The sequence below is a fragment of the Caulobacter sp. GW821-FHT11A05 genome (genome assembly GCF_058809015.1).
This window is the reverse complement of sequence record NZ_JBXASF010000001.1, coordinates 54,928-110,093: the sequence shown is the minus strand read 5'-3', so window position 1 is coordinate 110,093 and position 55,166 is coordinate 54,928. Positions and strand designations below refer to the sequence as shown.

General features: G+C 68.8%; 51 protein-coding genes (2 of these 51 only partly in view). 26 read left to right on the top strand and 25 right to left on the bottom strand.

Annotated elements, in window-relative coordinates; all coding sequences use genetic code 11:
• From AC1RSK_RS00530 to AC1RSK_RS00520, 3 genes are all read right to left on the bottom strand, one after another.
• Positions 1-804, bottom strand: the 5' portion of a protein-coding gene (locus tag AC1RSK_RS00530; RefSeq protein WP_492904546.1) for a flagellar hook-basal body complex protein. The gene continues 600 nt to the left of window position 1, outside the view; only the first 804 of its 1,404 coding nucleotides appear in the window; it begins with the start codon at positions 802-804; the stop codon falls past the left edge of the window.
• A gap of 105 nt (positions 805-909) precedes the next feature.
• The gene (locus tag AC1RSK_RS00525) at positions 910-1,569 is read right to left on the bottom strand and encodes a flagellar hook assembly protein FlgD (protein WP_492904544.1); all 660 of its coding nucleotides are present in this window, start codon (positions 1,567-1,569) and stop codon (positions 910-912) included.
• Between the two features lie 11 nt (positions 1,570-1,580).
• Positions 1,581-3,104, bottom strand: a complete 1,524-nt coding sequence (locus AC1RSK_RS00520; protein ID WP_492904542.1) for a flagellar hook-length control protein FliK — start codon at positions 3,102-3,104, stop codon at positions 1,581-1,583.
• A gap of 381 nt (positions 3,105-3,485) precedes the next feature.
• Between AC1RSK_RS00520 and flgK the strand changes: the two genes are divergently transcribed.
• Together flgK and AC1RSK_RS00510 are read left to right on the top strand one after the other, a co-directional pair.
• Entirely contained in the window at positions 3,486-5,606 is a 2,121-nt protein-coding gene (flgK, locus tag AC1RSK_RS00515) for a flagellar hook-associated protein FlgK (protein WP_492904540.1), read from the top strand.
• On the top strand, positions 5,603-6,529 hold the full coding sequence (locus AC1RSK_RS00510; protein WP_492904538.1) for a flagellin: 927 nt from the start codon (positions 5,603-5,605) through the stop codon (positions 6,527-6,529). The genes flgK and AC1RSK_RS00510 overlap by 4 nt, the downstream gene beginning before the upstream one ends.
• Before the next feature lie 96 nt (positions 6,530-6,625).
• On the opposite strand, the gene AC1RSK_RS00505 is transcribed toward AC1RSK_RS00510, so the two are convergent.
• Complete coding sequence (locus tag AC1RSK_RS00505; RefSeq protein ID WP_492904536.1) at positions 6,626-11,932, bottom strand: DUF8508 domain-containing protein; 5,307 nt, start codon at positions 11,930-11,932, stop codon at positions 6,626-6,628.
• A 288-nt stretch (positions 11,933-12,220) separates the two neighbouring features.
• Here AC1RSK_RS00505 and AC1RSK_RS00500 point away from each other — a divergent pair, with 288 nt between their 5' ends.
• Together AC1RSK_RS00500 and AC1RSK_RS00495 are read left to right on the top strand one after the other, a co-directional pair.
• On the top strand, positions 12,221-12,634 hold the full coding sequence (locus AC1RSK_RS00500; RefSeq protein ID WP_492904534.1) for a VOC family protein: 414 nt from the start codon (positions 12,221-12,223) through the stop codon (positions 12,632-12,634).
• 181 nt (positions 12,635-12,815) lie between these two features.
• Positions 12,816-13,214 carry a DUF4345 family protein gene (locus AC1RSK_RS00495; protein ID WP_492904532.1) on the top strand — a complete coding sequence of 133 codons (399 nt, stop codon included), beginning with the start codon at positions 12,816-12,818 and terminating at the stop codon, positions 13,212-13,214.
• A 75-nt stretch (positions 13,215-13,289) separates the two neighbouring features.
• On the opposite strand, the gene AC1RSK_RS00490 is transcribed toward AC1RSK_RS00495, so the two are convergent.
• Both AC1RSK_RS00490 and nhaA read right to left on the bottom strand, forming a co-directional pair.
• Positions 13,290-15,857, bottom strand: a complete 2,568-nt coding sequence (locus AC1RSK_RS00490; RefSeq protein ID WP_492904530.1) for a TonB-dependent receptor — start codon at positions 15,855-15,857, stop codon at positions 13,290-13,292.
• 203 nt (positions 15,858-16,060) lie between these two features.
• The gene (gene nhaA, locus AC1RSK_RS00485; protein WP_492904528.1) at positions 16,061-17,245 is read right to left on the bottom strand and encodes a Na+/H+ antiporter NhaA; all 1,185 of its coding nucleotides are present in this window, start codon (positions 17,243-17,245) and stop codon (positions 16,061-16,063) included.
• An 84-nt stretch (positions 17,246-17,329) separates the two neighbouring features.
• Between nhaA and AC1RSK_RS00480 the strand changes: the two genes are divergently transcribed.
• On the top strand, positions 17,330-18,745 hold the full coding sequence (locus AC1RSK_RS00480; RefSeq protein WP_492904526.1) for a protein adenylyltransferase SelO: 1,416 nt from the start codon (positions 17,330-17,332) through the stop codon (positions 18,743-18,745).
• Between the two features lie 47 nt (positions 18,746-18,792).
• Here AC1RSK_RS00480 and AC1RSK_RS00475 read toward each other — a convergent pair whose 3' ends face one another.
• The 4 genes from AC1RSK_RS00475 to AC1RSK_RS00460 all read right to left on the bottom strand — a co-directional run bounded on the left by AC1RSK_RS00475 (position 18,793) and on the right by AC1RSK_RS00460 (position 22,363).
• A complete protein-coding gene (locus tag AC1RSK_RS00475) occupies positions 18,793-20,259 on the bottom strand; it encodes a sensor histidine kinase (RefSeq protein ID WP_492904524.1) in 1,467 nt (488 codons plus the stop codon).
• Between the two features lie 67 nt (positions 20,260-20,326).
• Complete coding sequence (locus AC1RSK_RS00470) at positions 20,327-21,367, bottom strand: quinone-dependent dihydroorotate dehydrogenase (protein WP_492904522.1); 1,041 nt, start codon at positions 21,365-21,367, stop codon at positions 20,327-20,329.
• A 148-nt stretch (positions 21,368-21,515) separates the two neighbouring features.
• On the bottom strand, positions 21,516-21,857 hold the full coding sequence (locus AC1RSK_RS00465; RefSeq protein WP_492904520.1) for a DUF952 domain-containing protein: 342 nt from the start codon (positions 21,855-21,857) through the stop codon (positions 21,516-21,518).
• Positions 21,854-22,363 (bottom strand): SixA phosphatase family protein, encoded by a 510-nt coding sequence (locus AC1RSK_RS00460; protein ID WP_492904518.1) that lies wholly within the window; start codon positions 22,361-22,363, stop codon positions 21,854-21,856. Before AC1RSK_RS00460 ends, AC1RSK_RS00465 begins: the two co-directional genes overlap by 4 nt.
• 51 nt (positions 22,364-22,414) lie before the next feature.
• Between AC1RSK_RS00460 and metX the strand changes: the two genes are divergently transcribed.
• The 3 genes from metX to AC1RSK_RS00445 all read left to right on the top strand — a co-directional run bounded on the left by metX (position 22,415) and on the right by AC1RSK_RS00445 (position 25,222).
• The gene (gene metX / locus AC1RSK_RS00455) at positions 22,415-23,563 is read left to right on the top strand and encodes a homoserine O-acetyltransferase MetX (protein ID WP_492905381.1); all 1,149 of its coding nucleotides are present in this window, start codon (positions 22,415-22,417) and stop codon (positions 23,561-23,563) included.
• Between the two features lie 244 nt (positions 23,564-23,807).
• The gene (metW, locus tag AC1RSK_RS00450; RefSeq protein ID WP_492904516.1) at positions 23,808-24,461 is read left to right on the top strand and encodes a methionine biosynthesis protein MetW; all 654 of its coding nucleotides are present in this window, start codon (positions 23,808-23,810) and stop codon (positions 24,459-24,461) included.
• Positions 24,458-25,222, top strand: coding sequence for an endonuclease/exonuclease/phosphatase family protein (locus AC1RSK_RS00445; RefSeq protein WP_492904514.1), 765 nt, complete (start codon positions 24,458-24,460; stop codon positions 25,220-25,222). The genes metW and AC1RSK_RS00445 overlap by 4 nt, the downstream gene beginning before the upstream one ends.
• Here the strand turns inward: AC1RSK_RS00445 and AC1RSK_RS00440 are convergent.
• The 3 genes from AC1RSK_RS00440 to AC1RSK_RS00430 form a co-directional block, all read right to left on the bottom strand.
• Positions 25,104-26,672, bottom strand: coding sequence for a phospholipase D-like domain-containing protein (locus AC1RSK_RS00440; protein WP_492904512.1), 1,569 nt, complete (start codon positions 26,670-26,672; stop codon positions 25,104-25,106). The genes AC1RSK_RS00445 and AC1RSK_RS00440 overlap by 119 nt on opposite strands.
• A gap of 107 nt (positions 26,673-26,779) precedes the next feature.
• The gene (gene purD / locus AC1RSK_RS00435) at positions 26,780-28,045 is read right to left on the bottom strand and encodes a phosphoribosylamine--glycine ligase (RefSeq protein ID WP_492904510.1); all 1,266 of its coding nucleotides are present in this window, start codon (positions 28,043-28,045) and stop codon (positions 26,780-26,782) included.
• A 34-nt stretch (positions 28,046-28,079) separates the two neighbouring features.
• Positions 28,080-28,532, bottom strand: a complete 453-nt coding sequence (locus AC1RSK_RS00430; protein WP_492904508.1) for a VOC family protein — start codon at positions 28,530-28,532, stop codon at positions 28,080-28,082.
• Positions 28,533-28,880: 348 nt separating this feature from the next.
• Between AC1RSK_RS00430 and pstC the strand changes: the two genes are divergently transcribed.
• From pstC to phoB, 5 genes are read left to right on the top strand one after another with little or no spacing between them, the layout of a single operon-like run.
• Complete coding sequence (pstC, locus tag AC1RSK_RS00425; RefSeq protein WP_492904506.1) at positions 28,881-30,317, top strand: phosphate ABC transporter permease subunit PstC; 1,437 nt, start codon at positions 28,881-28,883, stop codon at positions 30,315-30,317.
• Positions 30,310-31,569: a phosphate ABC transporter permease PstA gene (gene pstA, locus AC1RSK_RS00420; RefSeq protein ID WP_492904504.1), complete on the top strand. Its 1,260-nt coding sequence runs from the start codon at positions 30,310-30,312 to the stop codon at positions 31,567-31,569. Before pstC ends, pstA begins: the two co-directional genes overlap by 8 nt.
• On the top strand, positions 31,570-32,409 hold the full coding sequence (gene pstB, locus AC1RSK_RS00415; protein ID WP_492904502.1) for a phosphate ABC transporter ATP-binding protein PstB: 840 nt from the start codon (positions 31,570-31,572) through the stop codon (positions 32,407-32,409).
• Positions 32,410-32,416: 7 nt separating this feature from the next.
• The gene (phoU, locus tag AC1RSK_RS00410) at positions 32,417-33,106 is read left to right on the top strand and encodes a phosphate signaling complex protein PhoU (protein WP_492904500.1); all 690 of its coding nucleotides are present in this window, start codon (positions 32,417-32,419) and stop codon (positions 33,104-33,106) included.
• Positions 33,103-33,795, top strand: coding sequence for a phosphate regulon transcriptional regulator PhoB (phoB, locus tag AC1RSK_RS00405; protein WP_492904498.1), 693 nt, complete (start codon positions 33,103-33,105; stop codon positions 33,793-33,795). Before phoU ends, phoB begins: the two co-directional genes overlap by 4 nt.
• A 50-nt stretch (positions 33,796-33,845) precedes the next feature.
• On the opposite strand, the gene AC1RSK_RS00400 is transcribed toward phoB, so the two are convergent.
• On the bottom strand, positions 33,846-34,931 hold the full coding sequence (locus AC1RSK_RS00400) for a glycerophosphodiester phosphodiesterase (RefSeq protein WP_492904496.1): 1,086 nt from the start codon (positions 34,929-34,931) through the stop codon (positions 33,846-33,848).
• Positions 34,928-36,169, bottom strand: a complete 1,242-nt coding sequence (locus tag AC1RSK_RS00395; protein ID WP_492904494.1) for an ATP-binding protein — start codon at positions 36,167-36,169, stop codon at positions 34,928-34,930. The genes AC1RSK_RS00400 and AC1RSK_RS00395 overlap by 4 nt, the downstream gene beginning before the upstream one ends.
• A gap of 177 nt (positions 36,170-36,346) precedes the next feature.
• On the opposite strand from AC1RSK_RS00395, the gene AC1RSK_RS00390 reads away from it, so the two are divergent.
• Entirely contained in the window at positions 36,347-39,937 is a 3,591-nt protein-coding gene (locus tag AC1RSK_RS00390; RefSeq protein WP_492904492.1) for an autotransporter domain-containing protein, read from the top strand.
• On the opposite strand, the gene AC1RSK_RS00385 is transcribed toward AC1RSK_RS00390, so the two are convergent.
• Complete coding sequence (locus AC1RSK_RS00385; protein ID WP_492904490.1) at positions 39,934-40,857, bottom strand: hypothetical protein; 924 nt, start codon at positions 40,855-40,857, stop codon at positions 39,934-39,936. The genes AC1RSK_RS00390 and AC1RSK_RS00385 overlap by 4 nt on opposite strands.
• A 193-nt stretch (positions 40,858-41,050) precedes the next feature.
• On the opposite strand from AC1RSK_RS00385, the gene AC1RSK_RS00380 reads away from it, so the two are divergent.
• The 5 genes from AC1RSK_RS00380 (at position 41,051) to AC1RSK_RS00360 (ending at position 43,881) form a co-directional block, all read left to right on the top strand.
• Entirely contained in the window at positions 41,051-41,425 is a 375-nt protein-coding gene (locus AC1RSK_RS00380; RefSeq protein WP_492904488.1) for a hypothetical protein, read from the top strand.
• A 70-nt stretch (positions 41,426-41,495) separates the two neighbouring features.
• Complete coding sequence (locus AC1RSK_RS00375; RefSeq protein ID WP_492904486.1) at positions 41,496-42,284, top strand: ADYC domain-containing protein; 789 nt, start codon at positions 41,496-41,498, stop codon at positions 42,282-42,284.
• A gap of 57 nt (positions 42,285-42,341) precedes the next feature.
• Entirely contained in the window at positions 42,342-42,626 is a 285-nt protein-coding gene (locus tag AC1RSK_RS00370) for a SemiSWEET family sugar transporter (RefSeq protein WP_492904484.1), read from the top strand.
• Between the two features lie 66 nt (positions 42,627-42,692).
• Positions 42,693-43,487 (top strand): WecB/TagA/CpsF family glycosyltransferase, encoded by a 795-nt coding sequence (locus AC1RSK_RS00365; protein WP_492904482.1) that lies wholly within the window; start codon positions 42,693-42,695, stop codon positions 43,485-43,487.
• A gap of 10 nt (positions 43,488-43,497) precedes the next feature.
• On the top strand, positions 43,498-43,881 hold the full coding sequence (locus AC1RSK_RS00360) for a YybH family protein (RefSeq protein ID WP_492904480.1): 384 nt from the start codon (positions 43,498-43,500) through the stop codon (positions 43,879-43,881).
• On the opposite strand, the gene AC1RSK_RS00355 is transcribed toward AC1RSK_RS00360, so the two are convergent.
• Genes AC1RSK_RS00355 through AC1RSK_RS00345 form a run of 3 tightly spaced genes read right to left on the bottom strand, consistent with a single transcriptional unit; the run spans position 43,854 to position 45,932 of the window.
• Positions 43,854-45,284, bottom strand: a complete 1,431-nt coding sequence (locus tag AC1RSK_RS00355; protein WP_492904478.1) for an MATE family efflux transporter — start codon at positions 45,282-45,284, stop codon at positions 43,854-43,856. The genes AC1RSK_RS00360 and AC1RSK_RS00355 overlap by 28 nt on opposite strands.
• Before the next feature lie 8 nt (positions 45,285-45,292).
• Positions 45,293-45,601, bottom strand: a complete 309-nt coding sequence (locus AC1RSK_RS00350; protein WP_492904476.1) for an ACT-like domain-containing protein — start codon at positions 45,599-45,601, stop codon at positions 45,293-45,295.
• Complete coding sequence (locus AC1RSK_RS00345; RefSeq protein WP_492904474.1) at positions 45,591-45,932, bottom strand: hypothetical protein; 342 nt, start codon at positions 45,930-45,932, stop codon at positions 45,591-45,593. Before AC1RSK_RS00345 ends, AC1RSK_RS00350 begins: the two co-directional genes overlap by 11 nt.
• Before the next feature lie 347 nt (positions 45,933-46,279).
• Here AC1RSK_RS00345 and AC1RSK_RS00340 point away from each other — a divergent pair, with 347 nt between their 5' ends.
• Positions 46,280-47,203 carry a hypothetical protein gene (locus tag AC1RSK_RS00340; protein ID WP_492904472.1) on the top strand — a complete coding sequence of 308 codons (924 nt, stop codon included), beginning with the start codon at positions 46,280-46,282 and terminating at the stop codon, positions 47,201-47,203.
• Here the strand turns inward: AC1RSK_RS00340 and msrA are convergent, their stop codons facing one another.
• From msrA to AC1RSK_RS00325, 3 genes are all read right to left on the bottom strand, one after another.
• Complete coding sequence (gene msrA, locus AC1RSK_RS00335; RefSeq protein ID WP_492904470.1) at positions 47,204-47,803, bottom strand: peptide-methionine (S)-S-oxide reductase MsrA; 600 nt, start codon at positions 47,801-47,803, stop codon at positions 47,204-47,206. It abuts the gene before it with no gap.
• Between the two features lie 59 nt (positions 47,804-47,862).
• Positions 47,863-48,405: a DUF4199 domain-containing protein gene (locus AC1RSK_RS00330; protein WP_492904468.1), complete on the bottom strand. Its 543-nt coding sequence runs from the start codon at positions 48,403-48,405 to the stop codon at positions 47,863-47,865.
• Positions 48,406-48,510: 105 nt separating this feature from the next.
• A complete protein-coding gene (locus AC1RSK_RS00325) occupies positions 48,511-48,933 on the bottom strand; it encodes a helix-turn-helix transcriptional regulator (RefSeq protein WP_492904466.1) in 423 nt (140 codons plus the stop codon).
• A gap of 106 nt (positions 48,934-49,039) precedes the next feature.
• Here AC1RSK_RS00325 and AC1RSK_RS00320 point away from each other — a divergent pair, with 106 nt between their 5' ends.
• From AC1RSK_RS00320 to AC1RSK_RS00300, 5 genes are read left to right on the top strand one after another with little or no spacing between them, the layout of a single operon-like run.
• Positions 49,040-49,363, top strand: a complete 324-nt coding sequence (locus tag AC1RSK_RS00320; protein WP_492904464.1) for an ArsR/SmtB family transcription factor — start codon at positions 49,040-49,042, stop codon at positions 49,361-49,363.
• Positions 49,360-49,791: an SRPBCC family protein gene (locus AC1RSK_RS00315; protein WP_492904462.1), complete on the top strand. Its 432-nt coding sequence runs from the start codon at positions 49,360-49,362 to the stop codon at positions 49,789-49,791. Before AC1RSK_RS00320 ends, AC1RSK_RS00315 begins: the two co-directional genes overlap by 4 nt.
• A 15-nt stretch (positions 49,792-49,806) precedes the next feature.
• On the top strand, positions 49,807-50,019 hold the full coding sequence (locus AC1RSK_RS00310) for a hypothetical protein (RefSeq protein ID WP_492904460.1): 213 nt from the start codon (positions 49,807-49,809) through the stop codon (positions 50,017-50,019).
• A complete protein-coding gene (locus tag AC1RSK_RS00305) occupies positions 50,016-50,423 on the top strand; it encodes a DUF1801 domain-containing protein (protein WP_492904458.1) in 408 nt (135 codons plus the stop codon). The genes AC1RSK_RS00310 and AC1RSK_RS00305 overlap by 4 nt, the downstream gene beginning before the upstream one ends.
• An 11-nt stretch (positions 50,424-50,434) precedes the next feature.
• Positions 50,435-50,815: a DUF1801 domain-containing protein gene (locus tag AC1RSK_RS00300; protein WP_492904456.1), complete on the top strand. Its 381-nt coding sequence runs from the start codon at positions 50,435-50,437 to the stop codon at positions 50,813-50,815.
• A 146-nt stretch (positions 50,816-50,961) separates the two neighbouring features.
• Here the strand turns inward: AC1RSK_RS00300 and aceB are convergent, their stop codons facing one another.
• From aceB to AC1RSK_RS00285, 3 genes are all read right to left on the bottom strand, one after another.
• Positions 50,962-52,542, bottom strand: coding sequence for a malate synthase A (gene aceB, locus AC1RSK_RS00295; RefSeq protein ID WP_492904454.1), 1,581 nt, complete (start codon positions 52,540-52,542; stop codon positions 50,962-50,964).
• 237 nt (positions 52,543-52,779) lie between these two features.
• A complete protein-coding gene (locus AC1RSK_RS00290) occupies positions 52,780-53,007 on the bottom strand; it encodes a hypothetical protein (protein WP_492904452.1) in 228 nt (75 codons plus the stop codon).
• A 26-nt stretch (positions 53,008-53,033) separates the two neighbouring features.
• On the bottom strand, positions 53,034-54,650 hold the full coding sequence (locus tag AC1RSK_RS00285) for an isocitrate lyase (protein ID WP_492904450.1): 1,617 nt from the start codon (positions 54,648-54,650) through the stop codon (positions 53,034-53,036).
• Positions 54,651-54,785: 135 nt separating this feature from the next.
• On the opposite strand from AC1RSK_RS00285, the gene AC1RSK_RS00280 reads away from it, so the two are divergent.
• A protein-coding gene (locus tag AC1RSK_RS00280) for a helix-turn-helix domain-containing protein (RefSeq protein ID WP_492904448.1) crosses the window boundary here: on the top strand, positions 54,786-55,166 show its beginning. The gene runs 1,044 nt beyond the window's last position; the window shows 381 of its 1,425 coding nt (coding positions 1-381); the start codon lies at positions 54,786-54,788; the stop codon falls past the right edge of the window.

The following is a 55,166-nucleotide window of genomic DNA, read 5'->3' as shown; positions in this document are numbered from 1 at the left end:
GACGATGCCGGTCTTGATCTGACCGTTGGTCAGGCCGGCCCCGGTGACGACGTCGCTGGCCGGCACGGCGCGGATCTCGGCGTACCACTGGTTGGGGGTGGCGCTCTTGAGGAAGTCGACCTGCACGGTGCGCTTGCCGCCCTTGGAGTCGGAGACCGGCACCTGGATCGAGAAGTCGGGCTTCACGCCGGTGCCCAGGTCGGCGTCGTACATGGCCATCGAGTTGGTGGCGGCGTTGTAGGTCGCCAGTTCGGCCGAGGTGGTCTGGCTGGACTTCAGGTTGGCGCTGAGCGCGATGCGGGTGGTCCGCTCGGCCGCGCCGCCGACGTTGGAGACGTTGATCGAATCCAGCCGCGACAGGTCCGACGGATCGGTGGTGATCACCCCTTCGTCGTCGACCAGCCAGCCCTGCAGATAGAGGCCGGCCTCGTTCTTCAGGTAGCCGAGGTTGTCGAGCTGGAAGGAGCCGGCGCGGGTGAAGGACCGCGCGTCGCTGGCCTGCAGGTCCTCGGCCTTCTCGGTGACCACGAAGAAGCCCTGGCCGCTGATCGCCAGGTCCGTGGAGTTGGACGTGGACTGCGGCAGGCCCTGCTGGGTCACATAGGCCCGGGTCTGGGCGGCAACGCCGCCGGCCGCGTAGGAGGCGGTGCGGTTGTTGCCCGAGACCATGGTCCCGAAATTGGCCTGGCTACGCTTGTAACCGACCGTGTTGACGTTGGAGATGTTGTCGGAAATCGCGGCCAGAGCCGACGAGTTCGCGACCAGACCAGACACCCCGGCGAGCATGGCGCTGTTGATGCTCATTGGTTTCTTATCCTTGCCTAAGCGAAAAGGGTTTCATCAGGCGCGTGCTGCGTTTGCGGAGGTCCGCGTCGGAGCCGTTCTGGCCCCGCTTGTTGGAGGGGCTCGTCAGATCGTGTTGCTGACGGCCGTGACGGCGGTGATCGGCACCTTGGTCTTGCCGATCGTGACGATGTTGGTGCCATCGACCGTCTGCACGCCCGTGGCGACGCCGGTCAGGGTCTGGATGGCGGTGATCTTGGCGCCGGCCGAGTCGGTGGCGGTGATCCGCAGGCCGTAGTCGCCGTCGGCGAGCTGCGTGCCCAGATTGGTCTTGCCGTCCCACTCGAAGGTCTGGTTGCCCGAGCCGACGCCGGTCAGGGCCTTGCTGGCCACCGTCTTGCCGGTGCTGTCGATGACCTCGAGCGTCACCTCGGAGGCGGCGCGCGGCAGGTTGTAGCTCCAGGTCGCCTCGCCATCCTTCAGGCTGGAGGCGGCCGTGGTGGCGGTCACCGTCTTGCCGATCAGGTTGACCGAGTCGGCCAGGCCGCCGTCGCTCATGCCGACCAGGGCCGCCAGCAGGTCGTTGGTCAGCAGCTGCTGCTCGACGCCGGTCATCTGGACGATCTGTTGCGTGAACTGGCTCGAGTCCATCGGCGACAGCGGGTCCTGGTTCTTCAGCTGGGTGGTCAGCAGGCTGAGGAAGGTCTCGGTGCTGTCGGCCAGCCGCGTGCGGCTGTCGGTGATCTTGTCGAGGACATTCGTGCCGGAGGAGACGGAATCGACCATGGAGAGGCGTCCTAAATCAACAGATCCAGGCCACGACGGGCCTGGTAGCGGATGGGGGCGGCGGCCAGGTCTTCGTCGAGCGCGCCGAGCGCCCGGGCGAAGGCCTTGCCGGCCAGATCGGTGTTCGCGGCCTGGCCTTCGGCCTGCTGCTGGCGGCGCTCGCCGCTGAAATCGAAGCTCAGGGCGCCTTCGGCCAGGCTGAAGCCGGCCTGTTCCAGCGCCGTGCGCAGTTCCTGGACCCGGCCGCGCAGCTCGCTCAGGCCGAGCGCGCTGTCGAAGCCGAGCTGGGCGGTCAGCCTGCCGTCGGAGGCGATCTCGACGCTGACGTCGACCTTGCCGAGGCCATGCGGATCGAGCTGCAGGTCGAACCTGGTCGACTGGCCTTCCAGCTTGCTGACGATGCCGGCGGCCAGCTTGGCCACCGTCTCCGGCGCGCCGCGCACCTGGGCGGCCAGCGCCGTGGCGCCGGCGGCGACGGTTTCCAGCCGGGCGGCCAGGGTCTGGATGGCGGTCTCGCTGTTGCGAGCCGAGGCGGCCGGCGTCTCGACCTCATGGGCGGCGAGTTCGACCGGGGCGATGTCGTCAGCGGCCGTTTCGACGGCGGCGGCTTCAGCAACATCGACCGGGGCTGGCCCACTGGCCACCTCGGCCTTCTCAACCTTGGCGACCTTGCCGTCAGCGACCGGCGCGGCCCTGCGCGGCGGCGTTGGGGCCTTGGCGTCGACCGGCGGGGCGACGACGACCGGGGCGGCGACCGTCTCGGTGGTGACGTCCGACGAGGCGTCGGCGGTCAGCCGGGCGCTGACCTCGGCCTGGATCTGGGCGGCGAAGGCGGTTTCCACCGTCTGGTCGACCGAGACCTGCACGGTGGGGGCCGGAGGCGTGGAGACCGGCGCGGTGGCGGCCTGTTCGACAGGGGCCTTGGCGGTGGGGGCCTCGGCGGTCGGGTCCTGGGCGTTGGGCAGCAGGTTCTGCAGCGATTGGGCGGCGGTCTGCCCCTGCATCGGCTTCATGCGCTCGAGGATGGCCGGATCGACGGCTTCGGGCGCCTGTTGGCGCAGCAGGGCGTCGAGCGCCGTGGCGGCGGCCTGCACAGCGGACGTTGTCGGCGCGGATGCCTCCGGGATCGTCTCGGTCGCGGCCGGAACCAGCTCGGACTGGGCCGAGGCGAGATCGCCGGCGAACGGGCCCTTGGCTTGCGGCACGGCGCAGGTCACCGGCGTCGCGGCGGCCGCGTCTTCGCCGACCGGCGCCTGGGCGGCCGGCGTCTGGCCCAAGGTCTGGGTCAGCCAGGCGGCGGCGCCGGCCTGGCCCAGCAGGGCGGCGAGGTCGCCATTGCCGGCCGGCGTTTCGGCCGTGGTCTCCGGAGCCGCCTCGCCGGTCGTCGTCCCCTGCTCGCCCGTGCTCTGTAGCGACTGGGTCAGCATGGCCAGCAGGGCCTCGAAGCCGCCCAGCGCCGCGCCTGAAGCATCGCCCATCGCCAGCCGGGACGCCGGCTGGGCGAAGGTGGTCAGGATGGAGGCAGGCGCGGTCATGGCGCGTGGGGACCCAACAGGGCTGGAGGAAGTTTGGCGGCGCCTACTGCGCCCGGCTCATTCGGACCTCCCCAAGCAACCCCCGGGCCAACACATCAAACTGTTGTTTTTATTGAATTATGTCCCGCCACCCCGGCCTCTTCCCGTTAACACCTGTGGCGAATCTTGCCGGGCTGGCCCGGTCGAAAAGGACCGGCGGCGGAGCGTTTGCGCATCTGGCGCCGTCCTTGCGCAGGTCTGCTCAACCATTTCCGGCGCTTCAGAAAGAAGCCCAGTAAAATCAATAGCTTGGTTTGGACCCTATACGCGCGGGCATGGCCCCGCCCGGCAGAAACAGCCGGATAGCGTCAGGTCTTGCCGGGCAGGAGTTGCGAAGGGCCCATGTCCCTCACCAGCATCATGTCTTCGGCCACCACCGGCCTGATGGCGGCCCAGACCGGCCTGCGGGCGGTCTCGGACAACATCGCCAACGTCAACACCACCGGCTACGTCCGCAAGACGCTCAGCCTGCAACCGCTCATCTCGCAAGGGCTCGGCGTCGGGGTCGACGTCGCCCGGGTGGTGCTGGCCAGCGACAAGTTCCTGCAGAGCGCCTCCCTCAAGGCGGCCGCCAGCGCCGGGTCGTCCGGCGCCATCGCCGATCTGCTGGACCGCGCCCAGTCGGAATTCGGCGATCCCTCGACCGGCTCCAGCTTCTTCACCCGGCTGGACAACATCTACTCGGCCTTCTCCGCCGCGGTGGACGATCCAAACTCGACGGTGCGGCGCGGCACGGCGGTCAACCAGATCAGCGACTTCCTGACCGAGTCGGGCCGCATCTCCACCCAAATCAAGAGCCTGCAGGACGAGGTCGACAGCCGCATCCAGGCCAAGGTCGAGCGGGTCAACCAGCTCCTGCAGGAGATCGACGGCCTCAACGCCGACGTCACCCGCAGCAAGGTGACGGACGGCGACTCGACCGGCTCGGAGAACCTGCAGATCCAGCGGATCAACGAGCTGAGCTCGCTGATCGACATCAACGTCCAGACCCGCGAGCAGGGCGGCGTCGTCATTCGCGCCTCGGACGGCCTGCCTCTGGCCGGCCAGGGCGGGGCGGCGAGCCTCTCCTTCGTGCGCACGACGGGCGCGGCCGGCGAGATCACCGTCACCATGGGCGGCGCCTCGGGCCCGACCTCGATGCGGGCCCGGCTGACCAGCGGCGAGATCGCCGGCCTGCTGCAGCTGCGCGATACCGACCTGCCGGCCATCAGCGCCGAGCTGGGCGAGTTCGTCTCGCGGGCGGTGGATGAACTGAACCGGGCCCACAACGCCTCCGCCAGCGTACCGCCGCCCACCGTCATGAACGGCCGCAACACCGGGCTGGACCTGCCGACCGCCGTCAGCGGCTTCACCGGCAAGACCTCGCTGGCGGTGGTGTCGTCGGCCGGGGCCCTTCAGCGCCAGATCGACATCGATTTCACCGCCGGCACCATGAGCGTCGACGGCGGCGCGGCCAGCGCCTTCACCCCGGCCAATTTCCTGACCAGCCTCAACACCGCCCTGGGGGCCATGGGCACGGCCAGCTTCACCGACGGGGCGCTCCGGCTGTCGGCGACCGGGACCAACGGCCTGGCCTTCGCCGAGGACGCCACCACGCCCTCGGCCAAGACCGGCAAGTCCTTCTCGCATTTCTTCGGCCTCAACGACCTGGTCACCAGCACCGGCTTCGCCAACTACGAGACCGGCCTGAAGACCACCGATCCGCACGGCTACACGGCCGGCGACGAGATCACCCTGCGCATCGCCGACGCCGAAGGCGCCCGCATCCGCGACATCACCGTCGCCGTGCCGGCCGGCGGCACGATGCAGGACCTGCTCAACACCCTGAACGACGGCACGGCCGGGGTCGGCCTCTATGGCCAGTTCAGCCTCGACGCCAATGGGCAGATGAGCTTCGCGCCGGGCGCCGCCGGCTACGGCATGACCGTGGTCAGCGACGGCACCGAGCGCGGGACGGGCGGGCCCTCGATCACCGAGCTGTTCGGCATCGGCGAGACACAGCGCGGCGGCCGGGCCGAGCGCTATTCCCTGCGCGGCGACATCGCCGCCAACTCCTCCAAGCTGGGCCTGGCCACACTGGACCTCGCCCAGGCGGCGGCCGGCAACCCGGTGCTGTCGGCCGGTGACGGGCGCGGCGCGCTTCTGCTGGCCCAGGCGGGGTCGTCCAACACCCGCTTCGACGCGGTCGGCACGCTCAGCAGCGTGTCGATGAGCGTCACCCGCTACGGCGCCGAACTGGCCGGCTCGATCGGCCGCCGGGCCGACGCGGCGAGCTCGCGGCAGGAGAGCGCCCAGGCGGTCGCCGAGGAGGCGACGGCGCGGCGGGCCTCGGTCGAAGGCGTCAACCTCGATGAGGAGCTGATCGCCATGACCACCTACCAGCAGGCGTTCAACGCCTCGGCCCGGATCATCCAGGCCAGCAAGGACCTCTACGACATCCTCCTCGGCATGGTGAGCTCATGAGCCGCATTTCCACCAGTCACGGCTATTCCGTCGTCCTCGCCAACCTGATGCGGGCGGGCGCCAGCCAGGAAGAGGCCCAGAACCAGGTCTCCAGCGGCCGCGTCGCCGACAGCCTGCGCGGCTTCGCCCCGCAGGTCGAACAGCTGATCGCCGCCAACTCGGTCAAGGCCCGGGTCGAGGGCTATCTCGATCAGGGCAAGCTGATGGTCTCGCGGCTGGAGGCCCAGGACCTGGCCCTACGCGAGACCGCCGACTCCGCCGACAGCGCCCGCACCACCCTGGCCGAGGCCCTGGCCTCCGACCGCGGCGACGCCATCATGGGCGAGCTGCAGGGCCACTTCCTGCGCGCCGCCGAGTCGCTCAACACCCAGCAGGGCGGCCGCTTCCTGTTCGCCGGGGCCCAGGTCAACACCCGGCCCGTCGACGCCAGCCGCCTGTCGGACCTGACCGCCGCCGCCGACGTCTCCGACCTGTTCCTCAACGACGCCCTGAAACCGGTCAACCGGCTGGACGACAACATCACCATCCAGAGCGGCTTCCTAGCCAACGAGGAAGGCACGGACCTGTTCGAGGCCTTCAAGGAGGTGCAGGCCTATGTCGAGGCCAACGGCGCCTTCTCCTCGCCGCTGACCACGGCCCAGAAGACCTTCATCGAGGGCATGCTTCCCAAGTTCGACGCCGCCAACAAGGCGTTGACCGACAGCGCCGCCCTGAACGGCGCCAACCAGGTGCGGGTCGACAACAGCCTGGCCCAGCACGAGGACCGCGCCACGCTTCTGAAGGGCGAAATCTCCGACATCGCCGAGGTCGACATGGCCGAGGCCATCAGCCGCCTGGAACAGGCCCAGACGGCTTTGCAGGCCTCGGCCCAGGTGTTCACCACCCTGCGGGGCAGCTCGCTCCTGGAACTGCTGCGGACGTAGGTCCGGTGACCGTCCCGCGCAGCGTGACTGTCACCGTCCAGCGCCGACGGTGACAATCATCCGGCTGCGCCGGAGGACAGTCACCGCCACCGCGACCTACGGGGCGTAGAGGTACCAGCCGCCGCCGACGTCGTCGGGGCCGGTCGCGATGCTGGTGTTGGCCGTCTGGTCGCCGTTGATCCGCAGCTGGTAGTCGACGCGGTTGTCGCCGTCGATGTCGTACTGGAACAGCGTCGAGTTCGTCCCCACCGTGTAGGTCAGCTTGGCCTGGCCGGCGGTGCCGTTGAACGACGCCTGGAAGTGCAGTTCGACGGCGTTCAGGCCGATCACCTCGCCGGCTTCCAGGTCGAGGATGCTGTCGGTCTCGACCGGCTGACCGACGGTCAGCGCCACGATGACGCCGCCGGCGTCGAAGTAGTCGCGGCCGGCGCCGCCGGTCAGCTTGTCGTTGCCCGCGCCGCCGAACAGCAGGTCGTCGCCGGCGCCGCCGAGCAGGGTATCGAGCCCGGCCCCGCCATAGAGGTCGTCGCTGCCGTCATTGCCGACCAGCCGGTCGTTGCCGTCCAGGCCGGACAGGCTGTTGCTGTCGTCACTGCCGGTCAGGGTGTTGTTGAGGGCGTTGCCCTCGCCGTCCTGGTTGCCGACGCCGGCGAGAATCAGGTTCTCGAGGTTGGCGCCCAGGCCGTACCCGTCGAGCGTCGTGCGGATGGTGTCGATCCCCTCGTCGGCCAGCTCGGTGACGCTGTCGGAGAAGCTGTCGACATAGTAGGTGTCGATCCCCGCCCCGCCGGCCATGACGTCATCGCCGGCCCCGCCATCCATGATGTCGTTGCCGTCACCCCCGTTGAGGGTGTCGGTCCCCAGGCCGCCAGACAGGTAGTCGGCGCCACCCAGGCCGTCGAAGCTGTCGTCGCCGCCAACGCCGTAGATCTTGTTGGCGATGCTGCTGCCGGTGATGGCCGCGCCCGCAACGTTGGTGACCTGGATGGTCTCGATGTCGGCGTCGGCGCTGAGCGCGAAGGCGGCGGCGCTGACGAACACCTTGTCCAGCGTGCCTTCGCCCGCCGTTTCCGCGACCGTGTCGGAGGCGCTGTCGACATAGTAGGTATCGTTGCCCTCCCCGCCGGCCATGTCGTCGGCGCCAGTCCCGCCGTCGAGCAGGTCATTGCCCAGGCCGCCGACCAGGTCGTCGGCCGCCGCGCCGCCGTAGAGCTTGTCGTTGTCCTCGCCGCCATCGAGGCTGTCATTGCCGGCATTGCCGTTGAGGACGTCGTTGCCGTTCTCGCCGGTCAGCACGTTGTTGAAGTTGTTGCCGTTGATGGTGTTGGCCTGCCAGCCGCCGGTGGCGTCCTGGGCATAGGCCCCGACGAGGTTCAGGGTCTCGACGTACTCCGTCATCGCATAGAAGGTCGCCGTCGACTTCACCGTGTCGAAGCCGCCGGTGGCGGTCTCGATGACGATGTCCTGGAAATCGTCCACCCAGTAGGTGTCGTAGCCGTTGCCGCCCTCCATCCAGTCGGCCCCGACGTTGCCATCCAGGATGTCGTTGCCTTCGCCGCCCAGCAGCTGGTCATCGCCGCCGCCGCCGGAGATGTTGTCGACGCCGCCGTAGCCCTCGAGGGTGTTGTTGCCGCTGTTGCCGATCAGGCGGTTGTTGACGCTGTTGCCGTTGCCGGTGTTGTCGCCAACGCCGCTGAGGGTCAGGTTCTCGAAGTTGGCCGCCAGCGTCCAGGTGACCGCGCTGATCACCGTATCCGTGCCCTGTCCGGCGATTTCGGTCAGGGAATCGAACTCATCGTCGACCATGTAGGTGTCGTTGTTGCCGCCACCAGCCATGGTGTCGGCGCCGAGGCCGCCATCAAGGATGTTGATCGTCGCGCTGCCGGTCAGGAAGTCGGCGAACTCCGAGCCGATCAGGTTCTCGATAGAGATCAGGGTGTCGCCGTCGGCCCAGCCGCCGGAGGCGGTGTGGGTGGTCAGGTTGACACTCACCGCCGCGTCGGAGCCGGTGTAGTCGACGGTGTCGAAACCGCCGCCGCCGTTCAGGGTGTCGGCCCCGAGGCTGCCCTCGATCAGGTCGTCGCCGCCCAGCGCCAGGACGGTGTCGTCGCCGGTCAGGCTGCCGCGCGTCGCCCCGAACACCGCCGTGTAGGAGGCGGCGGTGAAGACGTCATTGCCCTCGGTGGCGATGGCCGCCGAGCGCACGAACAGCAGGGAGGTCAGGCCCGGGTCGTGGTCCGACAGCTGGGTCGAGAATTCCGAGTTGATGTGGATGATGTCGTACTGGGCGCCGACCAGCAGATCGAGGCTGGCGATGATGTTGTCCAGCGCCTGGGCGTTGCCGTCGAAGCTGTAGCTGTAGCGCTCTTCCGGCGGCAGCAGCTCGATCAGGGCCTTCAGCACCTGTTCGCCGGTGACGAAGGTGCTGGGGGTGTTCCCCGTGCCGGCGACCAGCCGCTCGATCTCGCCGGTGATGATCTCGACGACCGGGAAGATCTGGAAGTCGTTGAAGTCGCCGAGCGCGATGATCTTGTCGTTCAGCGCGTCGCCGTCGCTGAGGATGGCGTCGATGAAGGTCTTCACCGCCAGGGCCTGGCTCTCGCGCTTGACCGAGTCCGAGTTCAGGGGCTCGGCGTAGTACTCACTGTCGAGGTTGGCGCCGATCAGCGCCGCCGACCCGCCCTTCGACGAGAAGTGGTTGTTGATCACCCAGAAGCTGCCGCCCTGTGTCTCGGTATAGCCGGCCGGGGTGAACTCGATCGGGATCGAGGAACGGGTGGAGGCGAAGTTGGCATCGTCCGCCTCACCGATGCGGTCGGCGGTCGGGAACTTGTAGATGTGCGAGCCCGGCGAGGTTTCGACCAGGTTGTTGCCGGCCGTCGGGGTGACCGCGGTCGGCAGGTAGAGGAAGGCCACCTGGATGTTGCCGCCGCTGACGCCGCCTTCGGTGTCGTCCACGGGGTCGGACAGGATGCCGTAATACTGGATGCCGGTGCGGTTGAAGATGGTGCTGATCAGCTGGCTCATCGTCAGGGTGGCGTCGGAGCCGCCCGTCGAGCTGTTGCCGTTGAAGTCCTGCATCTCCTGCAGGCCGATGATGTCGGGGCTGTTCAGGTTGATGGTGATGGCGTCGGACAGGTTGTCCAGGGTCGTCTGGGTGGTCACCCCGTCGCCGCCGTTGAAGCCGATCGGCGCCAGGTTGCGGACGTTGAAGGTGGCCACGGTCAGCCGGTCGAGGTTCTCCTCGATGGTCGTGGTTTCCTTGACCAGGGTCGAGGCGTTGAAGGTCACCGCCTGGGTGACGTTGACGTCGTAGAAGCCCTGGCCGTAGCTGACCACGCCGGTGACGTCGCCGCCGACCACCGTCTGGCCGGTGCTGGTGATGGCCCCGATGGAGCCGCCCAGCGCCTCGTCGTCGAGCTGGATGCGCTCGGGATTGAAGTCGAACACCTTGTCAGCCGGCAGCGTGCCGTTCGGGCTCTCGTCGCTGATCGTCAGGCCGCCGCGGCTGTTGGCGCTGTCGTTGTCGCCGACGTCCATGGTCGCCACCACCTCGCCGAACTGGGACTTGAACGGCGTGGTGGTGCGCACGTCCTGCAGCGTGACGAGCATGCCCTCCATCGATTCCCAGAAGTCGACGCCGTCGACGGTCGGGTCGAAGGCATTGGTCGTCGAACCGAGCTGGACGGTCGGCGGGGTGACGTCGGCCCCGTTGGTCGTGTCGCCAATGATGACGGCGGTCGGCAGGGCCTGGCCGGTGGCCAGCACGACGGTGCTGGTGACGGTGACCAGCTCGGTCAGGCTGAGGTTGGTCGCGCCGCCCGGCAGGAACTCGCTGACCGTCGCCGAGACGCGGATCAGGTTGCCGACGACGATCTCCGCGCCCACCGGCGTGCTGGTGAACACGAAGATGCCGTCGGAGGTGTTGCGTTCGCCGTCGCCGGTCGGATCCTGGATCCAGTAGCCGTTGCCGTCCTTGTCGATGGCGGTGACGACTCCGACGGTGGTCACCTGCTGGCCGTTGTAGCTGGAGGCGTGGCCGGCGCCCTGGATGTCGTAGATCTTCAGGGTGTCGTCGTTGATGATCGTGCCGGTCGCCGCGCCATCGGCGATGGCCGTCGCGCCGACCGTGTTCTGGATGTTGCTGATCTCGACGTTGACCGTCTCGTCGGGCTCGATAGTCAGGTCGCCGTTGACCGTGACCGTCACGGTCTCGGTCAGCGAGCCGCCGTTGGTGAAGCTGACCGTACCGCCCGCCACCGTCACATAGTCGTCGCCGGCCGTCGCCGAACCGCCGACCACGGTGTTGAAGTCGAGGGTGAACTCGGTGTTCTCATCGGTGCGGGTGACCGTGAAGGTCAGGGTCGTCGTGCCGGAATTTCCCTCGGTCACCGTCACGTCGCCGATCGAGACGGTCGGCGGGAAGTCGTCGTTGGTGATCGTGCCGATGCCCTGGCCGTCGGTGACCGTGGCCACGCCGGTGGTGTTCACGACGTTCGACAGGTTCACGAAGAACTGCTCGGTGCTCTCGAGGTCGAGGTCGCCGTTGATGGTGACGCTGACCGTCTGGGTCAGGTCGCCGCCCTGGGTGAAGGTCAGGGTGTTGGAGCCGGTGACGTAGTCGGAGCCAGCGAAGGCGGTGTCGGCGGCCGTCGCCCAGTCGATGGTGAAGGCGCCTTCGTTGCTGGTCCGGGTGACCGTGAAGGTCAGCAGCTGCGTGCCGTTGTCGCCCTCGACGATGCTGACGTCGTTGATGGTGACGTCGGAGGCGCCGGTGTCGGCGACGTTGACCGCCAGGTTGTCGATGCCGAACTCGTCACGGCTGCCCGAGCCGGTGGAGACGGCGCCCGACCAGCGGATATAGAGGTAGCCGCCGTCGGCCACGCTGGCGCCGGTGAGGGTCAGGGTCTGGTGGCTGGCGACGAAGCCCACGGCGTCCAGCGTGGCGGGCGTCGTCAGGTTGGCGGCCGAGATCGTCGTGAAGTTGACGTTGTCGGTCGACCAGGAGAAGGACAGGGCGTTCGAGCGGTCGCCGTTGTTGCGGTAGATCCAGTCGAAGTCGACGGTGATTCCGGCCCAGTTGGCGCCGCTGGTGTTGGCCAGGCGGGCGGTGATCGAGCCGGGTTCGAAATCGGTGCCGGTCGGCTGGACGATCAGCGCCTTGCCGGTGGTCGAGGGGCCGGCATAGAGGCCGCCGGCGGTCGGGTTGGTGCTGGCGATGAAGGCGCCGCGGCCGTAGTCGCCGTTCGCGATGGTGCCGCCGTAGCCCGGCTGGGCGTCGGACATGCCGAGGATGAACCAGACGTTGGAATTCAGCGTGGTTCCCGCCGCCGTTCCCTGGGTGGTCGGGGCCAGGCCGCCGCCCGTGTAGGCTTCAAACGTCTCGGAATAGATCAGGGTCATGGGACACTCCAAGCGACACGCCGCAGGCCTCGGACCAGGGCGGGAACAGGGTCAGGATGTGAATGGGACAGCCAGGGCCGGCGCAGGCGGGCGGCGCGATCGCAATCGTCATGAAACGGTACGCCCCCACTCAAACCAGAACTTAACAACCCCTTAAGATCGCACCATGACAACGGGACGACGGAAGAGTCGAATCGATTCAGCCGTCTGCGGCAGTCCGTCCACCGCCGCTTTGCAATCCGCCCCAAAACGGGTTCTAGATTCCCCCGACACGCGAAGGAGCGCCTCATGATTGATCACCTCGGCATCAACGTCGCCGACTACGCCGCCGCGCGGGCCTTCTATGACGCGGCGCTGGCGCCGCTGGGCATCTCGGTGGTCATGGAGTTCGGCCCCGAGCAGACCGGCGGGGCCCATGTCTGCGGCTACGGCAACACGTCCGACCGGCGGGACATCCAGTCCGGCAAGCCAAGCTTCTGGATCGGCACGGGCGGCGGCCCCACCGGCCCGGCCCACATCTGCTTCCTGGCCCAGGACCGGGCGGCGGTCGACGCCTTCCACGCCGCCGCCCTGGCCGCCGGCGGAACCGACAACGGCCCGCCGGGGCTTAGGCCCCTGTACCACCCCGGCTACTACGGCGCCTTCGTGTTCGACGCCGAAGGCCGCAACGTCGAGGCCGTGCACCACACCTGGCCGGGGTGAGATTCCTCGATCATCCCTCCCCTTCATGGGGAGGGTGTCACGCGTAGCGTGACGGGTGGGGTAGTCGGATGCAGCGCGCCCCTGCCCGTGATTGCCCCACCCTGACCGCTTCGCGGTCTGTCCCTCCCCATAAAGGGGAGGGAGGGTTTCGCTCCGACCTCCGAGCGATTAAGCCAGCCCCATGACCGTTCTCGGCACCCTCAATCTCGCCATCATGATCGCCGTCCTCGCCTGCTGCATCGGCGGGGTGATGGGCGGTCTGCGCATCGCCCGGCCCAAGGCCATCAAGCCCCGCGGCCGGGCCGAGGAGCGGGCCTTCGGCGGCATGCTGATCCTGGCTCACGCCGGCGCCGCCATGGGCCTGGGCTACGCCCCCAGCCTCGGCCGCCTGCTGGCCGCCGCCCTGGCGCTCGGCTGGCTGGGCGCGGCGCTGGGCCGGGTGCTGTCGCTGGTGCTCGACCGCCAGAAGGACCCGATGCTGCGCCAGGCGCTGATCCTGGAACTCCTGATGGCCCTGGCGTTGGCCCTGCCCTGGCTGGGCATCGGCGGCGGCAGTTTCGGCGGCGGGATCGAGGTCTGAAGCTTCCGACCCCATAGAAAAAGGGCGGCCCGGGTTGCCCCGGACCGCCCCGATCCTTCAGCGGGTTCTAGGAGACTAGAACTTGCTGCGCAGGGTCACGCCGACGACCCGCGGGGCGCCGAGGAAGGCGTCGTAGGTGCTGGCGCTGTTGTCACGCGCTTCGTTGTAGGGGTTGCTGGTGTCGACCTGGAAGGGGCCGTTGAAGGCCACCTGGATGTAGTCCTTGTCGAACAGGTTGTTGGCGAACAGTTCGACCGTCCACAGGCCGTCCTGGCTGCCGATGCCGACCCGGGCGTTCACCAGGGTGAAGGCTTCCTGCTCCTTGGTCGGGTGCAGGTCGGAGCCGGTGTTGTAGTCGCTGGTGTACTTCATCGAGACGTTGCCCTTGAAGGTCAGCGACTCGCCGATGTCACGCTCGTAGCTGGTGGCCAGCGAGGCCGACCATTCCGGCGCGAACGGGGCGGTGGCCCCGGGCAGGCGGAACAGGCCGTTGAACTTCGACGGATCGTGCAGGTCGAGCGCGTCGAAGTCGCCGAACTCGGTCTTGGCGTAGGTCACGCCGCCCTGGAACGACAGGCCTTCGATCGGCGAGAACCAGATGAAGTCCGCGTCGACGCCGGTCGAGGTCAGCTCGGGGATGGATTCCACGATGAAGGCCGTGCCGACGAAGGTGTTCAGCTGGAAGTCGGTGTACTCCTGGTAGAACAGGGTGGCGTTCAGCAGCAGGCTGTTGCTGAACCACTTGGTCTTGATGCCCAGTTCGTAGGAGTCGGCCTTTTCACCGTCGAAGGCGGTGTCGGGGTTGGGCTGGAAGTCAACCGCAAGGGTGTTGTTGGTGCAGGGCAGGCCGGCCAGGGTCGTGGTCGTCCGGCCGCCGAACGGGCAGGCGATGTTGACCCGGTCGAGGTTGAAGCCGCCCGACTTGTAGCCGCGGGCGTACGACCCATAGAGCATCACGTCTTCGGAGATGTCCCAGGCCAGCTTGAGGGTTCCGGTCAGCTCTTCTTCGCTGCGGTCCTGGGTGAAGGTTCCCAGCGCGTCGAAGTCGTTGTTCTGGGCGTTGAGGCAGAGACCGCCGACGACCTGCACCGCCTGCGCCGCGCCGCCCGGCAGGCCGGCCGCCAGGGCCGCGAACGCCGCTTCACCCTGATCACAGGACGAACCCGTGGTGGTGTAGTCGGTGGTCAGCGACTTGTCGGACCAGGTGTAGCGCAGGCCCGCCGTCAGCTTGAGGCTGTCGGTGATCGACCAGGTGTTGTCGGTGAAGATGGCGAAGGTTTCGTCGGTCTGCGCGTAGCGGTCGTCCGAACCGTTGCCGGCTTGGTAGACGGTGCCCGGCAGCAGGCCGATGGCGGCCGGAGCGTTGCCCAGCACGCCAGAGGCGAAATAGGCGTAGTAGTCCGTGCCGTAGAGCAGGCGCGAGCGGTTATCGAGGTCTTCCTTGGCGTAGAAGGTCCCGACCAGCCAGTTGACCGGACCCAGTTCGCCGTTGGCGCGGAATTCCTGGCTGAACTGGCCGAACTCGACGTAGTTGGTGCCGTCGTCCGGACGGTAGACCAGGTCGGCGGCGGTGAAGTCGCTGTCCTGGCCGGTCTCGGCTTTCCAGTTGCGGAAGGCGGTGATCGAAGTCAGGGCGATGCCGTCGAAGACGTCCCAGTTGACCTCAGCTGAGAAGCCCTTGTCCTGGATGAACTGCTTGGTCGAGCGGTTGCCGTAGGCCTGGCGGCTGAAGACGTTCTCGTTGGTGCTGGCGTTGATGCCGTTCGGCTGCACCGCGTTGACCATGGCCGCGCGGCTGGGGAAGCCGGCGACGCTGCCATCGCCGACCTGCAGCTGGGTGGCCAGGCAGCACATCTCGTCGCGCTCGGTGTAGTCGGCGATCATGCGGATGCTGAGCGTGTCGCTGGGCGTGGCGAGGATCTGGCCGCGGATGGTCCAGAAGTCCTGGTTGACGTCTTCGTCCGAGGTGCGCGGACCGTCGCCGGTCTCGACATCGAGGAAGCCGTCGCGCTGGCGCTTGGCGAAGAAGATGCGGCCGGCGACGTTGTCGCCGAAGATCGGGCCGGTGACCGAGGCCGAGCCGCCGATGGTGCCGTATTCGCCGGCGGTCAGCTCGGCGTTGCCGCCGAATTCGAATTCCGGCTCGGCGGTCAGGATGTTGATGACGCCGGCCGAGGTGTTCTTGCCGAACAGGGTGCCTTGCGGGCCCTTCAGCACTTCGATGCGTTCCAGTTCGCCCAGATCGCCGAAGCTGACGCCGTTACGCGGGCGGTAGACGCCGTCGATGACGATGCCGACCGAGGATTCCAGACCCGGGTTGTCGCCGACCGTGCCGACGCCGCGGATACGGGCGGTGGTGACGGTCTCGTTCGAGGTCGAGGTGACGGTCAGGCCGGGGGTGAGGATCTGCAGATCCTTGATGTCCTTGACGCCGGCGTCCTGCATCAGCTCGCCCGACAGGGCGGTGACGGTGGCCGGGACGTCCTGCAGGTTCTGTTCGCGCTTGTTGACGGTGACGACGATGGTGTCGACGGTGTTTTCGTCAGCGGGAGCCGGCTCTTCTTGCGCGAAGGCGGCGGTCGACATGATGGCGGAAAGCACGACGGCGGAAGCCGACGCGCGCAGCAGATGACGGATGTTCATGTCCTGTCCTGGGCAAAATTTTTGCGCGCGGGTGTCAGCCGCGCGGGTTTGGGGAGGCTGAAGGGACCGAGGAAGCCCTATCAACTTGACCCCCGTGCCCTAGGGTCGTTGAACGCGCTCAGGCAAGATTAATCCCTTGTAACACAACGGAAAATGGCCAACTCGTGTCGGTGATGTGACAGCAGAGGCGTCAAAAAACTGCGTTATTCTGACGCGGGATTCAAAAGCGCCGCTTTTGTGGGCGCCAATCGCAACACAAGGGCCCCTGCCACAATAGACAGCAGCGAGCCGCCGATGACGCCCAGCTGCACCTGGGTCGCCGCCGCGCCGTCATGAAAGGCCAGGCCGCCGATGAACAGGCTCATGGTGAAGCCGACGCCGCAGAGCATGGAGACGCCCAGGATCTGCAACAAACTGGCGTCGGTCGGCCGCTCGCCGAGTTTCAGGATGATGGCGAGAAAGGCCGCGCCGGCCACCCCGATCGGCTTGCCGACCACCAGGCCCAGCAGGATGCCGAGCGGCAGCGGGGCCGCCAGGTCGCCGAACGACAGGGCCGAGAAGGAGAAGCCGGCGGCGGCGAAGGCGAAGATCGGCAGGATGGCCCAGGCGACGTAAGGGTGCATGTCGTGCATCAGCCCCTTGAGCCGGCCCTTCTCGCCGGGCGCTCCAATCGGAATGGTCATCGCCGCCGCCACCGCCGCCAATGAGGTGTTGACCCCCGACCCCAGGGTCAGCAGCCAGGCCAGCACGGCGAGGGCCACGTAGAAGGTCAGCGGCGCCTTCTTCCACAGGCTCAAGGCGGCCATGGCGGCGATGCAGAGCCCGGCCCCGACCAGCAGGACCAGGTTGATCTTGGCGGTGAACAGCAGGCCGATCAGCGCCACCGCCCCCAGGTCGTCGGCGATGGCCAGGGTGAGCAGGAAGACTCTCAAGGCCGGCGGCGCGCGCGGCGCGGCTATGGCCAGGGCGGCGAGGGCGAAGGCGATGTCGGTCGCCGTCGGGATCGGCCAGCCATTGGGGTGTCCGCCCGGGCCGAGGTTCAGCGACAGATAGACCAGCGCCGGCGCGACCATGCCGCCCACCGCCGCCAGCACCGGCAGGGCCAGCTTCTTCGGATTGGAAAGCTCGCCGCGCAGCACCTCGTACTTGATCTCCAGCCCGACGACAAAAAAGAACACGGCCATCAGCCCGTCCTTGATCCATTTGAGGACCGACTTGGTCTCCTCGAACGGGCCGATCTGCAAGGTCAGCGGGTATTTGACGATGTGGAAATAACTGTCGGCCCAGGGGGTGTTGGCCCAGATCAGGGCGATGGCCGCGGCCAGCGCCAGGGCGGCGCCGGAGGCCGCTTCGGTCTTCAGGAACTCGAGGGTCGGCCGCTGGGTCATGACCTTGCGGTATCAAGGCGCGGCGGCGTCCGAAAGCAAAACCGGCCTTGCGGCCACCGGTTTTCGGCCGCATCTGGACCGTCGATGCCCGTCTCCCCCCTCTACCGCCCCGATCCGTGCTTCATGACCCTGGGCCCGGAGTTCGCCGACCCGGTCCGCCCGGCCGAGTTTCCGAAGACCATCCTGCGCTGGCGCCACGACCGGGCGGCCGCCTCGGTGGGACTGAAGGGCCTGAGCGAGGCCGAATGGATCGCCCACTTCGGCCGCTTCGAACCGCTGCCGGACAACCAGCCCGGCCCGCTGGCCATGCGCTACCACGGCCACCAGTTCCGCACCTACAACCCCGACCTCGGCGACGGCCGCGGCTTCCTGTTCGCCCAGCTTCGGGAGTCGGGCTCCGATCGCCTGCTCGACCTGGCCACCAAGGGATCAGGCCAGACCCCGTGGTCGCGGCGCGGCGACGGGCGGCTGACCCTCAAGGGCGGCATGCGCGAGATCCTCGCCGCCGCCATGCTGGAGGCGCTCGGCGTGCCGACCAGCCGGGCGTTCTCGCTGATCGAGACCGGCGAGGACCTGCAGCGCAATGACGAGCCCAGCCCGACCCGCTCGGCGGTGCTGACCCGGCTGTCGCACAGCCACATCCGCTTCGGGACCTTCCAGCGCCAGGCCTTCCATGAGCGGGCCGACAACATCGCCCGGCTCGTCGACCATGCGATCGAGACCTATTACCCGCATCTGGCCGGGGAGCCGGACCGGCCGGTGGCCCTGCTGCGGGAAACGGTGTCGCGCACCGCGCATCTGGTGGCCCGCTGGATGTCGGCCGGCTTCGTGCATGGGGTGCTCAACACCGACAATATGGTCGTCACCGGCGAGAGCTTCGACTACGGCCCCTGGCGCTTCCTGCCGCGCAACGACCCGAACTTCACCGCCGCCTATTTCGACGAGACCGGCCTCTACAGCTTCGGCCGCCAGCCGGAGGCGGCCTTCTGGAACCTGCAGCAGCTGGCCGGCTGCCTGGTGCAGGTCGCCGAGAGCGACCGGCTGATCGAGGCGCTCAACGGTTTCGCCCCGGCCTACCGCGACGCGCTGCGCTCCGCGATGATCGGCCGGCTGGGTCTGAAGTCCCGGGACACGGAAACCGACATCGACCTGGTCAACGCCGCCTTCAAGGCCCTGGCCGAAGGCGGCGAGGCGTTGCGCTGGGAGCCCTTCTTCTTCGACTGGTTCTGCGGCGACGAGGCCCGGGCGATGGCTGGGCCGAGGGCGGCGGTCTACGGCGGCGAGGCGTTCGGCGACTTCCGCCGGCTGCTGGCCGGCTATGAGGCCGGCCGGCCCGAACGCCTGGCCCATCCGATGTTCGCGGCGCCCGAGCCGGTCGAGATGCTGATCGACGAGGTCGAGGCCCTCTGGGCGCCGATCGCCGAGGCCGATGACTGGGGGCCGCTGTACGCGAAGCTGGAGGTGATCGAAGGCGCGCGGGTGGGCTGGGGGCTGAGCTAAGAGGGGACACATTGAATTTCGCGAGCGAAATTCAATGTGTCCCCGTTTCAGGCCTTCGCCTTCTTCGGCTTCTCCGGTTCCGGCAGGCGCAGTTCGAACACCGTGCCGTCCGGTCCCGTGCCGGCCATGGTCAAATCGCCGCCGTGCGCCTGGGCCAGTTCCCGCGAGATGGCCAGGCCAAGGCCTGTACCGCCGTGCCGCGCCGAGCCGGCGAAGGGTTGGAACAGATGGGCCAGGGCGCGTTCGGGCAGGCCCGGGCCATTGTCGGCGATGCGCAGGATGCTGACCCCTGGCTCCTTCACCAGACTGACGGTGATCTGGCCGCCCTCCTCGCGGACCACGGTCGCCATCGCCTGGCGGGCGTTGCGCATCAGGTTCATCAGGATGCGGTGCAGCTGGTCCGGGTCGGCGGTGACCGACGCCCGGGCCGGGGCCTCGACCTTCAAGGCCACCTCGTCCTTCTCCAGCGCCGCGTCCTCGGCCGCCGCCTCCAGCGCCGCCCGGAGCGGCACGGCCTTGAGGTCCGGCGCCGCCTCGCCGGTGCGGCCGTAGGCCAGGACGTTGGTCGCCAGGGTCACCGCCCGGTCCAGCGCCCGCTCCAGACGCGGCATGGCCTGGGCCACCTTCGGATCGCCGATCGCCGCCAGCCGGTCGGAGGCGATCTGGGCGCTGGTCAGCATGTTGCGCAGGTCGTGGTTGATCTTGGCCACCGCCTCGCCGAGCGCCGCCAGGCGGGCGCGGCTGTTCAGCGCCGCCACCAGGTCCGACTGCATGCGTTCGAGCTCGGCCTCGGCGCGGCCGATCTCGTCGCGGCGGCCGCTGGTCTCGACGCGCGCGGCCGGATCCTCGGGATCGGCCCGGAAGCGTTCGATCGAGCGGGTGATCCGCTGCATCGGCCGCACCAGGAAGGCGTTGAGCGACAGATAGACCAGGCCGCCGACGACGATGGCCGAGAAGACGGTGACGAACAGCGCCTGCCACAGGTAGCTGATCAGCTCGGCCCTCAGGCTGTCGTCGGGCACGACGATATCGATGAATTCCGAATCCTTCAGCAGCCGCGGCTCGGAGACGACGCGGACCATCCGGCCCTTGCCGCCGAACAGGGTCTGGAACGGGGCGCTGAACCAGCTGAGCGGGTTCTGCTGGCGCAGGTCGACCAGGTAGAGGTTGGGCAGGGTGCGGGGCGCGGCCAGCACCAGGCGGCGCATGCCGTCGGTCTGGATGGCCACCGAAACCACGCCCGCCCCGTCCAGCAGCCGCCGCGACAGGTCCTGGGTGATCCGGCCGTCGGGGGCGACCTCGGTGGCCATGACCGCCAGTTCGGCCGAGCGCACGCGGTCGAGCAGCCACTGCTCCTCGAAGCTGGCCAGGGCGGCGGGCAGGACGAACAGGGCGGCCAGGGTGACGAACAGGCTGGTCAGCACCAGCAGGCGCGCCGACAGGCCGCCGGGCCAGAGCCATCGGCGTGTCGGAGGGGCGGTCTTCGTCGCGAGCGGCGGCGCGGCCTCGGCCATGGCTGTCAGGTGTAGGTCAGGCGGAGAGGCCGCGCAACGCGGCGCAAGTTCGCGCGGATGGGGAATTTCATGGTGCGCCGACGGCCTCGGCCACGGAGCGGAAGCCATCGGCCTTCAGGCGGGCGGCCAGATCGCGTTTGACCCGCCTCACCAGGCCCGGACCTTCGTAGACCATGGCTGAGTAGAGCTGCACGGCCTGGGCCCCGGCCCGGATCTTGGCGTAGGCGTCGGCCCCCGAGGCGATCCCGCCGGCCCCGATCAGGATCAGGCCCCGGTCGTTGGCGGCGTGGAAGCGGGCCAGCATATAGGTCGACGGCCCCATCAGCGGCGCCCCCGACAGGCCGCCGGTCTCGCTGGCCTGACGGCTCTCCAGGGTGACCGGCCGGCCGATGGTGGTGTTGGAGACGATGACGCCGGCCAGGCCGTGGTCAGCGCTGGCGGCGACGATGGCCTCGACCTCGCCGTCCTCCAGGTCGGGCGCGACCTTCAGGAAGACCGGAGCCTCGCCGGCCAGGGACTTGCGGGCCTCGGCCAGGCGGCCGAGCAGGTCTTCCAGGGCGTCCTTGGTCTGCAGGGCGCGCAGGCCGGGGGTGTTGGGCGAGGAGATGTTGACGGTGAAGTAGTCGGCCAGGCCCCACAGGCGGGTCAGGCCGGTGACATAGTCCTGGGTGCGGTCGGTCGCGTCCTTGTTGGCCCCGATGTTGGCCCCGACGATCCCCTTGCGCGGGCGCCCCGCCAGGCGGGCGGCGAAGGCCTCCAGGCCCTGGTTGTTGAAGCCCATGCGGTTGATCACCGCCTTGTCGGCGGTCAGCCGGAACAGGCGCGGGCGCGGGTTGCCGGCCTGGGGCAGCGGGGTGACCGTGCCGCATTCGACGAAGCCGAAGCCGGCCTGCAGCATGGCGTCCGGGGCCTGGGCGTTCTTGTCGAAGCCGGCGGCGAGGCCGATGGGGCTGGGCAGGGTGAGGCCGGCGAGGGTGGTGCGGAGGATGGGGTCGGGGCGGGAGCGGTCGACGGGGCCGAGGCCGGCTTCGAGGCCGGCGATGGTCAGGCCGTGAGCGTCTTCGGGATCGAGGACATGCAGGGCGCGGGCGGCGAGGTCGTGGATCATACCTCCCTCCCCGAATGGGGAGGGCAGACGCGCGGTGCGCGCGTCGGGTGGGGCTGTCGGTCACGGGCTTTGGGTGCGGCGGCCCACTTCCCCACCCGGCCTTCGGCCTGCCCTCCCCATTCGGGGAGGGAGGTTTCCGCGCTCGTCCTCAAGACAGCGCTCCCAGGATCAGTTGGCCGTCCGGTCCAATCGGCGCGGCCCGCTCTTCCACCGCCAGGGTCGGATCGAGCGGCCCGTACAGGTGCGGGAACAGGTCGCCGCCACGGGAAGGTTCCCACTTCAGGCCGGGGCCGAGCGCCTCGGCGTCGAAGCCGACGATGAGGATGTCCGCCAGCCCCGCGAAATACTTGCCGGCCGTCTCGACCGCCTGGGCGCCGGTCGAGAAGTGGATGTAGCCGTCCGCCAGATCGACCGCCGCGCCGAGGAAGCTCCCTGCCGCCTTGGCCGCGTCCCATTCGCCCCGCGACACCAGCTTGTAGATCCGCGTCATTCGCCGCCGCCTCCGCCGAAATCGGCCGCGTGGAACAGGCCGTCGTAGGCCGGCCGGCCGGCCTCGTCGAAGGTGAAGGCCGCCGCGCTGCTGGTGGCGAACCTGGCCTCGGCGCGGGCGATGGTCGCCGCCCCGGCCCCGGCCTGACGCAGCAGGTAGAGGCTGAGCATGTGGAGGCCGGGGTTATGGCCGACGACCATGACGCAGCCCGCCGTCTGGCCGCGCGCCTCGACCAGGCCGAGGATCAGGCCTTCGGAGGCCAGGTAGAGTTCGCGGGTCACCTCCGAGCGGGCGCCGGGGAAGGACGGGCTGACCGCCGCCCAGGTTTCCTGGGTTCGCGTCGCGGCGCTGACCAGGGCGAGGTCGGGGATCAGCTCGCGCTCGGCCAGCACCCGACCCATCAGGGCGGCGTCGCTGCGGCCCCGGTCGGTCAGGCGACGGGCGATGTCGCCGCCGGGGGCGGTGCGTTCGGCCTTGCCGTGGCGCAGGAGGATGAGGCGATGCATGCGCCTAACTAACCCCGCCCGCCCGGTTGACAATCCCCATCCGGCGCGGTCATCGGAACCATGGACGGTTCAACCGACATCGGAGCGCAGGATGAGGGGCTGTGGGCCTTTGGCCCCAAGCAGCCGTTGCGCCTGGATTCCGGGGCCAAACTCGACAATCTGGAGATCGCCTGGCGCAGTTTCGGCACGCTCAACGCCGAGCGCTCCAACGCCGTCCTCATCTGCCATGCCCTGACGCTGGACCAGCATGTCGCCGGGACACACCCGGTCTCCGGCAAGGAGGGCTGGTGGACGCGGCTGGTGGGACCGGGCCGGCCACTCGATCCGGCCGACTGGTTCATCCTCTGCTCAAATGTCATCGGCGGCTGCAACGGCTCCTCGGGGCCCGGCTCGGTCGATCCGGCCACGGGCCAGCCCTACGGTCTTTCTTTCCCGGTCATCACTATCGGCGACATGGTCCGCGCCCAGGCCATGCTGGTCGAGGCGTTGGGCATCAGGAAACTGGCCGCCGTGGTCGGCGGCTCGATGGGCGGCATGCAGGTGCTGCAATGGGCGGCCGACTATCCCGAGCGGCTGGAAGCAGCCGTCTGCGTGGCCAGCGCCGCCCGCCACTCGGCCCAGAACATCGCCTTCCACGAGGTCGGCCGCCAGGCGGTGATGGCCGACCCCGACTGGCGCGGCGGAGCCTATGCCGCGGCCGGCGTACGCCCGGAGAAGGGCCTGGCCGTCGCCCGCATGGCCGCCCATATCACCTACCTGTCGGAGGCGGCCCTACAGCGGAAGTTCGGTCGCGAGCTGCAGAACGACGGCCTGTCGTTCGGCTTCGACGCCGACTTCCAGGTCGAGAGCTACCTGCGCCACCAGGGCGGCAGCTTCGTCAATCGGTTCGACGCCAACAGCTACCTCTACATCACCCGGGCCATGGACTATTTCGACCTCGCCGCGCCGCACGGCGGGGTGCTGGCGCAGGCCTTCCGCAAGGCGGTCGACGTCAAGTTCTGCGTTCTCTCCTTCACCTCCGACTGGCTGTATCCGACCCTCGAGAGCCGCCACATCGTCCGGGCGCTCAACGCGGCCGGCGCCGAGGCCAGCTTCCTGGAGATCGACAGCGACAAGGGCCACGACGCCTTCCTGCTCGACGAGCCGGTGATGGACGGGGCCCTGCGCGGCTTCCTCGATTCGGTGAGGTCTCGGTGGTGAGGGGGTTCGCGCAGGTTCAGTTCCTCCTCAGGCAGGCCGCAGGCCTGACGGGGGAGGGGGACCGCCGGGCCGACTCAGGCCCGGTGGTGGAGGGGGCAGCGCCGGCGGATGCGGGCGCCCATGAACGCGGCTGCATCGGTCGCGCCAGAACGCTTTCTTTCCTGACAAGCCGGCGCTGCCCCCTCCACCCCCCGCTACGCGGGCGGTCCCCCTCCCCCGTCGCTGCGCACCGGAGGAGGAACTGATGCGTGAAGACTTCCGCGAGATCCTGCGCCTGGTGCGTCCCGGGGCCCGCGTCATCGACGTCGGCTGCGGCGAGGGCGAGCTGCTGGAACTGCTGGTCCGCGAGAAGCAGGCCAAGGGGCGTGGGCTGGAGCTGGAGGCGGCCGGCGTTTCGGCCTGCCTAGCGCGGGGGCTTGCCGTGGTGCAGGGCGACGCCGACCGCGATCTGGACGCCTTCCCGACCCGGGCCTTCGACTACGCCATCCTCAGCCAGACCCTGCAGGCGACCCACAACCCGCGTCATGTGCTCAGCGAACTGCTGCGCATCGCCGACCGGGCCATCGTCAGTTTCCCCAACTTCGGCCACTGGCGGGTGCGCTGGAGCCTGCTCAAACGCGGCCGCATGCCCGAGACCCGGGCCCTGCCCGAGCCGTGGTGGTCGACGCCCAACATCCACCTCTGCAGCCTGGCCGACTTCAACGCCCTGACCGCGGACCTCGACCTGCGGGCCGAGCACTGCGCCGCCCTGGCGCGGGGCAAACCGGCGCGGACCATCGACCCGGCCAAGGGCATCGAGAACTGGCGGGCCGAGAACGCCCTCTTCCTCCTGAGCCGTCGGACGCCCGACATGACCCCGGAACCAACGGACACGCCGCGCGATCTCTTCGAGGCATGAAGCTTCGCCTGATGACCTGGAACGTCCACCGCTGCGTGGGCGTCGACAAGCGGCTGGACGTCGAGCGCTGCGCCCGGGTGATCGCGGCGGCGCGGCCGGACATCGTCGGGCTACAGGAGCTGGACGTCGGCCGCAAGCGCACCGGCCATGTCGACCAGGCCCACAGGCTGGCCGAGCTGGTCTCGATGCGCAGCCACTTCAACGCCGCCATGCATATCGAGGAGGAGCGCTACGGCGACGCCCTGATGACCGCCCTGCCCGAGCGGCTGGTGCGGGCCGGGCCCCTGCCCGGCTATCCGAAGATCAAGGCCCTGGAGCCGCGCGGGGCGGTGTGGATCGCCGTCACCCTGCCCGACGGCCAGGAGCTGCAGGTGATCAACACCCACCTGGGCCTGGTGCCGCAGGAACAGAAGAAGCAGGCCACCGCCCTGGTCGCCGACTGGATGGCCGACGAGAAGTTCACCCGGCCCGGCATCCTGATGGGCGACTTCAACGCCACCCCGTTCCAGCAGCCCTACCGAATCTGCGCCGCCGCCATCCAGGACGCCCAGCTGCTGTGGTCCGGGGCGCCGATGTCGACCTATCCCAGCGGCTTCCCCTTCATGCGCATCGACCACGTCTTCGTCTCGCCGGGCATCAAGGTCACTCGGGTGGAGTCGCCTTTCGATCCGGAGGCGCGGAAGGCGTCGGACCACCTGCCCCTGGTGATCGAGGTGGAGATTCCTCCACGGGTCCCGGCAGGCAGGCCAGCGCCTGCCTGATCCGGTCGCGGCGGATCCACGGCCGCCAGGCGTCGGACGTCGACAGGGGATCGCCCAGCGCCCAGCTCGACACGAAGCGGCTGAGGGGGTCGAGCGGCTTGCGGTCGATGGGCAGCAGCCGGCGCGGATGGCCGTCCAGGGCGTCGATGGCCCCGGCCACCGAGCCGGCGTCGCGGATGGCGTCCTGGGTCTCTTCCAGGCCGCGCCCGAAGTAGTGGCCGATCAGCATGGTGCGGAAGGCGGCGATGGTCCGGCGGGTCTCCGCCCCCTCGGCGCCCTCCGCCGCCTCGATGACCGCGTCCACCTCGGTGTCCAGCCCGCCGGAGCGGTTGTTGAGGTTGGCCGAGCCGATGCGCAACAGCCGGTCATCGAAGATCGACACCTTGGAATGGACGATGATCGGCTGGTCGTGGACGGTGCGGGCCGTAAAGGCGCGGAAGCGGTTGAAGTGATCCGACTGCTCCAGCCGGTTGATGGCGCGCGAACGGGCGCTGTCCATGGTCATGCGGTCGAAGAAGCTGGGGCTGGCGCTGGGGCCGATGGCGATGACCTCCGGCCCGTCCGGCTCCTCCAGCCGTCGGCAGAGGGCGGCGACGATCATCGGCGAGGCCAGGTACTGGTTCTCCAGGAAGATGGTCCGCCGGGCCCAGGCGATGCAGTCGAGATGCAGCCGGTAGCCCTCCTGGACGTGCGGCAGGCTGCGCCATTGCGGCAGGGTGCGGGTCAGGGCGACCTCGACATCGACCAGGTCGGCGGCGAAGTCCTCGGGCCAGGGTGAATCCTCGGCCATTTCCGGGATCGGCAGGGGGCCGCCCTCGGAATTGGCCCAGCGCTCGACGAACAGCTCGGCGCAGCTTTGGGCCACCGGCCCCTCGGCCATCATCGCCACGTCATGGCGGGCCGGATAGCTGACCCCCCAGGGCAGGCGGCGACCCGGATCATGATCGAGGTGATCGCAGGTGTCCCAGCGGTCGGCGCCCAGATCGCCGCCGCTGATGAAACAGAGGCGCCCGTCGATGACCAGCACCTTCTGGTGATGGCAGGCGCTGGCCGGCAGGCTGTCATCGAGGCGGAACTTGACCGCCGAGCCCTCGAAATACTGTTTCGCCCGCTGGCCGGGGAAGCGCTGGGTCATGGCGATCAGCGGCGGCATGTCCCAGGCCAGGATGCGCACGTCCAGCGCCGGGTTCAGCGCCGACAGCCGTCGCAGCAGCTGGCCGAGGCGATCGGGGTTCTGCGGGTCGCGACTCCGCTCACCGCGGTCGGGCTCGAAGCGGGTCAGGGGGTCGAACACCCAGGCCAGCAGCCAGATCGAGGTCTTGGCGCTGAGCATCGCCGCCTTGACGGCCGCGAAGTAGTCGGCCCCGTCGACGAGGAAGGCGACCCGGTCGGCCTTGTCGATGCGCCAGCAGGTGTCGCCGGGGATCAGCAGGGAATCGGCGCGGCTCATCCTGGCTCTCTGATGCGTGGACGCACTCTAACGCAGGGGGTCGGAGGAAGCTGCAAGCGAAGAGGGGACACATTGAAATCTGCGATTTCAATGTGTCCCCGTTTCCGTCAGAGCGCCCGCCAGCCGATGTCGGAGCGGTAGAAGCCGCCCGGGAAGTCGATGGTCCCGACCGCTGCGTAGGCCACGTCGCGGGCCTCGTGCAGGGTGGCGCCGAGGGCGCAGACGTTCAGCACCCGGCCGCCGGCCGAGCGCAGCGTCCCGTCGGGATCACGCCTGGTGCCGGCGTGGAAGACCACCGCCTCGCCGCCAAAATCGCTGCCGGCCCCGCGGATGACGGCGCCGGTCACCGGCGCCTCGGGATAGCCGTCGGCGGCCATCACCACGCAGACGGCCGACTCGGCGCGGAAGGTCGGGCCACTGAGCCGCGACAGGCCGCCGGTCGCCGCCGCCTGCAGCCAGGGCAGGATATCGTCGGCCAGGCGCAGCATCAGCACCTGGCATTCGGGGTCGCCGAAGCGGGCGTTGTACTCGACCAGCCGGGGCCCGGTGGCGGTCAGCATCAGGCCGGCGTAGAGGACGCCGACGTAGGGGTTCCCCTCGGCGGCCATGCCCTGGACGGTCGGGGCGATCAGCTCGTCGAAGGCCTGTTCCAGCAGGGCGTCGGTCAGCACCGGGGCGGGGCTGTAGGTCCCCATGCCGCCGGTGTTGGGGCCCAGATCGCCGTCGTAGGCGCGCTTGTGGTCCTGGGCCTGGCCGAACAGCACGGCCGAGGTCCCGTCGCAGAGGGCGAACAGCGAGACCTCCTCGCCGACCATGAACTCCTCGATGACCACCCGGGCGCCGGCCGAGCCGAAGCGGCCGCCGAGCATGTCGACGACTGCCGCGTCGGCGTCGGCGCGGGTCTCGGCGATGACCACGCCCTTGCCGGCCGCCAGGCCGTCGGCCTTGATCACGAACGGCGCGGCCAGGGTGTCGAGGAAGCTGGCGGCGGCGTCGGCCGTCTCGAAGACGCCATAGGCGGCGGTCGGCAGGTTGTGACGGGCGCAGAAGTCCTTGGTGAAGGCCTTGGAGGTCTCCAGCCGGGCCGCCGACTGGCTGGCCCCGAAGCAGGCGATGCCTTCCTTGGCGAGGGCGTCGGCGATGCCGGTTTCCAGCGCGTTCTCGGGCCCGACGACGACCAGCTCGGCGGCGATCTCCTTGGCCAGGGCGACGAGGCCGGCGACGTCGTCGGCCTTGACCGGCCGGCAGTCGCAGAGTTCGGCGATGCCGGGATTGCCCGGGGCGGCAACCAGCCGGGTCAGCATGGGCGAGGCGGCGATCTTCCAGGCCAGGGCGTGTTCACGCCCGCCGGATCCGATGAGGAGGACGTTCATGGGTGGGCGGTTTGACGCATCGCCGGGTGGCCGGTCAACCCGCGATCCAGGCTTTCGCGCGGGTCAGGGCGTCGGGGTCGGGCGGGCCGAGCGGCGTGTCGCTGGCCGGGGCGGTGATCTCCAGGATCGTACCGTCGGGGTCGGGGAAGTAGAGGCTGGCGTGGGGGCCGTGCTGTTCTTCCCAGTAGGCGATCTTGGCGGCTGTCAGTTTGGTCCGCCAGGCGTCGAGATCGCCTGGGTCGACGGAGAAGGCGTAGTGGCGGGCGTCGGCGGGGATACCGCCATGGCCGGGGTTGGCGGCGCCTTTCAGGGCGACGAGGACCAGGTGGCGGCCGTCGGCGAGGCCAAAGGTCATCATCAGCCAGGGAAAACCACCCCAGTCGTCGCCGTCGAAGGCGTCGACGAGCGGGAAACCGAGGGCGTCGGCGTAGAAGGTGAGGGCCGCGTCGGCGTCGAAGACCGGGATGACGATGTGGTCGAGGCGCATGAGATGAATTTAGCACATTCTCGGTCGCTTCGCGGTTGGTCGCTCTCCCCCATGCAATGGGGGAGTGGATTTGGCGAGCGCTGCAAGCGAGCCAAACCGAGGGGGTCCCCACCGCCGGTTCAGGAGGAGCCTCCCCGCCGCCGGCGCTGCCCCGCCTCCTGGTCCGTCGCTCACGCTCCGAACCGTCCTCCGCCCCCTCTCGGGGGCGGAGAGCGAACCACCTCTCGCCTGACAGCCCCGTCCCCACCGCGCGTTGTCATCGAACTGTCATCAAACTGTCGCGTAGGGCCAGCATAGGCGCGTCATTGGGAGCCTGCAGGCCGCTCCTGCGACTCGTCCGGGCACAGAATGTCTTTTACCCTCGCGCTCGCCGTCCTCCTGGCCTTCTCGGCCGGAGTCTATGTGCTGGGCCGCCGCCGGGCCGTGGCCGTGAGCGCCAAGGGGCCGCTGCACAGCCTGCCGGGCTATTACGGGACCTGGGTGGCGCTGTGGACCGGCGTGCCGGCCATCCTGATCCTGGTGCTGTTCCTGACCGCCGGACCGCGGCTGGGCGAGGCGCTGGTCAGCGCCGATCCGCCGCCCGCCGTCGCCAGCCTGCCCAGTGAAACCGCCCAGGCCTTCTGGAGCGACGCCCAGGCCATCGCCGACGGCAGGACCCCCAGCAACGTCCAGTGGACGCCCGAGCAACGCACCGCCCTGGCGGCCAAGGCCGAGCAGGCCCGCAGCTTCAACACCTTTTCCAGCCTCGCCGCCATCGCCCTGGCCGCCGTCCTGGCCCTGGCCGGCTTCCTGCTGGCCTGGCCGCGCATCGCCCCGACCTTGCGAGCCCGCAACCGGGTCGAGGGCTGGATCAACCTGGCCCTGATCGCCTGTTCGGCCGCCGCCGTGCTGACCACGGTCGGCATCGTCGCCAGCCTGCTCTACGAGGCCCTGCGCTTCTTCTCCTCGGTGTCGCCGATCGACTTTCTCTTTGGCCTGCAGTGGCAGCCGCAGATCGCCATGCGCGAGGACCAGGTCGCCGCCAAGGGCGCCTTCGGGGCCGTGCCGCTGTTCGCCGGCACCTTCCTGGTGATGATCATCGCCATGTGCGTGGCCGCGCCGGTCGGGCTGTTCTGCGCCATCTACCTGTCGGAGTACGCCGGCCGCGCCACCCGGGGGGTCGTCAAGCCGCTGCTGGAGATCCTCGCCGGGGTGCCGACCGTGGTCTACGGCTTCTTCGCCGCCCTGACCGTCGGGCCGCTGTTCCGGGGCTTCTTCAACTACATCGGCAGCTGGCTGGCCGAGGGGCCGCTGGACCCGCTCGGGCAATACCTGATGGGGGTGCAGAACGAGATGGCCCTGACCGCCGGGGTGGTGATGGGCATCATGCTGATCCCCTACATTTCATCCCTGTCGGACGACATCATCAACGCCGTGCCGCAGTCGTTGCGCGACGGCAGCTATGCGATGGGCGCCACCAAATCGGAGACGGTCAAGCGGGTCATCCTGCCGGCCGCCCTGCCCGGCGTCATGGGGGCCATGCTGCTGGCCATCAGCCGCGCGGTCGGCGAGACGATGATCGTCACCATGGCCGCCGGGTCGCAGGCCCGCATTACCGCCAACCCCCTGGACTCGGTGACCACCGTCACCCGCCAGATGGTCGAGATTCTCACCGGCGACCAGGAGTTCGACAGCCCCCGCACCCTGGCCGCCTTCGGCCTGGGGCTGACCCTGTTCGCCGTCACCCTGGCGCTCAATGTGATCGCCCTGCGCATCGTCCAGAAATACCGGCAGGCCTATGACTGATCAGGCAATGGAAGCCCGCCTCAAGAAGCGCCACGCGGCCGAAAGCCGGTTCCGCTGGTATGGCCGCATCGCCATCGCCATCGCCCTGGGCTTCCTGGTCATCCTGCTCGGCCGGGTGGTCCAGCAGGGCTACACCGCCTTCTGGACCCATTCGATCACCACCAGCGTCTATCTCGACCCGGCCCGCATCGACCGCGCCGACATCGAGGGCAACAACTTCGACTACATCGCCGCCGGCGACCTGTTGAAGAAGCTGGGCGTCAAGGACGATGAGCTGGGCCTGGCCTCGGGTGAGGCCATGGATCTGGTTTCCCGCGACCTTGGCTACCGCATCCTCGACCGGATCAAGGCCGACCCCTCGGTGATCGGCAAGACCCTGACCTTCACGGTGCCGGTCAAAGCCAACGCCGACCTCTATTTCAAAGGCGAGATCAAGCGCTCGACCCCGGCCGCCGACCGCAAGCTGACCGACCGCCAGATGGCCTGGCTGGACCGGCTGAAGGGCGACGGGGTCATCCAGGGCCATTTCAACAGCGAGTTCCTGACCCGCTCCGACTCCACCGAACCCGAACAGGCCGGGGTGCTGGGGGCCGTGGTCGGCTCGGCCCTGATGCTGCTGGTCGCCGCCCTGATCGCCGTGCCCGTGGGCGTGCTGGCGGCGGTCTGGCTGGAGGAGTTCGCGCCGCGCGGACGCCTGTCGGGCTTCATCGAGGTCAATATCAACAACCTCGCCGCCGTGCCCTCGATCGTCTACGGCCTCTTGGGCCTCGTCCTCTTCATCAACTGGATGGGCTTCCCGCGCTCGGCCCCGCTGACCGGCGGGCTGGTGCTGGCCCTGATGAGCCTGCCGACCATCATCATCGCCACCCGCGCGGCGCTGAAGGCCGTGCCGCCGTCGATCCGCGAGGCGGCGCTGGGCATGGGCGCCAGCAAGACCCAGACGGTGTTCCACCATGTGTTGCCGCAGGCCATGCCAGGCGTGATGACCGGCGTCATCCTCAGCCTGGCCCACGCCCTGGGCGAGACCGCGCCGCTCCTGATGATCGGCATGGTCGCCTTCACCCCCGGCCTGCCCGAAAGCCTCGCCTCCGCCGCCAGCGTCCTGCCCGTGCAGGTGTTCCTGTGGGAGAACGCCGCCGAGGCCGCCTTCCATGAGCGCACCGCCGGGGCCATCATGGTGCTGCTGGTCTTCATGATCGTGATGAACTCGGCGGCCGTGATCCTGCGCCGTCGCTTCGAGAAGAGGTGGTAGATGACCGCCGAAGGAAATCCCGTGCCCCACGACACCCAGCTGCGCCCGCCCGTGGTCGCCGTCCACACGCCCGGCCCCGCCGCCGGGGTGAAGATCCGCTGTGACAAGGTCAACGCCTTCTACGGCGACAAGCAGGCCCTGCACGACATCAGCATCGACATCCCCGACCGGGCGGTGACCGCCTTCATCGGCCCGTCGGGCTGTGGCAAGTCGACCTTCCTGCGCTGCATCAACCGGATGAACGACACGATTCCCGGCGCCAAGGTCACCGGCCGCATCGAGATCGACGGCTCCGACGTCAACGCCAGAGACGTCGATCCGGTGGTCCTGCGCTCCAGGGTCGGCATGGTCTTCCAGAAGCCCAACCCGTTTCCGAAGTCGATCTTCGAGAACGTCGCCTACGGGCCGCGCATCCACGGCCTGGCCAGCAGCAAGGTCGACATCGAAGGCATCGTCGAGGCCTCGCTGAAGAAGGCCGGCCTGTGGGCCGAGGTCGCCGACCGGCTGCATTCGCCGGGCACCGGCCTGTCGGGCGGGCAGCAGCAGCGGCTGGTCATCGCCCGGGCCATCGCCGTGCAGCCGCGCGTCATCCTGATGGACGAGCCCTGCTCGGCCCTGGACCCGATCGCCACGGCCCGCATCGAGGAGCTGATCGACGAGCTGCGCCGGCAGTACTGCATCGTCATCGTCACCCACTCGATGGCCCAGGCCGCCCGGGTCAGCCAGCGCACCGCCTTCTTCCACCTCGGCAACCTGGTCGAGGAGGGCTCGACCGGCGAGATCTTCACCAACCCGCGCGAGACGCGGACTCAGGACTACATCACCGGCCGGTTCGGTTGAGGTTCAAATGCAAAGCCACATCGTCACCTCCTACGAGGAAGAGCTGAACCACCTGACCGCCGAGGTCGCCCGCATGGGGGGTCTCGCCGAGGCCCAGGTGGCCGACAGCATCACAGCCTTCTCCCGCCGGGACGTCACCCTGGCCGCCCAGATCGTCGAGCGCGACACCCGCCTCGATGCGCTCGAAGGCGAGATCGAACGGGCCGCCATCCGCCTGATCGCCCTGCGCCAGCCGATGGCCGTCGACCTGCGCCGCACGGTGGCGGCGATGAAGATCGCCTCCAACCTGGAACGCTGCGGCGACCTGGCCAAGAACATCGCCAAGCGCTCCCTGATCCTGGCCGAGAGCGACACGGCCGGCCCGGTGACCCGCTCCATCGAGCGCATGGGCAAGCTGGTCGCCAGCCGGCTGAAGGACGTGCTGGACGCCTACACCTCCAGCGAGCTGGAAGGGGCCACCGCCGTCTGGACCCGCGACGACGAGGTCGACGAGCATTACGAGAGCCTGTTCCGCGAACTCTTGACCTACATGATGGGCGATCCGCGCACGATCACCCCGGGCGCCCACCTGCTGTTCGTGGCCAAGAACCTGGAGCGGATCGGCGACCACGCCACCAACATCGCCGAGATCGTCCACTACGAGATCACCGGCGACGAACTGACCGACCAGCGGCCCAAGGGTGAGGCCCACCAATGAGCACGCCGACCATCGTCGTCGCCGAGGACGAGGACGCCCTGGCGACGCTGCTGCAGTACAATCTCGAGAAGGAAGGCTATCGCGTCCTGCTGGCCGGCGACGGCGAGGAGGCCCTGATCGTCATCGACGAGGCCAAGCCGGACCTCCTGCTGCTCGACTGGATGCTGCCCAAGGTTTCCGGCATCGAGGTCTGTCGCCGCATCCGCCAGAAGCAGGAGACCCGCAACCTGCCGGTGCTGATGCTGACCGCCCGCGGCGAGGAGACCGACCGCATCCGGGGGCTCGACACCGGGGCCGACGACTATGTCATCAAGCCGTTCTCGATGACCGAATTGCTGGCGCGCATCCGCGCCGTTCTGCGCCGCATCCGTCCGGGCTTGGCCGACGACAGGCTGAGCCACGGCGACATCATCGTCGACCGGGTGGCCCACCGGGTGAAGCGCGACGGCCGCGAGGTGCATCTGGGGCCGACGGAGTTCCGCCTGCTCGACCACCTGATCCAGCATCCCGGCCGGGTGTTCAGCCGCGAACAGCTGCTCGACGCGGTCTGGGGCTCGGATGTCTATGTCGAGGCGCGGACCGTGGACGTCCACATCGGCCGCCTGCGCAAGGCGCTGAACACCGGCAAGGAGGTCGACCCGATCCGGACGGTCAGGTCGGCGGGCTATTCGCTGGATATGGGGGCTTAAGGGTAGAGGGGACACATTGAAATCTTCGATTTCAATGTGTCCCCGTTTCTTCAGGCCTTCGCGCCGATGAAGCGGTTGCGGGCCTTCACCGCCTCGCCCGGGAAGTCGCTGAACACGCCGTCGACGCCGGCCTTGAACAGGGCCGCCAGCAAGGCCTGCACGTCGCCGGCCGCCTGCAGCGCCTCGGGCCCTTCGCCGGGGCTGCGCAGGCCCTTCGGCAGGAAGTAGTTCTCCCGCCGCACCGTCCAGGGATGCACCTTCAGCCCCGCCGCATGGGCGTCGGCGACGAAGGCCGTCGGGGCCAGCAGGGCGGTCCCGTCGGTAGGGACAACCAGGCTCTTCTCCGGCCCGACGCCGTCGGCATAGGCCGCGACGGCCTTCAGGCCCGCCGCGCCGGTCATCGATGTGTACGGCGTCCCCGGCGCATCGGCGGGGCCGCCCTCGTTGCTGATCAGCTGCACCAGCGGCGTCTTCACCAGCCGCCGCAGGGTCTTCAGCGGCGCGACCTCGAAACACTGCACGAAGGCGTTCGCATCGGGGCCATCCAGCCCGGCGGCCTTCAGCGCCGCCGCCATCCGCCCTTCGACGGGCAGGCCGACCGAGGCGAAATAGGTGGGGTGCTTCATCTCCGGATAGACCCCGACGATGCGGCCGGCCCGCGCGCCCTCTTCCCTGGCCAGGGCAACGACCTCCTCGAAGGTCAGGATCGCGTCCTCGCCATCGAAGGCGGTGTTCTCCGGGCGCAGTTTCGGCAGCCGCTCGCGGCAGCGCAGGGTCTTCAGTTCAGCCAGGGTGAAATCCTCGGTGAACCAGCCGGTGATGCGCTCGCCGTCGATCACCTTGGTCGTCATCCGCCCGGCCAGTTCGGGACGCCGTTCGACATCCGTCGTGGCCCCGATCTCGTTCTCGTGACGGCAGACGAACTGGCCGTCCTTGGTCAGCACCAGGTCCGGCTCGATGAAGTCGGCGCCCTGGGCGATGGCCAGGCGGTAGGCCGAGGCGGTGTGCTCCGGCCGCTCCCCGCTGGCCCCGCGATGGGCGATGACCACGGGAATCCGCGCCTTCAGGGTCGCCATGGCCGGTCCTCCAACCATCGCCGCCGCCGCCGCCAGTCCAAACGCCCGCCGATCGATCATGCTTCCCCATCCGCGCGCTTGTCGGCCAAGGGCAACCAGACGCTGAACGTCGCGCCCCGCCCCTCGGCGCTCTCCACCGCCATGCCGCCCCGGTGACGGTTGACGATATGTTTGACGATGGCCAGTCCCAGGCCGGTGCCGGGCCGCAGGCCGCCGCTCTTCTGGCCCTCGACCCGGTAGAAGCGCTCGGTCAGCCGGGGCAGGCGGTCGCGGGGGATGCCGGGGCCGTGGTCGGTGACCCGAAGCAGGGCGTAGCGCCGCCCCTGCGGCCGGTCGGGGGCCAGCAGGGTCATGCGGGCCGCCGCCGGATCGGTGGCCAGGGTGGCCGAATCGTCGCCGACCGGGGCGGTGACGCTGATCGTCAGGGCCCCATCGTTGCCGGAATATTTCACGGCGTTTTCAACCAGGTTCTGGATCACCTGCAGAATCTGGTCGCGGTCACCCTCGATGTCGGCGGCCCCCTTGGCCGGCGCTTCATTGCGGACTGAAAGATTCTTCTCGCGGACCAGCGGCACAAGGGCGTCGAGCACATCGGTGACCGCCAGGGCCAGGTCGAGGCGGCCCTCCGGGGCGATGTGTTCGTTCAGTTCGATGCGCGACAGGCTCATCAGATCATCGATCAGCCGGCGCATGCGCTCGGCCTGGGCCTGCATGATGCCGAGGAAGGTCTCGCGAGCCGCCTCGTCGTCCTTGGCGTGGCCGCGCAGGGTCTCGATGAAGCCGGACAGCGAGGCCAGCGGCGTGCGCAGCTCGTGGCTGGCGTTGGCCAGGAAGTCGACCCGCATCCGTTCGGCGCGGCGCACGTCGGTCTCGTCGCGCAGGGTCAGGAGCGCCAGCCGGCCGAAGTTTCCCTGGCCCAAAGGCCGCGTCTGCACGGCCCAGACGCGCTCCTGGGCCCCGCCGGTCTCCATCTGGGCCGAGCCCGAGGCCCCGAGCAGCGCCTCGTCGACCGCCTCGAGCAGCTCGGGATTGCGCAGCGCCGTGACCAGCCGCATGCCCTCCAGCCGGCCGGGCAACAGGCTCCTGGCGGCGGCGTTGGCGAAGATGATGCGGCGGGCCGCCGGCTCGTCCGGATCGCCCTCGATGACCAGCACCGGGTCCGGCAGGCTCTCGACCAGAGTGCGGAACGGACCCGGCGCCGCATCCCCGGCCGGCGGCGGCGGCGACCGTTCGGCCGGCGGCGCGGGGGCCGGCGGCTCGGCGGTGCGTTGCGGCCACAGGGCCTTCAGGATCGACATCGACGACCTCGATTCGGTGTTTCGATTGCGCCAATGTTGCACGTTCGTATGGCGCCCTCTTGAACCTTGCGATAGACGGGTTTGGCTCTCCGGCAGGGACAGTGCGTTGAACGTTGACGCATTTTCGCCGCATCGGGGAGTGACGAGAGTGTCTGGTCTGGTTGCGGGGAAATACCCATGGTTCGTAAGCGTCTGATCGCCACGGTGGCGGTCGCTCCGCTGCTGTTGTTCGCCGGCTCGGCCTTCGCCGAGACGACCATCAGCAACACCCGCACCACCGGCGTGTCCACCGCCACGGTCAACAACGGCGCGGCCGATGACATCAAGGTGACCAGCGGCGGCAAGTTCGAGCTGACCACCAGCGGCGCGGCGATCACCCAGAACTCGAACAACAACGTCAACAATGAAGGCTCGATCACCACCAAGGGCGTCAATGGCGCCGTCGGCGTCCTGGTCGACACCACTGCCGGGCCAGTTGCTGGCAACCTGACCAACGGCGGCGCGATCAGCCACACTGAAGACGAGCCGAGCATTGACGGCGACAAGGACGGCGATGACGATGGCGCCTTCGCCGTCGGCTCGGATCGCTACGGCATCCGCGTCATCGGCGCCGGTGGTCTGACGGGCAACATCCTCAACACGGGCGGGATCACAATCGAGGGCAACACCTCGGCTGGCATCAGCGTCGAAAGCAACGTTTCGGGCACATTCCGGTCGTTCGGGGCGGTCTCGGTGACCGGCAACAATTCCGTCGGCGTCCGCATCGCCGGCAACGTGCTGGGCGGGGCCACGGCGGCCGAACGGGCCAACGGCGTCTTCGTCTCCGGCGGCGTCAACGTCCGCGGCCTGAACGCTGTCGGTGTCGACGTCTCCGGCGATATCGGAACGGTCGGCAACCCGACCACCCTGGTGATCAGCGGCGGGGTGACCGCCACCGGCTACCGCTACACCAGCCGTCCGTTCAGCAAGGAGACGCGCGACAAGCTGGACGCCGACGACCTGCTGCAAGGCGGACCGGCCATCCGCGTCAGCGGCAACGTCACCGGCGGCGTCCTGCTGGGCCTGCCCTTCTCGATCGCCAATCGCGATTTCGACGGCGACGGCAAGATCGATTCGGTGGACACCGATGACGACAACGACGGCGTCCTCGACACCACCGATCCCGATGACGACAACGACGGCGTCAACGACGTCGACGACAAGGACATCGACAACGACGGCGTCACCGACGCCGACGACAAGGACTTCGACAACGACGGAATTCCCGACGCCAACGAAGGCGTCGCCACCGTGTCGGTGTTCGGCGGCAAGCCCGGCCTGGTGATCGGTTCGATGACCGAGGCGGTGACCATCGGCAACGTCGGCACCAATGTCGGCAACAAGGACTTCGGCCTGTTCATCCAGGGCTCGGTAGCCGCCGATGGCGTCTACGACAACGTCGACGCGATCGCCGTCCAGATCGGCGCCTCCTCTGGCGTCAACGACGACACCGTGTCGGTGTTCGCGGTCGACCTGAACGGCGGCGTGCGCATGGACGGCACCCTGACCGCCCGCTCCTACAACGGCGACGCGCACGGCCTGTGGCTGCGCGGCGACGTCGAGGCGGACGAAATTCTGGTCGATGGCGCAATCGTCGCCATCGCCTCGACCACCTCCACCAGCCTGGCCACCGAAACGGCCGTCGAGGCCGTCGGCATCGACGTCGGCGCCGCTTCCAACGTGCCCGTCCTCAACATCGGCGGGTTCGTCTCGGCCGCCGGCGTCGGCGAAAACGCCAGCGCCATCGCTATCCGCGACAGCTCGGGCACGCTGCAGACCATCAACATCACCGGCACGATCGCCGCCAACACCGTGCCCAACGATGACGCCGACGACGCCGACGACACCGACCTCGATCCCAGAAACGAGACCATCAGGGGCCGGGCGATCGCCATCGACCTGCGCGCCAACACCAATGGTGTCGCCGTCGCCCTCAACGACCAGGGCTCCGACGGCGACGACGGCAACGACGACATCGACGACCCCGACGCCGACGATGACGGCATCGACGACGCCGACGAGCCGGCCATCACCGGCGAAATCCTGTTCGGCACGGGCAATGACAGCCTGACGCTGACCAATGGCACGCTGGTCGGCTCGATGTCGTTCGGCCTGGGCGCCGACACCCTGACCATCAGCGGCGGGGCGACGGCGAAGGGCGATGTGCTCAACCTCAAGGCCAGGGAAGAAGTGGCCGACGATCCGACCACCATCGGCGGCCCGCCCGATCCGATCGACCGCTACACCGCCAGCAACCTCGACGACCAGTTGACCATCGCGATCAACGACGGCCGCCTGACCGCCGTGAACACCAGCGTGGTGCGCGGCGACGCCCTGACGGTCGCCGCCAAAGGCGAGCTGTTCGTGACCATCGACCCGGACGGCGCGGCCGGCCGCACCAACACGGTGTTCGAGGTCGACAACGCCAGCTTCGCCAACGGCTCGACCATCGGCTTCGAACTGACCGGCCTGATCGATTCCGCCATCGGCGCGACCAGCCAGTACACCATCGTCAAGGCCGGGACCCTGACCTTCGGGACCGTCAACACCAACGCCCTGACCGAAAACAAGCCCTTCTTCTACAACGTCAGCGCCACCGCAAACGTGCCGGCCGGCGAGGTCTACCTGACCGTCAGCCGCCGCAACGCCGCGGAAATGGGCCTCAGCAGCAACCAGGGCGCAGCGCTCGACGCCGTCTACCAGGCCCTGTTCACCGACGACGAACTGGCCGGCTCCTTCCTGGGCGCGACCAACCAGAAGGACTTTCTGCGGCTCTACAACCAGCTGCTGCCTGACCAGGGCGAGGGGCTGTTCTCGGCCCTCGACAACGCCACCCAGGCCCTGTTCCGCCTGACCGCCACCCGTCCGGACATGGGCCAGAAGTATGGCCCCGACAGCGTCTGGGTGCAGGAGATCAACGTCGGCGTGCTGCGCGAGACCGGTGTCACCATCGGCTCGGAAACCAAGGCCTTCGGCTTCATCGCCGGCTACGAGAGCATGGACGAAAGCGGCGGCGCCCTGGGCGCCACCCTGGCCTACATGAACGCCGAGGAGAAGGACGACGTCGCCCAGATCGGCGAGCAGACCAACGTCTCCCTGCTGGAAGCCGGCGTCTACTGGCGCCGCAATGTCGGCGGCTGGCTGTTCGCCGCCCGCGGCGCGGCCGGCTACGGCTGGTTCGAGGGCGAGCGCCGGTTCATCGACCCGGCCACCGCCACCAGCGCCAGCATCATCCGCGAGGCCAACGCGACCTGGGGCGGTTTCACCGGCTCGGCCAACGCCATGGTCGCCTACGAAGCCCGCTTCGGCCGCTTCTACGTCCGCCCGCAGCTCAGCCTGGACTACATCTACCTGTCTGAAGGCGAGCGTGAGGAGGACGGCGACCGCGGTCTCGGCCTGACGGTCGAGGAACGCACCAGCAGCCGCCTGTCGGCCGCCGCCGAACTGGCCTTCGGGGCCACCTTCGGCCGGGACAGCTGGTGGCGTCCGGAACTGCGCATCGGCTACCGCCAGCACTTGGCGGGCGAGATCGGCGACACCACGGCCTACTTCAACGGCGGCTCCCCCTTCACCCTGGTGGCCACCGAGCCGGGCGACGGCGCCGCCATCGTCGGCTTCTCGCTGAAGGCCGGCACGCCGATGTCCTACGTCGCCGTCGAAGGCGACCTGGAAACCGCCGAAGGCGAGGACCGCTACAACCTGCGCCTCGCCGGCCGGATGATGTTCTAGCTAGCGATCGCGGCGTCCGGCAGGAAGGCGCCGCGCGAGCGGTTGAGCATGAAGGGCACCTGCAGCAGCAGTTGCCCGCCTCCGGCGAAGGCGGCCGGGCCGAAGTCTCGCACCAGCTGGGCGCGAATGTCCTCGGCGATGTCGGCGGCCTCGAACAGGAACGGCGCATTGAGGCCGGCCTCGAAAGCGCGGGCGTTGGCCTCCGTGTCGCGGCAGACCACGCCGACGCGTTCGAACAGGACCCGGCTGGCGGTCGGCGTCTTGGCCCGGTCGGCGGCCGAGCCCATCATCAGGCCGTCGAGCTCGACGGCGTGCTGGCTGTTGACCCCTTCCAGCAGCAGGAACACCACCGAGTGGTCCTTGATGTCGCCGATCATCACATAGAGCTGATTGTGCAGCAGCAGGGCCCAGCCTGACCACTCATAGGCCGAGGTGGCCCAGCGGACGTGCAGCAGGCCGTCGATCTGCTGGATCATCACCTGTTCGCGGACAAACCGGCCAGGTTCCGTGGACGAGGGCCGGGTGGTTCGCCACAGGCCTTCATAGCTGTGCCCGCGCCGTTCGATCTCGTGGCGCGCCGTGGCGACCATCTCGAGCGGCAGCACCGTCGTCGAGACAGCCGGCGCGGGGCGGACCGCCGCCCCCGGGGTCGGCGTCGCCAGCAGGATCTCCTGATCGACGCCGAACAGGGCGGCCAGGCCCGCCAGATCCATTTCCCAATGGTGCAGGTTGAAGCCGGCCTTGCGGCCGGCGATCAGGGTGGTGATGTTGGCCAGGTTGTGCGCCGAGGGGTTGATGGCGCCCGACACCCAGCGTCCGACCAGCGACTTGTCCACGCCCATTTCAGCGGCCATCCGCCCGCGGCTCATGGTCAGAGCCTTGAGGACAAGATCAAGTTTGGCGGAGAACGGTTCGGCCACGTTTTGCGCCCCCCTCGAACGCGGCGAACAGCATTCCACAGGCGCTCCGAAATGCAACAGTTGCATGCAACCGGTTGCGTTTGCCGAAGTCAGATACCGTCGTTCGTTGCACCTGAGCGAACCGGGCGGGCGCCGTCAGAAGGACGCCACGCAAACAGCGGCCCACCGCCGCCCCAAACAAGGAAACGCTCAGATGTTCAAGACCCTCACCCTCACCGCCGTCGCCGCCCTGTCCCTGGCCATCACGGCCCCCGCTCACGCCTCCATCACCGAAAACGGCATCCACCTCAACGGGACCTATAACGGCGGGGCCATCAACGGAACCATCAACGGCGGCGCTCTGAACGGCACCCTGAACGGCAGCGGCCAAAACGGCACCCTGAACGGCGGCGGTCTGAACGGGACCCTGAACGGCGGCGGCAACAACGGCACGCTGAATGGTGGTGGTCCCAACGGCACGCTGAACGGCGGGGCCATCAACGGCGCCGGCCGCAAGGCCCCCGTGGCCTTCGCCCCGAAGGTTCGGACCATCACCCTGTCGACCGGCGAGCGCATCGTTCTCGACTAACGAGACCCCGTACCATCGCCACCATGGCGGCCCCGCTCCGGCGGGGCCGTTTCCACAAGGAGCCGAGCTCATGAACCGCCTGCTGATTTCGCTGATGGCCTGCGTGATGGCCATTCTGGTCCAGACCCCGGCCCGTGCGGCCGAGGCGCCGAGGCTGCGCGTCGTCGGCCAGGCGTTCGAACTGGCGGTCGGCAACCGTCGGCTCACCACCGCCGATCTGGTCGGGGCGGAACTGGAGATCGAGGACCAGGGCGTTCCCCTGACCATCCGTATCGACAGCTTCAGCGACGCGCCGGAGCCGGCCAGGCTGCCGTTGCTTTCGATCAGCATGCGCAGGCCGGCCGACGGGGCCTGGGTTCCCTTCTGCGAGGCCGACGCCAAGGGCCGCCGGCTTGGCTTCCCGGTCGTCGGCCGCTGGACCGCCGAGGGTCGCTACGAAAAGGACCCCGACGCCTTCTTCCTGACCTGCACCTCCGGCGCCCAGGGCAAGTGCGTGCTGCTCGGCTATGATCCCGGCGGCAAGGGCCGGCGCGGCGAGGACCTGTCGCTGTTCTACGAAGCCTGCACCCACATGATCCGGGCCGACTATGACGGCCGGGGCGCGCCCCACACCCGCAACGGCACCCTGATCGACATCTACGACGACGCCGGCGTGCAGCTGACCGACACGACGATGGGCGGCGAGTACCGCTTCGAAGCGGGCTGGGGCCCGACCGGCGCGGTCTGCGTGGCCAAGACCCGGTTCGAAAACCTGCTGCCGCTGACGACGCTGCTGGAATCCCGGCCCGAGCTGGGCGGGACCTGCGACGAGGCCGAGGCCCGGCGCCGCGGGGCGCTCGTGTTCAACCGCTCCAGGTAGGCTCAAGGCAGGACCTGCCCGCTGGAACAGTGGGGGCGACCCCGCGTTTCGGCTGGCATGGACAAGGTCTGGATAGACGCCGTCGGCGTCGGCGCGGCGCTGTGTTCCATGACCAGCTTCACCCCGCAGATCTTCAAGATGTGGCGCGAGAAGGATGCTTCGGCGGTGTCCCTGCGCATGTTCGCGCTGACGGTGACCGGCTTCACCCTGTGGACGGCCTACGGCGCGATGTCCGGCAGCTGGCCGATCGTGCTCTCCAACGCCGTCTGCCTGGCGCTGTCGGCGGTGATCCTGGGGCTGAAGCTGAAGTTCACTCCTCCCCCAGGCGCACAGCGCCGTTAAGGGGGAGGATTTCTTAACCACGCCTCCTAACCGCGCTGAAAGCGAGGGGGCCTATACCGGTGTTCCATGGAACACGCCCTGCCCCACCTGAGTCATCGGCTTCACCTTCTCGGCGGCGAGGTCGACGCCTTGACGCCGGCCGGCATGCTGGCGGCGACTGAGGCCTTCGTGGCCGGCGGCGGCACGGCGGTGATCGCCAACCACAATGTTCACAGCCTGGCGCTGCTGGCGACCAAGCCCGAGCTGCGGCGCTTCTTCGACGACGCCGACCTGGTGCAGATCGACTCCGTGCCGATGATCGCCTGGGCGCGGCTGGTCGGCCTGGAGGTCGGGCCCGAGCATCGTTCGACCTATCTCGACTGGCGCGAGGCCTTCTGGGCCCGGGCGGCCGACTGCGGCTGGCGCGTCTTCCACGTCGGCGGGGCGCCGGGCGTCGGTGAGAAGGCCCGGCGGGCTATCCTCGAACGGCATCCCGACGTGCAGCTGGCCGAGCACCACGGCTACTTCGACGTCGAGGGGCTGGAGAATCACGCGGTTCTGCGCCGCATCGCCGAGTTCGGGCCGGACGTCATCCTGGTCGGCATGGGCATGCCGCGCCAGGAGGCCTGGATCGCCGCCAACCAGCATCGCATCGGCCGGGGCGTCTTCTTCCCGGTCGGCGCCGCCTTCGATTACGAGGCCGGCGAGCAGGTCGCCGCGCCGCGCTGGATGGGCCGCCTCGGGATCGAATGGCTGTTCCGCCTGGTCTCGCAGCCGGCCCGGTTGGCCTATCGCTACCTGATCGAGCCCTGGGTGCTGACCCCCGCCATGCTTGCCGACCTGAAGGCCGCCGCCCTAGGCCGCAACCACCGGGCGTTCTAGTCTTGGGCTCATGCCCTCGACGCAAGACGCCATCCGCGCCCGCCGCCGCCTGACCAACAAATTCATCGCCGCCCATGAGGCGCGGCGACTGGCGCCCTTCTTCGCGGCCGACGCCAACCTGATCGGCGGCGAGGGCGGGCTGATCGTCGGGGCGCGGGCCATCGTCGAAGCCTTCGCCGCCCAGTTCGCCGATCCGGGCTTCATCGCCTATGAGCGCACGCCCGTGGAGGTGACGCCCGACCACGAAGACGCCCGCGCCGCCGAGCGCGGAACCTGGGTCGGGCGCTGGAAGGACCAGACGCTGGGCGGTGACTACCTGGCCGTCTGGCGCAAGGCGACCGGCCAGTGGGTCATCGAGCAGGAGCTCTACGTCACCTTGACCCGCGAGGGCTGAGGACCCCAGGGCGTCAGGGCGATCGAAGCCGCCGTCAGGCTTCCCATGGCCACCATGCCGGCCGCCACCAGAGCGAACAGGGCCCAGCTCGGCGCCTCGAACTGGATCAGCAGCCAGCCGCCGATGGCGATCAGCAGCAGCCGGGCGGTGCCGGCCAGCAGCGGGCCCCAGACCCGGCCGGCCCCCTGGCTGGAGAAGTAGAGGGCCAGGCTGAGGCCGAAGAAGATGAAGGCCGGGCCCGCGAACCGCAGATAGAGGGCGGCGGCGGCCTGCACCCCGAGGTCACGGGTGAAGATGCCGACCCACAGCTGCGGGAAGACGGCCAGCAGGATGCCCAGCGAGCCGAGGCCGGCGGCGGCGATGGCCCCGGCCGTCCAGGCCACCTTGCGGGCCCTGGCCACGTCGCCGGCGCCGATGGCCAGGCCGACCATCGGCAGGGAGGCGACCCCGACCGAGAAGGCGATCGGCACCAGCAGGAACTCCAGCCGCGAACCGATGCCGTAGCCGGCCAGGGTCTCGACCCCGAAGCGGGCGGCGATGGCGGTGATCACCAGGATGGCCCCGACCGTCTGGATCGGCGACAGCAGGCCGGGCGCCCCGACCCGCAGGATGTCGGCAAACAGCTCCCGGCGCAGCGGCCCGGAGACGACGAGCGGAACCTTGGCCCCCTTCGAGCGCAGCATCAGGAACATGACGCTGGCCCCCAGGGTCCCGGCGATGGCCTGGCCCAGGCCGACCCCGACGATGCCGAGGCGCGGGGCCGGCCCCCAGCCGAAGCAGAGACTGCCGCCCAGCACCACTTGCAGCGCCGCCATCGACATCAATGCCACCGACGGCCGGACCATGTCGCCTGAGCCGCGCAGCACCGAGGCGAACATGTTGCTGAGCCAGATCATCACCGCCGACAGGAAGACGATGCCGCCATAGGCGATGGCCAGCCGCAGGATCTCGCCGCGACCGCCCAGCAGATGGAACAGCGGCGCGGCCAGCAGGCTGAGCACCAGGGTGAAGCCCAGGCCCATCCCCAGGCCGATGACCAGGGCATGGCGCGCCAGGTCCCGCGCCCGCGCCTCGTTGCCGGCCCCCAGCGCCCGGCTGATGGCCGAGGAGACGCCGCCGCCCATGGCTCCGGCGCTCATCATCCCCATCAGCATGATGAAAGGCAGCACCAGCGCCGCCGCCGCCAGCGGCTCGGCGCCCAGATGGCCCAGGTAGGCGGTCTCGGCGATCGACACCGCCGTGGTGGCGACCATGCCCAGGAGATTCGGTGCCGCCAGCCTGACCAGGGTCGAAGCCACCGGCGCGGTCAGCAGCGGGTTGAGCGGAATCGGCGGTGGCGGGGCCGCGCCGGGATTGAACACGGGCGTTGCGACGGCTTCCAGACTGACGACCGGCTTGTCCATGCCGCAGACTAACCCGTTTCTTTTGACAACGCATAGGGGGCGCTGCGCCAGCCGAGGCCGACGCGACGAACCGCCGCCAGCCCGTCCAGCCGTCGGGCGATCAGTTCGGCCCGCTCCGAACTGACCCCGCTGGCCTCGATGGCGATCGACAGGCCGGCCGGACCGGGGTTCAGCTGGATGCCGGTGATCTTCGCCTCCTGCACGGCGAAGGGCCCCAGCACCCGGATCAGGGTGTCGGCCTCCTCGTGCACATCGACCACGAAGGTGTGCAGCCGGTCCTCAGCTGTCCATTTGAGCGGTTTGGCGTCATCCGGCATGGTCGGCTTCCCCTACCAGGTAGCTCTTGCGCAGCAGCACCCGGCCGGCCTCGTCGAAGGCAGCCAGCCGCAGGCCGCTGGGCTCGACGTCGGCGGCCTCGCCGGCCCACATCAGCTCGCAGACCGGCGGCCGGGCGGGAAAGGCGGCCCCCAGCCCGGCCTCGAGGGCGAACAGGTCCTCCAGGCAGCCGGCGGCGTGCAGGGTCGCCTCCACCCGGGCGGTGACGGCGATCAGCTGCGTCCAGGCCAGGGCCTGGGCGAACCGCTGGCCGGCGAGGCGAGCGGGACTGCCCAGGTCCGCAAGGGCGGGGTCGGTAAGAGCTTCTGTCATCGTATCGGTCCTTTTGGGGTGACCGATGGGGCGCAATAAAAAACCCCGCTGCCTGTGAAGGGAGCGGGGTTGCGATCTTGCGATCCATCGGCGGTGCTTGTTAGGGCGCGCGCCTTCCCGTCCCTGGCGAGGGGGATTTAATCGACATCATAATGGTCATGGCGCGCGCCGACACAGCCGTCAGGGCGGCTGTGCAGAGGACGGCGAGGGTCAGACCAAGGGACATGTCGGCTCGGAGTGGGAACGCGAGAACGGCTGTAGCGTAAGCGCCATCGCGCGACAACCTCGCGCTTGCGGCCGGCGCCGCCGGCTGGCAGGGTCGCGGCCAGTTCCAAGGGGGATTTTCCATGAAGTTCGCAGTCATTCTCGCCGCCTGCGCGGCGGGCGTTCTGGCCACGCCGGTCCTGGCCCAGGAGGCCCCCGCGCCGGCCGCCGCCGCCTCTGGCCAGGTGCTGGCCGCCGGCGCGCCGGTCACCGTCGCCACCACCGCCATCATCAGCACCGCGGGCAACAAGACCGGCGACATGGTCGCCATGACACTGTCGGCCCCGCTGACCCTGAACGGCCAGACGGTCATTCCGGCCGGGACGCCGGTGGCCGGCCAGATTGTCCACGCCAACACCAAGCTGGGCGGCGGCCGTCCGGGCGAGATGCACATCGCCCCCCGCTACATCGAGTTCGGCGGCCAGAAGATCCGCCTGCGCGGCCTGCAGATCCATGTGCGCGGCAACGACCTTTCCAAGGCCTCGCTGTGGGCCATCGGCGGGGTCAAGGGCAGCGAGATCGAGGCCCCCGCCGGCCTGTCCGGCCAGGCCCAGCTGGCCGACGACGTGACGGTCGGCGCCGGCGGCCTGACGGTCACCCCGGGTGCGCCGGCGACGCAGTCCCAGGACTACATCATCCCGGCCAAGATCGGCCCGGCCAAGCCCGGCATGGGCCGCATCATCGTCTATCGGGAATCGGTGTTCGTGGCCGGCGGCTATCCGCTGGACGTCCGCTACGGCCCTGACTTCAAGGCGACCAACATGGGCACCCTGATCTCCGGCCAGTACCTGGTCATCGACGCCGCCCCGGGGACCCATGTGATCAGCACCCGCAAGGACGGGGCCGACCCGATCGTCATCGAGATCGAGCCGGGCGACGCCTACTTCGTCAAGGGCGTGGCCATGGGCCTGGGGGCCTCGCCGCCGACCATCATCACCAGCGTTGCCAAGGAAGACTTCGCCCTGATCTCCGGCTCGCTGAAGCCGCTGAAGGCGAAGAAAAAGTAGCTACTTCCCCCAGACCGCCCGCAGCCGCGCATCGCGGCCGCAGGCGGCGCGGTAGGCGTGGTAGTCGGCGGCGTTCCGTTTGGCGTAGTCGCGGTGGTAGGCCTCGGCCGGCCAGAAGGGGCCAAGGTCGAGGATCGGGGTAGCCATCTTGCCCCGCTTGAGCTTTCTGGCCGCCGTCGCCCGCGAGGCTTCGGCGGTCTTTCTCTGGGCGGTATTGGCGACGAACACCGCCGGCCGGTAGGAAGGCCCGCGGTCGCAGAACTGACCGCCGGTGTCGGTGGGATCGACCAGCTTCCAGTAGCGGTAGAGCAGGTAGTCGTACTGCAGGCGGGCCGGATCGTAGGTCACCCGCACGGCCTCGTAGTGGCCCGACCGCTCGCTGGTGACGTCCTGATAGCTCGGGTTCTTGACATGGCCGCCGGTGTAGCCGGACTCGACCTTCAGCACCCCCGGGATGCCGCGCATGTCGTTCTCCATGCACCAGAAGCAGCCGCCGGCGAACACCGCCACCTCCGTCTTCGGCAGCGGCTTGGCCAGCACCGCCGCCGGGATCAGCAGGGCCAACAGGGCGAAGGCCGCCAGCCGGATGAGTCGGAACATGCGCGTATCCTTGAGGTCTGGCCCAAAGATACGCGCAATCCCGGCTTTTGGTTGACCGCTCAGGTCGCGGCCTGGCGGGCCGGCAGGAAGCGGCTGTTGCGCAGCAGGGCGGCGGAGACCACCGAGACCAGCACCCCAACCGGCAGGATCTCCACCAGGGTCATCGGGATGCGGTAGAGCGGGTTCTTGTACCATTCGGCGAACTTGGCCATCTCGGCGGCGGTGGCGGCGATCTTTTCAGCGGACGCCCCCTTGGCCTTGAGCTCCTCGATCTGGGCGGCCGCGTAGACGCTCGGGAAATCGACCTGGCTGATCGCCTGGGCCAGTTCCCAGGCGGCCGCATAGAAGACGCTGGCCACGACGGTGATGCCGAGGCCAAGGCCCAGGGCCGGCCAGAACCTGATCACCCCGCCGCCACCCACGTCGCGCTGGCGCTTGATGGCGATGAACACCGTGCTGAGGGCGATCAGCATGATGGTGTAGCCCATCACCATGCCGCCCTCGTAGAGCGCCTTGCCGCCGGTGAGCGCGGTCATCAGGACCATGGGCGTGCCGACGATCACCCCGCCGATGACGCCGAAGATGAGAATGTTCCGAAGCATGTGAGCCTCCCCTTGGGTTTGAGGTTAGGCCCTCACAAGGCTTCAGGGAACCGCGCTCGCCAATCGCCCGAAAGGGTGATTTTCGCGACCTCACCCAAATGATTTTCAGGGCACCAGGCCGAGCTCGCGCGCCCGGGCGATGGCGTCGGTGCGGCGCTTGGCCTCCAGCTTCTCGAACAGCCGGGCCACATGGGTCTTCACGGTGTTGGGCGAGACGTGCAGGCGGACGGCGATCTCCTTGTTGGAATGGCCGGCCGCCAGCTCCTTGAGCACCGCCAGTTCGCGGGCGCTGATGCCCAGCGCCGCCTGGGCCTTGGGGTTGCCGTCAAAGGCGGCCGGCTTTGGACCGCCGAACAGCCTCGTCCCCACCCAGACGCCGAGGACCAGGAAACCGATGGCGGTCAGGACGATGTAGATGTCGCTGGAATGGGCGCGGGCCAGCCGGTTGTAGTCGAGCCACTGCAGCGCCAGGGCGCCGGCGCCAAGCACCGCCCCATAGACCGCCAGCCGCTTCCAGTCCCGCCACATGGGCCTGAGTGTAGGAGAAGAGCGCGCGGCGCACGAGGGCCTGCTTGACGAACTCATATCTCTGCGGTTATACGTCAACTCATAGCCACTGAGTTATCAATCTCCGATGTCGATCCTCACCGACCAGCTGTTTCGAACCCTCGCCGACCCGACGCGGCGCGCGATCTTCGAGGGCCTGTGCCGTGAAGGCGAACAGACGGTGGGCGTCATCACCGCCCGGGCCGGGGTGTCGCAGCCGGCCGTCTCCAAGCATCTGGGCGTTCTGAAACAGGCCGGCCTGGTCGGCGACCGACCCGATGGCCGGCAGACCCATTACAGCGCCCGGCCGGAAGGCCTGAGCGCCCTCAATGACTGGACCGACGAGATGCGCCGCTTTTGGCATCGCAAGCTCGACGGCCTCGAAGACCTTCTGAACAGGATGGACCAATGAGCGACACCGCCACCCAAACCCGCTCGGTTGTCGTCGAGCGCGACATCGCCCACCCGCCGGAAAAGCTGTGGCGGGCCCTGACCCAGCCGCACCTGATGGAGGAATGGCTGATGAAGAACGACTTCGCCCCCAGCGTCGGCCACCGCTTCACCCTGCGCGGCGAGTGGGGCGGGGTGCTGGACTGCGAAGTGCTGGAGGTCGAGCCCGGCCGCACCCTCGCCTACAGCTGGAACCACAGGCACGAGGACCCAGCCTTCGACCTCGACAGCGTGGTCACCTTCACCCTGACGCCGACCGGCGCGGGCACACACCTGCGCGTCGAGCAGGCCGGCTTCCGGCCGAACCAGAAACAGGCCTTCGGCGGTGCGCTGCAGGGCTGGCCCAACTTCCTGGGCAAATTGGAACAGGTCCTCGACGGCCTGGATTAAACCCGGAGGAAATCCATGAGCATGCTGATCCGTCAGACCCACCGCTGGCTGTCCATCGCCTTTACCCTGGGCGTCATCACCTACATCGTCGCCATGTCCGGCGGCCAGCAGCCGCCCATGTGGATGGGCCTGCTGGCCCTGGTTCCGCTGATCCTGCTCCTGGTCAGCGGCCTCTACCTGTTCGTGCTGCCCTATGCCGTGAAGTGGCGGGCCCGGGGGCGGGCGTGAGCGACAAACCCAAACTGCTTTCCGGCGGCAATCCGCAAATCGCCAAGGGCTACGGCGACGGGCCCGTACAGGCCTATATCGCCGCCATGCCGAGCTGGAAACGGCCGCTCGGCGAACGGCTGGACGCCCTGATCGAGGCCGCCGTCCCCGGCGTGCGCAAGGCGGTGAAGTGGAACTCGCCCTTCTACGGGGTCGAGCAAGACCTCTGGTTCCTCAGCCTCCACTGCTTCGACCGGTACGTGAAGGTGACCTTCTTCCAGGGATCCTCGATGGACCCCAAGCCGCCCGGGACCTCCAAGTACGAGGCGGTCCGCTACTACGACATCCGCGAGGGCGAGTTGGACGAGGCGCAGTTCAGCGACTGGGTGAAACAGGCGGCCAAGCTGCCCGGCGAGAAACTTTGAGGATCGATGCGATGACCGAAGCCACCCCCTCCCAGCTGATCGACGACAAGATCGCCGCCCTGGCCGACTGGCGCGGCGAGACCCTCGCCAAGGTCCGCCGGATCATCAAGGAGGCCGATCCCGAGGTCGAGGAGACCTGGAAATGGCGCGGCGTGCCGGTGTGGGAGCACGCCGGCATCATCACCACCGGCGAGGTCTACAAGGCCACCGTCAAGCTGACCTTCGCCAAGGGCGCGGCGCTACCCGATCCCAAGGGCCTGTTCAACGCCAGCCTCGAAGGCAACACCCGGCGGGCGATCGACATCCCGCAAGGCGCCAAGATCGACGAGGCGGCGCTGAAGGCGTTGATCCGGGCGGCCGTGGAGCTGAACACGGCCAAGAAACGGAAGTAGGCCCGCCTCCCCCACTACCGCTCATCCCGACGAAAGTCGGGACCCAGTGTCCACCGGCGGATGGGGTTTCGCTCTGATCAGCGCCAGCTCGTCATCTGGTTTGCCAGCTGGGCCCCGGCTTTCGCCGGGGTGATCGGTGAGGGGGGTCAATCGATCAGCTGGTATGCCGGCAAAGTCAGGAACTCCTCCAACGTGTCGGACAGCACCATCTGGACGAACAGCTGGGCGGCCTCCTCCAGCCGGGGCGAGGGGAAGTCGCGGCGCAGGGCGGCCATCTCGTCGGTCAGCAGGCTGACGAACAGCTCCGAGGTCAGATCGCGGCCGTCGTCGAGCTCGGCGCTCAGGCGCACCCACTGCCACAGCTGGGTGCGGCAGATCTCGGCGGTCGCGGCGTCTTCCATCAGGTTGTAGAGCGGCACGGCGCCCCGGCCCTCGATCCAGGCCTGGGTGTAGCGGATGCCGACGCGGATGTTCTCGCGCACCCCGTCCTCGGTGCGGCCGCCGGGATGCAGTTCCAGCATCTGGGCCTGGGTGATGACCAGGTCCTCGAGGCGGCGGTCCAGCTGGTTGGGCGCCGGCATTAGCCGGTCGAAGACGTCCATGGCCACCGGCACCAGGTCGGGGTGAGCTACCCAGGTGCCATCGTGGCCGGCGCCGGCCTCGCGCTCCTTGTCGGCCCGCACCCGGGCGAAGGCGGCGTCGTTGGCGGCCGGGTCGCCCTTGACCGGAATCTGCGCCGCCATGCCGCCCATGGCGAAGGCGCCGCGCCGGTGGCAGGTCTGGATCAGCTTCAGCGAATAGGCGCCCAGGAAGGCCTGGCCCATGACCATGGCCGAGCGGTTGGGGGTCAGGAAGGCCGGGTTGCGGCCCAGCCGCTTGATGACCGAGAAGATGTAGTCCCAGCGGCCGCAGTTGAGGCCGGCCATGTGGTCGCGCAGTTCGTGGATGATCTCGTCCATCTCGAAGGCGGCGGGGATGGTCTCGATCAGCACCGTCGCCTTGATCGTGCCGATGGGCAGGCCCAGCGCCGCCTGGGCGCGCAGGAAGACGTCGTTCCACAGCCGGGCTTCGAGATGGCTCTCGAGCTTGGGCAGGTAGAAGTAGGGTCCGGAGCCCTGGGCCAGGGCGGCGCGGGCGTTGTGGAAGAGGTAGAGGCCGAAGTCGAACAGGGCGCCGCTGACGGTCTCGCCGTCGATCTGCAGATGGCGCTCGGGCAGGTGCCAGCCGCGCGGGCGGATGATCAGGACGGCGGGGTTGGGGCCCAGCGCATAGGATTTGCCGGTTTTGGCGTCGGTGTGGGCCAGCTGGCCCGACCAGCGGTCCTTCAGGTTGACCTGCCCTTCGATCAGGTTGGCCCAGGTCGGGGCGGTGGCGTCCTCGAAGTCGGCCATGAAAACCTTGGCCCCGCTGTTGAGGGCGTTGAGGATCATCTTGCGGTCGACCGGGCCGGTGATCTCCACGCGGCGGTCCTGCAGGTCGGCCGGGATCGGGGCGACGGTCCAGTCGGCGGCGCGGATGGCGGCGGTCTGCGGCAGGAAATCGGGCAGGGCGCCGGCGTCGAAGGCCGCCTGGCGGACCTTGCGGGCGCTGAGCAGTTCGCGGCGGCGGGCGTCGAACGCGCGGTGCAGGTCGGCGACGAAGGCCAGGGCCTCGGGCGTCAGGACCTCGGCGGCGCGGCCCTCGACGGGGCCGGTGATCTGGATGTTGGCGGCGGTGTCGAGGGGCATGGGATTCTCTGGAGTGAGCAAAATGTCCCGCCCTGAACCCCAAAACCTTCCGCTCATCCCGGCGAATGCCGGGATCCATCCGCGTGATCTCGGTGGTGCAGGACTGGACTCAAGGACAAGACCGTCGGACGGGCCGGTCGTGACCAATCTGGCCACGCCGGCGCCCTACGAAATGGGTCCCGGCATTGGCTTGCGCCGAACTTCGTTTCGCCGGGATGAGCGGAATTTTAGCAGCCCTCAGGCCACCGCTTCCTTTTCCCGCACCGTCGGGACGATCTGGTCGCCCCAGTTGCCGGCCCCGTCGTGGCAGCGGGAGGCGCGGACCAGTTCCACCGAATAGCCGGCGTCGAGGGCCCGGCGCACCGCCTCGTTGAGGCGGTGGGAGGCTTCGGCGATGCGTTCGATGGCGCGCTCGCGGCTGTTGGAGTCCGGCATCGAGGCGGGGGTGAAAGCAGGCTTGGACATTGGAAGTCTCCTTGTCTCTGCGTGACTTAGGCGGCGGCGAACTGGTTCATGGTGTTGGCGTGGCCGCCGGCTTTCAGGGCCCGCTCGCCGGCGACCATCTCCTTGAAGGTGTCGCCGAGGTCGGAGCCGACCTCGTGCTGGTGCTTCACGGCCGAGACGCCGCGGCGGATCTCCTCGCGCTGCACCGAGTTGACGTAGGCCTTCATGCGGTCGTCGCCGAAATACCCACGGCTCAGCTCGTCCATCGACTTGGCGGTCAGGTGGAAGGTCGGCAGGGTGATCAGGTTGTGGAACACCCCGGCCCGAGCCGAGATGTCGGCCTGGAAGTTGGCCAGGCGACGGTCGGTTTCGAGGCCCAGCTCGTCGGTGTCGTAGTCGGCCGACATCAGCTTGATGCCCTCCGGATAGGCGTCCTCGGCGATCCTGCCGCTGGCGATCCATTCCTTGCGGACCTGGCCGCGCAGGTTGAGGGTCCAGTTGAAGGACGGGCTGTTGTTGTAGGTCAGCTTGGCGTCCGGCACGGCCTTGCGGACCTCGGCCACCATCGAGGCGATCTCATCGACGTTGGGAGTGTCGGTCTCGATCCACAGGAGGTCGGCGCCGCCCTGGGTCAGGGAGGCGATGCAGTCCTCGATGACCCGCTGGCGGCCGGTTCCGTCCTGGAAGGCGAACAGGCCGTTGGGCATGCGCACCGGCTTGACGAACTCGCCGCCCTGGTAGAGGGCAATCTCGCCCTCCTGGATCGGGTTTTCAGCGGTGATGACCTCGGTCTTCAGCCACTTGATGTAGTCGGAGGCCAGGTCGCCCGGCTGCTGGCTGACCGGCACCTTCTGGGTCAGGCCGGCGCCCAGGCTGTCGGTGCGGGCGACGATGACGCCCTCGTCGACGCCCAGCTCCTCGAAGGCCAGGCGGCAGGCCCGCAGCTTCTCGATAAAGTCCTCGCGCGGCACGGTGACCTTGCCGTCCTGGTGGCCGCACTGCTTGGCGTCGGAGACCTGGTTCTCGATCTGCAGGCAGCAGGCGCCGGCCTTGATCATCTCCTTGGCCAAGAGGTAGGTGGCGTTCTCGTTGCCGAAGCCGGCGTCGATGTCGGCGATGATCGGCACGACATGGGTCTCGAACTCGTCGATGGCCTTGATGGCGGCGCGTTCGCCGACCTCGTCGCCGCTCTTGCGGGCTTCGCGCAGGATCTTGAACAGGTCGTTGATCGCCACCTCGTCGGCCTGGCGCAGGGAGACGTAGATCTCCTCGATCAGGTCGACGACGGCGGTCTTCTCATGCATCGACTGGTCGGGCAGATGGCCCCAGCGGTTGCGTAAGCCCGCGACCATCCAGCCGGACAGGTAGACGTAGGCGCCCTTGGTCGTGCCGCGCAGGCGCTTGACCGACTTGATCATCTGCTGGGCGTGGAAGCCCGACCAGCAGCCCAGCGACTGGGTGAACTTCGAGCTGTCCCGGTCGTACTCGGCCATGTCGGCCCGCATCACCCCGGCCATCGATTTGGCGATGTCGAGGTGGGTCGAGAAGGTGTTCTGCATCTTCAGCTGGATGATGTCGTCGATGCCGACGCCGCCCGAGGTCTGGCCGTCGGGGTAGCGGCGGAGGAGGGCGTCGCGGTGTTCGGCGTAGGTCTTGCGGGTCATGGTCTCGTCCGGGAACTGGAAGGTGGCGCGTTGAAAGCGACCTAACGGCAGGGCCCGGCGCGAGGCGAACCTATTGAAGACGATTTGTCGTAAATTGACTTTGTAGAGTCTGTAAATTTATGACAACATGACTGAATGGCGACGACGGACAAGAAGCTCTTCCTGGGTGGGCGGCTGAAGCGGCTGCGCCGCGACCTGGGCGCGACCCAGGCAGCGATGGCCGAGCAGCTGAAGGTCTCGCCCAGCTATCTGAACCTGCTGGAGCGCAACCAGCGGCCGGTGACGGCCCAGGTGCTGCTGCGCCTGGCCGACGCCTATGACCTGGACCTGCGCAGCCTGTCGGCCGACGAGCCCGGCGGCGGGGTGGGCCTCGACGAGGTGCTGGCCGACCGCCTGTTCGCCGACCTGGCCATCAACCGCCACGAGACCGCCGAGGTGGCCGAGTTGTCGCCGAGCCTGGCCGAGGCCTTCGTGCGCCTCTACCGCGCCTATCTCGACCGCGGCAACCTCATCGAC

Excerpts from the sequence above, each read along its gene's own strand:
- AC1RSK_RS00525 (WP_492904544.1), bottom strand. The coding sequence starts at position 1,569 with ATGGTCGATTCCGTCTCCTCCGGCACGAATGTCCTCGACAAGATCACC.
- AC1RSK_RS00520 (WP_492904542.1), bottom strand. The coding sequence starts at position 3,104 with ATGACCGCGCCTGCCTCCATCCTGACCACCTTCGCCCAGCCGGCGTCC.
- flgK (WP_492904540.1), top strand. The coding sequence starts at position 3,486 with ATGTCCCTCACCAGCATCATGTCTTCGGCCACCACCGGCCTGATGGCG.
- AC1RSK_RS00510 (WP_492904538.1), top strand. The coding sequence starts at position 5,603 with ATGAGCCGCATTTCCACCAGTCACGGCTATTCCGTCGTCCTCGCCAAC.
- AC1RSK_RS00505 (WP_492904536.1), bottom strand. The coding sequence starts at position 11,932 with ATGACCCTGATCTATTCCGAGACGTTTGAAGCCTACACGGGCGGCGGC.
- AC1RSK_RS00500 (WP_492904534.1), top strand. The coding sequence starts at position 12,221 with ATGATTGATCACCTCGGCATCAACGTCGCCGACTACGCCGCCGCGCGG.
- AC1RSK_RS00495 (WP_492904532.1), top strand. The coding sequence starts at position 12,816 with ATGACCGTTCTCGGCACCCTCAATCTCGCCATCATGATCGCCGTCCTC.
- AC1RSK_RS00490 (WP_492904530.1), bottom strand. The coding sequence starts at position 15,857 with ATGAACATCCGTCATCTGCTGCGCGCGTCGGCTTCCGCCGTCGTGCTT.
- nhaA (WP_492904528.1), bottom strand. The coding sequence starts at position 17,245 with ATGACCCAGCGGCCGACCCTCGAGTTCCTGAAGACCGAAGCGGCCTCC.
- AC1RSK_RS00480 (WP_492904526.1), top strand. The coding sequence starts at position 17,330 with ATGCCCGTCTCCCCCCTCTACCGCCCCGATCCGTGCTTCATGACCCTG.
- AC1RSK_RS00475 (WP_492904524.1), bottom strand. The coding sequence starts at position 20,259 with ATGGCCGAGGCCGCGCCGCCGCTCGCGACGAAGACCGCCCCTCCGACA.
- AC1RSK_RS00470 (WP_492904522.1), bottom strand. The coding sequence starts at position 21,367 with ATGATCCACGACCTCGCCGCCCGCGCCCTGCATGTCCTCGATCCCGAA.
- AC1RSK_RS00465 (WP_492904520.1), bottom strand. The coding sequence starts at position 21,857 with ATGACGCGGATCTACAAGCTGGTGTCGCGGGGCGAATGGGACGCGGCC.
- AC1RSK_RS00460 (WP_492904518.1), bottom strand. The coding sequence starts at position 22,363 with ATGCATCGCCTCATCCTCCTGCGCCACGGCAAGGCCGAACGCACCGCC.
- metW (WP_492904516.1), top strand. The coding sequence starts at position 23,808 with ATGCGTGAAGACTTCCGCGAGATCCTGCGCCTGGTGCGTCCCGGGGCC.
- AC1RSK_RS00445 (WP_492904514.1), top strand. The coding sequence starts at position 24,458 with ATGAAGCTTCGCCTGATGACCTGGAACGTCCACCGCTGCGTGGGCGTC.
- AC1RSK_RS00440 (WP_492904512.1), bottom strand. The coding sequence starts at position 26,672 with ATGAGCCGCGCCGATTCCCTGCTGATCCCCGGCGACACCTGCTGGCGC.
- purD (WP_492904510.1), bottom strand. The coding sequence starts at position 28,045 with ATGAACGTCCTCCTCATCGGATCCGGCGGGCGTGAACACGCCCTGGCC.
- AC1RSK_RS00430 (WP_492904508.1), bottom strand. The coding sequence starts at position 28,532 with ATGCGCCTCGACCACATCGTCATCCCGGTCTTCGACGCCGACGCGGCC.
- pstC (WP_492904506.1), top strand. The coding sequence starts at position 28,881 with ATGTCTTTTACCCTCGCGCTCGCCGTCCTCCTGGCCTTCTCGGCCGGA.
- pstA (WP_492904504.1), top strand. The coding sequence starts at position 30,310 with ATGACTGATCAGGCAATGGAAGCCCGCCTCAAGAAGCGCCACGCGGCC.
- pstB (WP_492904502.1), top strand. The coding sequence starts at position 31,570 with ATGACCGCCGAAGGAAATCCCGTGCCCCACGACACCCAGCTGCGCCCG.
- phoU (WP_492904500.1), top strand. The coding sequence starts at position 32,417 with ATGCAAAGCCACATCGTCACCTCCTACGAGGAAGAGCTGAACCACCTG.
- phoB (WP_492904498.1), top strand. The coding sequence starts at position 33,103 with ATGAGCACGCCGACCATCGTCGTCGCCGAGGACGAGGACGCCCTGGCG.
- AC1RSK_RS00400 (WP_492904496.1), bottom strand. The coding sequence starts at position 34,931 with ATGATCGATCGGCGGGCGTTTGGACTGGCGGCGGCGGCGGCGATGGTT.
- AC1RSK_RS00395 (WP_492904494.1), bottom strand. The coding sequence starts at position 36,169 with ATGTCGATCCTGAAGGCCCTGTGGCCGCAACGCACCGCCGAGCCGCCG.
- AC1RSK_RS00390 (WP_492904492.1), top strand. The coding sequence starts at position 36,347 with ATGGTTCGTAAGCGTCTGATCGCCACGGTGGCGGTCGCTCCGCTGCTG.
- AC1RSK_RS00380 (WP_492904488.1), top strand. The coding sequence starts at position 41,051 with ATGTTCAAGACCCTCACCCTCACCGCCGTCGCCGCCCTGTCCCTGGCC.
- AC1RSK_RS00375 (WP_492904486.1), top strand. The coding sequence starts at position 41,496 with ATGAACCGCCTGCTGATTTCGCTGATGGCCTGCGTGATGGCCATTCTG.
- AC1RSK_RS00370 (WP_492904484.1), top strand. The coding sequence starts at position 42,342 with ATGGACAAGGTCTGGATAGACGCCGTCGGCGTCGGCGCGGCGCTGTGT.
- AC1RSK_RS00365 (WP_492904482.1), top strand. The coding sequence starts at position 42,693 with ATGGAACACGCCCTGCCCCACCTGAGTCATCGGCTTCACCTTCTCGGC.
- AC1RSK_RS00360 (WP_492904480.1), top strand. The coding sequence starts at position 43,498 with ATGCCCTCGACGCAAGACGCCATCCGCGCCCGCCGCCGCCTGACCAAC.
- AC1RSK_RS00355 (WP_492904478.1), bottom strand. The coding sequence starts at position 45,284 with ATGGACAAGCCGGTCGTCAGTCTGGAAGCCGTCGCAACGCCCGTGTTC.
- AC1RSK_RS00350 (WP_492904476.1), bottom strand. The coding sequence starts at position 45,601 with ATGCCGGATGACGCCAAACCGCTCAAATGGACAGCTGAGGACCGGCTG.
- AC1RSK_RS00345 (WP_492904474.1), bottom strand. The coding sequence starts at position 45,932 with ATGACAGAAGCTCTTACCGACCCCGCCCTTGCGGACCTGGGCAGTCCC.
- AC1RSK_RS00340 (WP_492904472.1), top strand. The coding sequence starts at position 46,280 with ATGAAGTTCGCAGTCATTCTCGCCGCCTGCGCGGCGGGCGTTCTGGCC.
- msrA (WP_492904470.1), bottom strand. The coding sequence starts at position 47,803 with ATGTTCCGACTCATCCGGCTGGCGGCCTTCGCCCTGTTGGCCCTGCTG.
- AC1RSK_RS00330 (WP_492904468.1), bottom strand. The coding sequence starts at position 48,405 with ATGCTTCGGAACATTCTCATCTTCGGCGTCATCGGCGGGGTGATCGTC.
- AC1RSK_RS00325 (WP_492904466.1), bottom strand. The coding sequence starts at position 48,933 with ATGTGGCGGGACTGGAAGCGGCTGGCGGTCTATGGGGCGGTGCTTGGC.
- AC1RSK_RS00320 (WP_492904464.1), top strand. The coding sequence starts at position 49,040 with ATGTCGATCCTCACCGACCAGCTGTTTCGAACCCTCGCCGACCCGACG.
- AC1RSK_RS00315 (WP_492904462.1), top strand. The coding sequence starts at position 49,360 with ATGAGCGACACCGCCACCCAAACCCGCTCGGTTGTCGTCGAGCGCGAC.
- AC1RSK_RS00310 (WP_492904460.1), top strand. The coding sequence starts at position 49,807 with ATGAGCATGCTGATCCGTCAGACCCACCGCTGGCTGTCCATCGCCTTT.
- AC1RSK_RS00300 (WP_492904456.1), top strand. The coding sequence starts at position 50,435 with ATGACCGAAGCCACCCCCTCCCAGCTGATCGACGACAAGATCGCCGCC.
- aceB (WP_492904454.1), bottom strand. The coding sequence starts at position 52,542 with ATGCCCCTCGACACCGCCGCCAACATCCAGATCACCGGCCCCGTCGAG.
- AC1RSK_RS00290 (WP_492904452.1), bottom strand. The coding sequence starts at position 53,007 with ATGTCCAAGCCTGCTTTCACCCCCGCCTCGATGCCGGACTCCAACAGC.
- AC1RSK_RS00285 (WP_492904450.1), bottom strand. The coding sequence starts at position 54,650 with ATGACCCGCAAGACCTACGCCGAACACCGCGACGCCCTCCTCCGCCGC.